This window comes from Cobetia sp. 1CM21F (assembly GCF_023161745.1).
Taxonomy (GTDB): Bacteria; Pseudomonadota; Gammaproteobacteria; order Pseudomonadales; family Halomonadaceae; genus Cobetia; species Cobetia amphilecti.
Genome location: NZ_JALNTQ010000009.1, coordinates 1 through 53,259 on the forward strand (window position 1 = coordinate 1; position 53,259 = coordinate 53,259).

Here is a 53,259-nt window from a genome sequence, read left to right on the forward strand (position 1 = left end):
CTTAGCGCCGATGGTAGTGTGGAGTTTCTCCATGTGAGAGTAGGTCATCGTCAGGCACTTATCCCGAACCGCCCCTGTAGCCTTGCTGCAGGGGCGGTTCTCTTTGTGCTCAAAAAATTGGCGCACAGAAAGTCCACGGATGGCCAGCTCATGGGAGGCCTGTACCAAGGGCGGTCATGAAAAGCTCGTCAGGCACTTGTCCCGAACCGCCCCTGTCGCCTTGCTGCAGTGGCGGTGCTGTCTGTGGCAGTGCATAGGGGGTGCAAGGCGCCCTGCTGAGGAAGGGAGGTGTGCAGGGGGCCGCCTGTGGACAACCGGAATCTGGGAATGGCACCTGAATTATCCACAAGGGCTTGTCGAGCACGAGGAGTTTCCAGGAGTAGGCAAGCCTTGCGGACATCTTGAGTACAGCCGGCTGATGGTGGAGGCTGATCAGGCGTCGCGGGTTCTGCACCTCAGTGTTGCTCATGTTTTTTACGATCAGGCTGAACTAAAGCCCAATCGGCGACTCTGAGTATGTGAGTTTCGACGTTCCCTTGCTTAGAAACTTGTCTGTGCTATCCCATCAGCAGACTTTTTGCGATCTGGCGCTCCTGCCTTGCAGTCGAGCAGCCTATCCGCCGGTCACTTCCCCAGTGGCCGGTTTTTTTATGCCTGTCATTCGGGCGATGCCTTTGTGGTCTTCGGCGAGCTGTTGCAAAGCCCTGGTAGGTCATCTGCAGCGAGACACAAAAAAGCGGCCGGATGAGTGATCATCCGGCCGCTTTGGCATCTGATGTGGCCCTCACGGAGTGAAGGTCACGTCAGTGAGCAAGGAACGGTTTAGCTGTTCTGCTCGATGCCCTGGATGTGCCAGTCGGCGCCATCACGCAGCTCACGGACCAGGTGCCAGGTCTCGTTGAACTCGTTCTGCTCGCCATTTTCATCCAGCACGCCATGGAACAGGACCGTCGCTTCCGCCTGCTTGCCAATCTCCTGCACGCTGCCCAGTTCAGCAAACAGACGCACGATTTCGGTACGGTTGTTGGCCGGTTGCTGAGCGCGCTCTTCACGCAGCAGATTGTAGAGCTCTGGCGTGACGTACTCCTGAATGCGCGGCAAGTCATTGTTGTCCCAGGCGCGCTGCAGAGTCATGAAGTGTTCCTTGGCGCCACCGAGGAACTGCTCCTTGTCGAACCAGGCCGGTTCGCTGGTCGGGGCACCGCCTGTCAGGCCTGCCCCGATACCACCGGCCGGAGCCAGCGACTCGCCTTGCGCCTGATGCGCTTCACGCGCCTGCACATTGCGCGGCTGGTCATCGTGGCGTGTAGAGGAACCACCACCACTACCTGCCGGCCCGCCGCTCGCCATGGCGGCCTTCTTGCGCGCGCTGAGGAACTTGAAGGCGATGAAGGCGATCACCGCGATGATCAGGAAGTCTGTCATGCGCAGACCATCGAAGGCGCCGCCGAAGAACAGCGATGCCAGCAGGCCGCCTGCCAGCAGGCCTGCCAGAGGTCCGGCAAACTTGGACAGGCCGCTGGAGGGCTTGGACTTCGCTGCGGTGCTGCTGTTGGTGGCCTTGTTGCTGCCAAACAGTGAGCTGGAGGATTTTCCGCTGTCAGCGGATCGTGAGTAGCTACCGAAACTCTTGCCGCCGCCGAGGCGCTTGGCCTCTGCGTGTTCGACGCTCAGACCGAAGCCGAGCAAGCCGACCATCAGCATGATGAACAGATGGCGCATGTGGGATCTCCTTGGATGCGCTAGCGTGTAAGTGGAAGCTCCATTCTAGCCTTAGAATCGTCGTGGGAGGACCAATGGACGACGAAAAGTCTCAACACCTGATGGCGAGGCGATCATTGTTGTTGCTGATCGATTTCCAGGCTCGCCTGATGCCGGTTCTGAGTGGCGGAACCGAGGCCATCAACAGTGCCATCTGGCTGGGCGGAATCGCCCAGGCGCTGGAAATTCCCGTCTGGCTGACCGAGCACTGCCCCGACAAGTTGGGCGCAAGTGCTCCGATGACGCATCTACTGAGCGAGCGCACCCGCTGCTTTACCAAGCGCAGTTTCAGCGCGCTGGATGCGCAGGACTTTCGCAAGGCATTGGAGCAGAGTGGCTGTGACCAGTTGGTGGTATGTGGTGCCGAGGCGCACGTCTGTGTGATGCAGACCGTGCTGTCCCTGTGTGGCGCAGGCTATCGAGTGGCGCTGGTCGCCGATGGGGTCGCCAGTCGCCGCCCGCGGGAGGCGGCGCTGGGGGTGGCCCGCTGCGAGGCCGCGGGCGCCAGTATCGTCAGTGCCGAGATGGTGGCGTATGAATGGCTTGGATGTGCAGATCACGCCCTGTTCGGCGATATTCATCGCCGTTACCTCAAACCGCGTGCCGCAGAACATCTGACTTTCCCGGGGCTGGGCGGATGAGGCGTCAAGTGACCCGGCGGTCACGTATCAGGCGCGTGCCGCGTCGGCCTCACTGCGCGTGAAGACCAGCGTATCGCCCTCAGAGGCGGCATTGGAGAAGCGATAACCGGCCACGTCGAAGTCCTTGAGGTCTTCGGCTGTCTCGATGTCGTGCTTGAGCATCCAGGCGCTCATCAGGCCGCGTGCACGCTTGGCGTAGAAGCTGATGATCTTGGACTGGCCATTCTTCTCGTCCTTGAAGACCGGCGTCACGATGCGGTGGCGGAACGCCTTGGCATCGATGGCCTTGAAGTATTCATTGGAGGCCAGGTTGACCAGTATCGGCGTGCCGCTGTCTTCGACGGCCTGCTCCAGTGCCGGTGTCAGCGTCTTGCGCCAGTAGGCGTAGAGGTCCTTGCCGGCCGGGTTGCTCAGACGCGTGCCCATCTCGAGACGGTACGGCTGGATGAGGTCCAGCGGGCGCAGCAGCCCATAGAGGCCGGAGAGAATGCGCAGCTTGTGTTGTGCGCGCTCAAAATCTTCCTCGCTGAACGAATCCGCCGCCATGCCCTGATAGACATCCCCCTGGAAGGCCAGCACCGCCTGTTTGGCATTATCTGGCGTGAAGGGCGGCTGCCATTCCTGGAAGCGAGCGGCATTGAGGCCGGCCAGCTTGTCGGAGAGCTTCATCAGGCTTGCGATGTCCTGCGGCGACTGTTCGCGCAGGATGTCGATCAGCGGTTGAGCCTGCTCGAGAAAATCGGGTTGGCTATGACGGGAGGTCACGGGGGCGCTGTCGAAATCCAGCGATTTGGCGGGCGAAATCACACTCAGCATGTAGACCTCCTGGCAGGGAAAGGTCTCAGTATATCAGGCAGACGAGATGGCCCCGAGTCCGCCAGGACTATCGGGGCCATAGATTGCACTGCGTGACGCCAGAGGCATCAATAGCGGCGGATCAGGAAGACCCCCGCGAACAGCAGCAAGACGCCTGCCACGCGCCCCAGCGAAAGATCATGCTGCGGGAAGGTCGCCCAGCCGAAGTGGTCCAGCACCACCGAGGCCGTCAGCTGCCCCGCCAGGAAGGTGGCCATCATGGTGGCAGCACCCAGCTTGGGCACCAGTATCACGCTGGCCGCGACGAAGAAGGCGCCCAGCAGACCGCCGGTCCAGCTCCACCAGGGGGCTGCCTTGAGGGCACCGATGCCCGGCATGGGCAGGCGCATGGCCAGCACGATGACGACCAGCGCGATCGAGCCGACCACGAAGCTGACCATGGCAGCCATGAGCGAACTGTGGGTCTGCAGGGCCAGCGTGGAATTGACGCCAGCTTGAATCGGCATCATGGCACCGGCGGCGACAGCCATGAGGATCATGCTCAATTCAGCGGGATTCATGAGGGGTCCTTGGTCACGAGCAGGCCGGTCATGATGACCGGCCTGTCGGGGTTGTGTATCCGCTACGGGTCAGAGGCGATTCAGGGGCACGGGTTGGGTGCGGTGTTGTGGATCATCTCGATCTCGGCCAGTACTTCCTCGCTCAGCTCCACCTCGAGGCTTTTGATGTTGCTTTCCAGCTGGGTCATCGTCGTGGCACCGATGATGTTGCTGGTCAGGAACGGGCGAGTGTTGACGAAGGCGAGGGCCATCTGGGCCGGGTTCAGGCCGTGACGACGCGCGATGTCCACGTAGCAGGCGATGACGTGCTGAGCCGGCTCGGCGTTGTAGCGCTGGAAGCGCTCGAACAGCGTCAGGCGAGCGCCTTCCGGACGGGCGCCGTCCAGATACTTGCCGGACAGGGTGCCGAAGGCCAGCGGCGAGTAGGCCAGCAGGCCGACATCTTCGCGGTGCGCGAACTCGGCCAGGCCCACTTCGAAGCTGCGATTGACCAGGTTGTACGGGTTCTGGACGCTGGCCACGCGCGGCAGGTTCAGGCGCTCGGCCAGATTCAGGCACTGCATCACGCCCCACGGCGTCTCATTGGACAGGCCGACGGCGCGAATCTTGCCGGCGGTGACCAGCTCGCCGAGTGCCGACAGGCTTTCTTCCAGCGGCGTCATGTCTTCGTCTTCGGTCGGCTGGTAGCCCAGCTTGCCGAAGAAGTTGGTCTTGCGGTCCGGCCAATGCAGCTGATAGAGGTCGATGTAATCGGTGCCCAGGCGACGCAGGTTGTCGTCACAGGCGGAGATGATCTGCTCACGCGTCAGGCGTGAACCACCGCGCAGGTAATCCATGCCCGGGCCGGTGACCTTGGTGGCGATCTTGACCTGATCACGATTGCCGCGTGCCGCCAGCCAGCTGCCGATGTATTCCTCGGTACGGCCCTGGGTCTCGCCATTCGGGGGCACCGGGTACATCTCGGCGGTATCGATGAAGTCGATGCCAGCGTCGAGCGCACGGTCCAGCTGCTGGTGGGCATCGGCTTCGCTGTTCTGCTCGCCGAAGGTCATGGTGCCAAGGCATAGCAGACTGACGTCGATGCCAGTACGGCCAAGAGCTCTACGTTGCATGCAGGATTCCCCTATCGGGTAGGTGTCAATGTAGCGGGCAGGACGAGTGCTTCCAGCACGCGCGTGGCGCGCGGTTCGCGCGCGTACTTTACCCCAAGGATGGCGCACATATTAGCAGCGTAACAAAAACCCACAAGGCGGGCTTGAGTCCCCCCGATTGCGCGAGTATGCTTGGCGCCCCGCTGTCAGGGGAGCAGTCTTTCTAGGCCGCCCGCAAGGGCAAACTGACAGTGTTGGCAAGGAGAATAGCGTCGCGGGCTCAGGATCGGGCCAGGACACGGCGTCACCCCTCTTATTCTGTATCAAGGTTACTCGTCATGCCGCAGGCCCCAACCCTGATGACTGGACTGAAATACCGCCTGGCGGAGCGTCTGTTCCACGCCTCCTGGCTGTCCGGCTCTCAGCAGAAGCATCGTCTGACCATGCGTCTGTTCAATCACTGCGCCAATGCCGGTCACACCGGTGCGTTGTCATTGTACGGGCACATGCTGTTCCAGCGCGGCAACTCCGCTCAGGAAAAGGCCAAGGGCGCGCGTTTCGTCATCAAGGCCGCGCAGGCCGGCGACGTGCATGCCCAGTATCAGGCGGCGCGTATCTATGAGTATGGCTGTGCCCAGTATCAGAGCGATCCGGCCAAGGCCGTGACCTGGTACGCGCGTGCCGCCGAGTGCCGCCATGCTCTCGCGGCCCAGCGCCTGGCGCGTGCCTATCGTGAAGGCTCCCTCGGTCTGGCGGTCTGCCCGCACAAGGCCGAGCAGTGGGAAGCCCACGCCCGCACGGGTGGCGAGGCAGACCTGCACTGAGCTGATGTACTGATCGGATGTACCAGCTGATGTGCTGCCCTCGCTGCCACTGACAACGCCCTCTTCGTGAGGGCGTTGTCGTCTCTGGCCCTCTCATGCGCGTCTCTTGAACGTGATGCCAGCGTGATGGAGCAGATCGACCTGATGCCTGCGTTGACAGCGTCGCGCTCAGGACTCGCCAAGCAGGGGGCAATTCCCGTAACCTGAGGACATTCAACCTCTTCTCGCCCGGGCCCTGTCTGCCTGAGATACCTTGGGAGATTCGTGTGACGCTGCCTATTCTGCTCGATATTGAAGCCTCCGGCTTTGGCCGTGGTAGCTATCCGATCGAGATCGGGCTGGCGCGTGCCGACGGCAGCAGTTGCGCCTTCCTGATACAGCCTCTTGATGAGTGGGTGCATTGGGACCCGAAGGCGGAGCTGTTGCACGGCATCTCACGGGCACGGCTGGCACGCGAAGGGCGGCCAGTGCGTGAGGTGGCGCAGTGGGTCAATGATGAGCTGGGTGAGGCGGGAATCGCCTATAGCGACAGCTGGGGCTACGACAATACCTGGCTCTCGCTGCTGTTCTATCATGCCGGCATGCTGCCGCGCTTTCGTCTCGAGGCGCTCAGACGGCTGCTCGATGAGGAGCAGCTGAATTGCTGGGCAGAGCTCAAGGAAGCGGTGATCGCCGAGGGTGGCATCCAGCGCCATCGCGCCGGAGATGACGCCCGTCTGCTGCAACTCACCTGGCAGAAAGCCCAGTCGATCGGGCGCAGCGAATAAGCCTCTGCCAGGTGCCGTGGGGTCTACGGCGGGAGGCATGAGCGACACTGACGTCAGGCCGGGTGTTGTCAGGTCAGATGTTGTCAGGCGGAGCAGCGAGCACGAGATAGCGCCAATAAAGCCAAAAAACGGCAGCCCACTGGGCTGCCGTTTTTTTCATGCTGTCGTTTTTTTTCATGCTGCTGATGTCATCAGCGTCATGATGAGGCTCAGGCGCCCGTCACCGCCAGCAACACCTTGCCGGTGCTGGCGTTGTCCTGCACATAGGCATGCGCGGCATCGGCTTCCTGGATCGGCCAGCTCTTGTCGATATGCGGGCGCAGCTCACCCCGCGCCAGGCGTGGCCACACATGCACGTAGAGCGCATCCAGCACCATGCCCTTGCCATCGGGGGAGCGCGAACGCAGGGTCGAGCCGATCAGGCGCTGACGCTTCATCAGCATGCGACCCAGATCCAGCTCATCCATGCGCCCACCCATCAGGCCGATCAATACCATGCGGCCATCCTGTTTCAGCACCTGCTGATTGTCGGCCAGATAGCCGCCGCCTACCGGGTCGAGAATCATGTCGGCGCCGCCCCAGTCGTTCACGGCCTCGACGAAGCTGCCATCGTGGCGGTTCCAGCCGGCATCCGCGCCGAGGCGCAGGCAGGTCTCCAGCTTTTCCTGGCTACCGACGGTCACGAAGCACGGATGCCCGAACAGCCCGCACAGCTGGATGGCGGTGGTGCCGATGCCGCTGGCACCAGCGTGCAGCAGTACGCGCTCCTTGTGCTTGAGGTTGCCCTCGATGAACAGGTTCAGCCAGGCGGTAGCGAACATCTCCGGCAGCGCGGCGGCGTCTCGCAGGCTATAGCCCTCCGGCACCGGCAACACCTGCAGGGCGTTGACGACCACCTCCTCGGCATAGCCGCCACCGGACAGCAGCGCACAGACCGGATCACCGACCTTGAAGCGCTCGACGTGGCGGCCAACTTCACGAATGGTGCCACTGACCTCAAGTCCCAGGATCTGACTGGCGCCTTCGGGTGGCGGATATTGGCCGGCACGCTGCATCAGGTCGGCGCGGTTGACGCCGGCCCAGGCCACCTCGATACGCACCTCGTCCGAGGCGATCCCGTGCGGGGCCTCGGTTTCCTGCCAGACCAGTGATTCATTCTCGACGGCTATCGCAAACATTCGCTCTCTCCTTGGCGTGGCAGTCGTGCTGCCTGTTCGTACGCGGATGATCTTCGTGCCGGGGCGCATCGGCCGCGGATCACGTGGGCGACTGTCATCTCACTGTACGGGGACTGTGACGCATCTGTCATGAAGTGGCGCGAACCTGACGTGATATCAAGCCCCATGATCCAGACATCGCGTTCCGCACTCCGTGCGGCCAAGGAGAGAGCATGATCGATACTGCCCGCGTCATCGCTGCCAAGTATCCTGCCTTTGCCAAACGTCACCCGCTGATCCGGCGGCCAGCTCTGGCCATGCTGCGGCGCCTGGTGCATGAGGGCGAGATCAATGCCTTCCTCGGCGAGAACTCGGACCAGCGCGGCTTCGACTTCATTGACCGCGTGCTCGATCACTTCTCCTTCGGCTACTCGGTGTCCTCGCGGGAGCGCGAGAACATTCCGGCCTACGGGCGTGTCGTCATCGTCGCCAACCATCCGCTGGGATCACTGGACGGCCTCGCGCTGCTCAAGCTGGTCGGCGAGGTGCGCCGCGACGTCAAGATCGTCGCCAATGACATCCTGATGAAGGTCGAGCCGCTGGCACCCTTGCTGCTGCCGCTGGACAACCTCAGTCGTCGTGGCTATCGCAAGAGCAGTGGTCAGATCTGCGATGCGCTGATGAATGAAGAGGCCGTGATCATCTTCCCGGCCGGCGAGGTCTCGCGTGCAGGCCCGACCGGGCCACGCGACGGCAAGTGGCTGTCGGGCTTCCTGCATTTCGCGCGCAAGACCAATGCGCCGGTGCTGCCTATCCATGTCAGCGGGCGCAACTCGACGCTCTTCTATGCGCTGTCGTCGATCAACCGCAGCTTCGGCACGCCCCTGCTGGCCCATGAGATGTTTCGCCAACGCGAGCGGCAGCTCAAGCTGCGCATCGGCGAGCTGATCCCGCTGGAGCGCCTCGATAGTGATGCCCTCAATACCAACGCCAAGACGCGTCTGCTGCGCAAGCACCTGTATCGCATCGGGCGCGGCAAGCGTGGCCTGTTCGTGACCGAGAAGGCCATCGGCCATCCCGAGGAGCGCCAGGCGCTGCGTGAGGAACTGACGCCCTGTGAACTGCTGGGCGAGACCCGCGACGGCAAGAAGATCTATCTGTTCGATGCCTTCCCCGGCTCCAGCGTGATGCGCGAGATCGGGCGGCTGCGTGAGATCAGTTTCCGGCGGGTCGGCGAGGGCACCGGTGAGCGGCGCGACATCGATCGCTATGACGCCCACTACCGGCATCTGGTGCTGTGGGATGACGCCGATCTCGAGATCGCCGGTGCCTATCGCATCGGAGAGGTACGCAAGATCATGGCGGCACATGGCGAGAAGGGGCTCTACAGCCCGACCCTGTTCCGCTTCACGCCGGAGATGTTCGAGCGCATGCAGGACGGTCTGGAGCTGGGGCGCAGCTTCGTGCAGCCGCGCTACTGGGGGCGGCGCAGCCTCGATTACCTGTGGCAGGGGCTGGGCGCCTATCTGCGCTGTCATCCCGAGATTCGCTGGCTGTTCGGCCCGGTCACGCTCTCCAACAGCTATCCGGAGGCCGCCAGGGCACTGATCGTCAGCTACTACCGTCACTATTACGGGGATGATGAGGGGCTGGCGCGCGCACGGGCACCGGTCGCCCAGAGCGTGCCGGGCAGCGCCGCCCATGAAGCGGAGCGCCTGTTCGATGGTCAGGACGCCGATGGCGATTTCCGCCGCCTGCGTGCCCAGCTGGATGCAATGGGCGTGACGGTGCCGACGCTCTACAAGCAGTACGCCGAGGTCACCGAGCCCGGTGGCACCCGCTTCCTCGATTTCAGTGTCGACGCCGATTTCGGTTACTGCATCGACGGCCTGGTGATGGTCGATGTCGAGCAGGTCACCGCCAGCAAGCGGGCGCGCTATATCGGCAAACCCGTTCAGCAGCAGGCTGCCTCGGAGGATGCCGTTGAGGCCTTTGGCGAGACGGCGCTGAACTGAGGCGGCGCGCTCGCATCGTCACTCCCCATGGCGCTGGCGTCATGCGCTTGATGGGGAGTGACGCGACAGCCTGTCAGGTCTCAGGTCTTACGTCTCATGCCTTACGTTTCGGGCGCCAGACGCTTCAGCAGGGGCGCGATCTCGCGCTCACTGATCAGGCGCGTGCGAGTGTCTGCATCGAGGAAGCCCGCCTCGACGGTGCGGTCCAGAAACTCGAGCAGGGGCGCGAAGAAGCCGTCACTGTCGAGGACGGCGATCGGCTTGGCGTGAAAGCGCAGGTACTGCCAGGTCCAGGTCTCGAACAATTCCTCCAGGGTGCCAATCCCGCCGGGCAGGGTCACGAAGGCATCCGCCAGTGCGGCCATCTGCGCCTTGCGCTCATGCATGTCCGCCACCTCGATCAAGCGCGTCAGACCGGTATGCGCCTTCTCGTTGCGTACCAGTGCCTGGGGGATCACGCCGATCACCTCACCGCCTGCTGCCAGCGCGGCATCTGCCAAGGCCCCCATCAGCCCGGCGCGCGCGCCGCCGTAGACCAGTCCCCAGCCGCGCTCGGCGATGGCCGTGCCCAGGGCTTCGGCCAGTTGGCGGTGCTGTGGGGAGACGCCCTCGCGGGAGCCCAGATAGACACAGATGCGATGCATGTTGCTCTCCTGAATGTTTCTCGGCGGCGCTCACTGCTGGCTGCCGTGCCTTGATGTCATGTCCTTCCTATCCTACGCGAGTTGTGCGGCGACGCTATGACGCCGGTGAGGAACTCGGCATTGCCCCGTGGCCAACGCGGGTACGTGCTGACTATCGGCGTTGTCGCCTGCATTCGCGGGCCTGCTCTGCTACCCTTGCCGCCCCCGCAGGCGACGGCTGGCGGGCGCTGGCGCCCCGTGAGCTTGCATCGGGATGCACCCCAACTCATCGCGGCGTCGTCTTCGACGGACGCGGAACAACAAGGCAGGAGAGGCAGATGGCGCAGGTGCGCGGACGCTTTGCCAGTCGGCTGGGCTTCTTGATGGCCGCCGCTGGTTCGGCAGTAGGACTTGGCAACGTATGGGGCTTCCCGTCCCAGACGGCCAACAACGGAGGCGGGGCCTTCGTGGTGATGTATCTGGTGCTGGCCTTCCTGCTGGCATGGCCGGCCTTGATGGCTGAGCTTGTCATCGGCCGCCATGGTCAGGCCAACATCGTCACCAGCATGAGTCTCGGTCGAGGCATCACCAAGCGCTTCGGCGCGCTGGCGGGCTGGGCGGGCATGCTGACCGCCAGCCTGATTCTGGCCTTCTATGCCATCGTCGCGGGCTGGCTGCTGGGCTATACCGCCGCGCCGGTCAGCGAGGCGCTGGGCATGAGCTCCGCCGCCAGCTGGCTGACCACCTTCGACTTCACGCGCAATGTCTCGCTGACGGCGGTCTTCCTCGCGTTGACGATGGCGATCGTGGTCGGCGGCGTGCGCGGCGGGATCGAGAAGTGGTCCACGCGTCTGATGCCGCTGTTGCTGATGCTGCTGGTCGGGCTGATCGGCTACGTGCTGACCCTGCCGGGCGCCGATGAAGGCCTGAGTGTCTATCTGACGCCGCAGTGGGATCGCATCTTCGATGCCGACCTGATGCTGAGCGCGATGGGCCAGGCGTTCTTCTCGCTGTCTCTCGGCGTGGGCGCGATGCTGATCTACGGCTCCTATCTGGGGCCGGAGCAGAACCTGCCGCGTCTGGGCGTACTGGTGACGCTGATCGATGTCGGCATCGCCTTCCTCGCCGGCCTGCTGGTGATTCCGGCCATGTACGCCGCGCGTCATCTGGGCGTCGAGATCTTCGATGCCGATGGCCTGCTCAAGAGCTCGGACACCCTGCTGTTCGACACGCTGCCGGCACTGTTCGGTCAGATGGGCGGCGCAGGTGACATCCTGATGGTGGCGTTCTTCGCGCTGATGAGCGTGGCGGGCATCACCTCTTCCATCTCGATGCTGGAAGTGCCGGTATCCTTCGTGGTCGAACGTGGCTGGCTGGGTCGGCGTGCCGCCACTCTGGCCGTCGGTGCCGCCATCATGGCCATCAGCCTGACCATCGCCGCCAACTTCGGGGCACTGTTCGGCCTGGTGATCATGTTGACCACCCAGTACAGCCAGCCGCTGGTCGCGCTGGTGATGTGCCTGCTGGTCGGCTGGGCGATGTCGCGCCATGCGCTGCTCAAGGAGATCCAGAGCGGGGCGCCAGACATCGAGTCCAGCCTGTTCTGGAAGATCTGGCCGTGGTACGTGCGCCTGATCTGCCCGCTGTGCATCGCGCTGGTCTTCGCGCACTCGCTGTAGACCTGACGTTCATCACGACGCAAGAAGCCCGCCAATTGGCGGGCTTCTTCGTCTTCTGCATTCAAGCCGACGGCATCGGCTCGATCGTCGTCAGGGCTCAGGGCAGCTCGGACAGCACGTCGTAATGGGCATCGACCCAGTGACCGATGGCGTTGCCCTCGGCGTAGGCGAGATGCTGGGCGTACTGGGTGTGCAGGCAGCGCACCTGATTCCAGTCACGGATGCCGCCGACGCCACGTTCACGCATCAGGTCGGCGAAGCCCTGGGACTCGATGGCGTTGCGCTCGGCCTCGCTCATGAAGCTCCAGCGTTCGGCGACATAGGCCTCATGGCTGGCACGGTAGCGCGCCAGCAGTTCCTCGTCGGTCTTGAGGCGTTCTTCCAGCCCCTTGATGACGCCTTCGGCCTCGATGCGTGACAGCGAGATCTTGAGGCGTTCATCGCACAGCCAGTAGAGGGTCGGGAAGGGCTTGCCGTCCACCAGCGAATGCATGCGCAGCACCAGCGGAGTGCCCTCGCCATCGGTGGCGGCCACGGCCTGGATGCCGCGCGGCTTGCGCCCGAGCTGGCGCTCGATGATCTCGAGCTCCCGCGCGTCGGGACTATGATTGGTCAGGATCACCATGCTTGCGGTCAGGCTCCAGCACACACTTGTTGGACCGGGATACGGCCCGGAAGAAAGCCTGGTTGAGCTGCTGGGGGCTCGGCACATAGCCATGCCACTCGCGCTCGCAGTAGTCACTGCCGCGCGCCATCAACTCCGGGGCCAGACGATTGAACCAGCCATCATAATCGTAGGGGTCAAGGCCCGGCAAGCTGATGTGCGGGTAGTCGGCGAAGCGCTCACTGAACCAGTGTTCCAGCGCCGCCTCGACCTGCGCATGCAGCTCGGTCATGTCCGGGTAGATCCACTTGCTGTAGCGAATGCCCATCGGGCCTCCTCGCTGACGCGGTGCTATGGCGGGTGCTCGTCGTGGAGAGCCGTCATGGAGAGTCCATCATGCAGGGGCTGCCATGAAGTGCCTGTGCTGGAATGCCTGGCCCGTGGCCATCAGTCGTCACGGGCCAGCGGGGCGAACTGGCCATTGCCCAGCTCACACAGTAACGCGGGGGCGAGCGCTATCTCCAGTCCACGACGGCCGCCGCTGATGAAGATTTCCGCCTGTGTCGCGGCGCTGTCATCGACCCACAGTGGCAGGCGCTTCTTCTGACCCAGCGGACTGATGCCGCCGACCACATAGCCGGTGGCACGCTCGGCGGCCTCATGCGCGGCCAGCGCCGCCTTGCGTGCCCCGCAGGCGCGTGCCAGTGCCTTGAGGTCGAGCGTACCGCTGACCGGCACCACGGCGACCACCAGCGGCTGACGTGCATTGCCGCCTTCCAGCTGGCAGACGAGGGTCTTGAAGACCTGGGCGGGCTCAAGCCCCAACGTGCGGGCGGCCTCTTCCCCGTAGGCGGGAGCGCGCGGGTCGTGGGCATATTCGAGTGTGCGGTGTGGCTTGCCCTTGAGCAGCTTGAGCGCGGGTGTCATGCCGGCACGCTCCCCTCGGAGGCTGCGCTGTGCGTCCCGAGTGCCCGGGCGGCCTCGCGCAGGGCCGGGACATCCAGTTCGGCGCTGTCGGTGTGTTCGTGTACATGGCTGACCAGGGTCGCGCGCAGCTCGCCCTCGATGGGCAGCGACTGCTTGGCATGATGATCGAACTGCACCAGCACGCAGTGGCCACGCGCGCCGCAGACGCCGCTTTGCCACGCTTCCTGGGTCACGGTGAAGGAGCTGCCGCCGAGACGCGACAGCCAGGTGCGAATCTCCACCGGCTGGCCATATTGCAGCTCGGCGAGGAAGTCGACCTCGATGCGCGCCATGATCAGCGGCCACTTGCGCGGGTCGAGGTCCGGCACGAAGACGCGGAACAGGTCATTGCGCGCCCACTCGAACCAGGCCGGCAGGCGCGTGTTGTTGACGTGCCCGAGGGCATCGGTGTCGTAGAAGGCCGGTTCCAGCGTCTTGAAGTACATGTCATCGCTCCTGGGCATCCATGCGGCATTTCAGCCTATCAGGAAGCTCAGGCGCTGGCTGTACGTCGTGAGGCCAGTCGACGTTGCAACGGCGTGAACACGCCCAGCCACGCCGTCGCCACGATGAAGCCGAGCAGGGTGCCCAGGCCGACCCCCATGCCGGGGTAGCTGAGCGAGACCACCAGCGCATAGCACAGCAGCGAGCCAAGGCCGGCCGGGTAGTGCTTGATGACGGTCGCGACGGCCACTGGTCCCTGGGTGAGATGCAGAATCACCAGCAGCGGGTACATGGTGACCGGGAATGCCGCCACCAGGCCTGCCCACGAGGGCGGCAGCAGGTGGGCCAGCGCGGTGATGCCGAACACGATGCCGGCGGCCAGTCCGGCGCGCGCCAGCAGCGAGACCCAGGAGAAGGGCGACTTGCGCGCCGTGCTCTCCGGTACGCCGCGATAGAGGCGCATGCACAGCACGATGGCGATCAGCGTCACGATCACGCCGCTGACGCGCGTGAACTCGAACTGCGCCAGCACCAGACTGGCGAGCAGCCAACCCAGCAGGCCGCCCAGGGTGCCGTTGATGACGCCGCGCAGTCCCTGTGCGCGCCCGCATAGCCAGTAGCCGACCCCCAGCGCCAGCGTCGAGGAGAAGCCTGCCAGAGTGTAGACGGCGCTCTGGCCGGCGAACTCGGGGGAGATCTCAACGCCGATGAAGCCCAGCGTGATGGCCGTGCCGAGCGGGTAGCCGGACAGCAGCCCGGCCATGCGCGTCGAGAGGCGCTCCGCGATCAATGACAGCCCGATCACCACCGCCACCGAGATCAGCAGCTTGAGCAGTTGCAGGCCCAGCTCACCCTGAAGCGCTGCGCTCATTGGGCGGCGTCCCAGAACTGACGACGCACCAGCGAGATCTTGCCCACCGCCTTGCCGGAGGCCTGATGACGATGGGCCTCGGCGACCTCGCTGAAGTCGAACTGGCGCTCATCGAGGCGCACCTTGAATTCGCCTTCCTCGACCAGCTCCACCAGCTTGCCCAGTGCCTGGCGCTGCTGCTCATGCCCGATGCCAGCGGTCAGCGGCAGCAGGATCGACAGCACTTCCAGGCTGCGGCTGCCAGCGTGCAGCGGCGAGAGATCCACCGTGGTGCGCGCATTGATGGTCACGATGCGTCCGCCCAGCTTGCTGGCGGCGAAGCTGGCGGCCAGGTTGTCGCCACCGACGCAATCGAAGACCAGATCGAAGCCCTCGCCACCCGTCAGCCGGGCCACGTAATCGGCCACGGCTTCCTCGCGGTAGCGAATGACGTGGTCCGCGCCGCAGTCGCGTGCCGCCCGGGCCTTGTCATCGCTGGACACCGTGGTGGCGACTTCCGCGCCGATGCAACGGGCGATCTGCAATGCCACATGGCCGACGCCACCGGCGCCGCCGTGGATCAGCACGCGTTGTCCCGCTTCCAGCTGGCCACGCTCCACCAGTGCCTGCCAGGCGGTGATGAACACTGCCGGCAACGCGGCGGCTTCCATGAAGCTCAGGCGGCGCGGCTTGCGGGTGATCAGGCGCTCGTCGGCGAGCATGTAATCCGCCAGCGCGCCCGGATGAGCGGCGACGCCGCCGGCAAAGCCGAGCACCTCGTCGCCGGGCGAGAAGGCCAGCACATCATCACCGACGGCATCGATCACACCGGCCACGTCGCCGTGCAGCACGCAGGGCGCTGGTGGCAAAAGAGGCACCTGGCCGCTGGCCAGCTTGAGATCCAGTGGATTGACGCTGGAGGCAGCGACGCGAATGCGCACCTGGCCGGGGCCGGGAGTGGGCAGCGGGCATTCGGTCGCCACGAAGTCGGCATCCGGGCCGGGATTGCGCAGCACCATGGCATGCATGGAAGCGAGCATGAGACGTCCTCGTTGATACGGGTTCCGGCCAGTGTGGCCAGTGAGCGCCACACCCTACCCATTGCGCTGCGTTGCGGCAATCCGACTTGGGTGGTTTCAGCCGTCCAATGCACGGAATTGCATGATCGACAACGAAAAAGCCCCTGCCGATGGGCAGGGGCTTGGGTCATGCGGCGGCTGACGGCTGTGTCAGGCCCGCCTGGGCGCGATGGGGTATCACGCGTTCTGGCGCTTGGCCTCCTTGTCGACCGGTGCGATCTCGCCGGACTTCAGCTTGGCCATGTACTGGGCCAGCTCACGCTTCACGACCGGCATCAGGTAGTAGAGGCCGATGATGTTGGCGATGGACATGGCGAAGATCATGGCGTCGGAGAAGTCGATGACCGGGCCGAGGCTCATGGAGGAACCGATGACCACGAAGGCGAGGAAGATCAGCTTGTAGACGATCTCGGAGCCCTTGCTCTCACCGAACAGGTAGGTCCAGGCCTTCAGGCCGTAGTAGGACCAGGACAGCATGGTGGAGAAGGCGAACATCAGCACCGCCAGGGCCAGCACATACGGGAACCACGGGAAGGCGGTCTCGAAGGCGTAGGAGGTCAGCTGGACGCCGCCGAGGCCTTCGACCTGGTAGGCGCCGGTGATGACGATGACCAGCGCGGTCATGGTGCAGATGACGACGGTATCGATGAACGGTTCGAGCAGGGCGACGATCCCTTCGGTCGCCGGCTGGGAAGTCTTGACGGCAGAGTGGGCGATGGCCGCGGAGCCGATACCGGCTTCATTGGAGAAGGCAGCACGCTTGAAGCCCTGGATCAGCACGCCGACGATACCGCCGCCGACCGCGACCGGTGCGAAGGCACCTTCGATGATGGCGCCGAAGGCGGCCGGAATCGCACTGAAGTTGAAGCCGAGGATGATGAGTGCCGCGATCACGTAGATGACAGCCATCATCGGCACCAGCTTCTCGGTGACACGTGCGATGGACTTGATGCCGCCGATGATGACCATGCCGACGATGGCGGCCATCACGAGACCGAACAGCCAGCCGTAGCCGACCAGGAAGCTGGCATCACCGCCGGTGACGTTGACGGCCTGCTGATAGGACTGGTTGGCCTGGAACATGTTGCCGCCGCCGATGGAGCCACCGATGGCGCAGATGGCGAAGAAGATCGCCAGAATCTTGCCCAGACCCGCCTTGCCGTTTTCCGCGAAGCCCTTGGACAGGTAGTACATCGGGCCGCCGGAGATGGAGCCATCCGCATTGACGTTGCGGTACTTCACGCCAAGCGTACATTCACAGAACTTGGAGGCCATGCCGAGCAGACCGGCCAGAATCATCCAGAAGGTCGCGCCCGGGCCGCCCAGTGAGACGGCGACCGCGACGCCGGCGATGTTGCCAAGGCCGACCGTGCCGGACAGCGCCGTGGCCAATGCCTGGAAGTGGGATACCTCGCCTTCATCCTTCGGGTCGGTGTAGTCGCCCTTGACCAGACGGATGGCATGGCCGAACAGGCGGAACTGCACGAAGCCGAAATAGAGCGTGAAGATGATGGCCGCGATGATCAGCCAGCCGACGATCAGCGGGAACTGGGTGCCGGCCACCGGCACGGAATAGAAGATGGTCGAGACGATCGGATTGACGATCGGTCCGACGATGTCACTGATGGCCTGGTCCATGCCTTCGGCATGGGCAGAGCTTGCGGCCATGAGGGCTGCCATCGCGGCAGCCCAGGGGGCCAGGGAGCGGAATCGACTCATGAGAGGTAACCTCGAAAAGCGAATTGTCGTTATTGTCTGGTGCGAATCTCTGCAGGCGGCGGGTGCGGGAGGCGCCTGTCTCAGGGAACGATGGTGACGGGCACCGAGGCCTCTTGAATCAGATGGGCGGTGACGCTGCCGAAGATGCGTGAGCGCACGCTTTCCCCCTTGCGGCCGACGATGATCTGCTCGGCATTCACTTCACGCGCCAGCAGGCTGAGGATCTCGGCGGCATCACCGTGGCGGACACGGCCCTCGACCTGATAGCCCTCCTTTTCCAGCTCGCTGATGGCAGGAGACAGCACACGCTCGCGGGCCAGCTTGATCTCGTTCTCACGGCGGCTGGCACGCTGGGCGTTCTCTTCCGGCGTGTTGAAGCTGTAGGGCGACCATTCGACCACGTAGCAGAGAATGATCCTGGTTTCCGCGCCCACCAGAGAGGCGACGCGCTTGGCATAGGCAATGGCACTGTCGCCGCCCGGGGTTCCATCCAGTCCGACAATCAGGGAGGTGGTCATGGAGCTTCTCCTGAAGCTTGCTGGTCGTCGTGTCGCGCCAGCGGATTCTTGTTGAATTACCGTTTCGTTGCGGTTGAAAGAACTTTACTCCTCGCTCACACAAGAAATCCCTTCGGGTGTATCGCTTCACAAAACGATGATTAAACGAAATAGCGTCAATTACGCGTTGACGAGCCTCAGGTTTCCGCTACGCCATTAGCCGGGGGTGACGATATTCGCTGAGAAAACTGCTACCTATGGCTGTCAGCAATGCCGAGAGCAGGACGAGCTGTCCTTTGAGGGCGCCAGCAGGGTCACCACCAGAATCGCCATCAGTGGCAGGGGGGGGAGTGGGAGCGGACAAGAGAATAGAGCGGGCAAGAGAGGGAAAGCAGAGGTAGGGAGGAGATGGCGGTGAGGGAGGAGAGCAGAGGAGAGGAGGTGAGGTGAGGAAGGAGAGCAGAGGAGAGTAGAGAAAAACGCAGCGCTGCTCACCAACAGCGCTGTGAGTGTTCAAAATCGACGCGGCTAGATCAGCCGCTGGTGCGTCAGGTCTTGCCAGGCGGCTTCGATGGGCCAGGCCAGCGGCTGACGCAGGTGTTCCGGCAGTGCCATCAGGGCGGCCGTGGGACTGTCGTGTTCGCGCATGCGCAACCAGCAATAGGCCCAGGCGCAGGCGTCATCCGGGCCCTGCGGCACCGGGCGTGCCGGCATCTGCATCAACAGGAACAGCGCTGCCTTGGGTGCCCACAGCGGCGCACCGCCCTCTGCGGCCCACTGCTCCAGCGTCTCGCCATCGGGATTGCTGGCGGGCTGGCCAAGACTTGCGACGCGCGCGGTATCGGCCAGCAGCACGGCGAGGCGCTCACTGTCGCCGCGGCCATGGGTCAGCCAGGCACGCAACAGACCGGGCAGCCCGCGCTGGGCCTGTGGGTAAAAGGTGTCTTCAGACATGCACAAAGCCTTATGCTGTAGTTGGTCCACAGGTATTCTTCTCGCCGCCCGAGGGCGGCGTGAGTCGAGAGCACTGCTCGCGTTGCCTGCCAAATTTGCCCGCCACAGGGAGACTCCATCTTGCCATTCGATTTCATCACCCCGCTCGATCGACGCCAGTATCCTTCCCAGAAGTGGGATCGCTACGCCTCGGACGTCATGCCCCTCTGGATCGCCGACATGGACTTCAGCGCCCCGCCCGCCGTGACGCGAGCGCTGGCCGAGCGAGTGGCGCACCCGGTCTACGGCTATGCCAAGCCGTCGGAAGGCCTCGATGACAGCCTGTGTGACTGGAGTCGCGAGCATTATGGCTGGGAGGTGCCGCGTGACGCCATCGTCTGGCTGCCGGGCGTGGTGCCGGCCTTGCACCTGGCCAGTCTGGCATTGACCTCTCCCGGCGCGGGCGTGGTCACGACGACCCCGATCTACCCGCCCTTCCTCAAGGTGGCCCAGAAGACCGGGCGACTGGCGCAGATGGCGCCGCTGGCAGAGCCCGAGACGCAAGGCGGCCCCTGGCGTCTGGATCTGGAGGCCCTGGAAGCGGCCATCACGCCCGAGACCGAGCTGCTGCTATGGTGCCACCCGCACAATCCTACCGGCCGCGTCTGGCGCGAGGAAGAGCTCGAGGCGCTGGCGGAGCTGGTCGAGCGTCACGATCTGCTGGTGGTCTCCGATGAGCTGCATGCGGATCTGGTGGTGGACCCGACGGCCCGCCATATTCCGCTGGCCAGCCTGAGCGAGCGACTGGCGGCGCGCTGCGTGACCCTGTGGGCGCCCTCCAAGACCTTCAACACTGCCGGGCTTACGTTCGCCTGTGCGGTGATCACCGACCCCAAGCTGCGTGCACGCTTCACCGGCGCCGCCAATGGCTTGATGCCCGATACCAATGTGCTGGGCATGGCCGCGACCGAAGCGGCGTGGCGCGAGGGCGAACCGTGGCGTCAGGAGTTGCTGGGCGTGTTGCGTGACAACCTCGATCTGCTGGAAAGCCATGTGGCACGTTGGGACGGCGTCAGCATGTCGCGCCCGCAGGCCACCTATCTGGCCTGGCTGGATATGCGCAAGGCAGGGCTCGGGGAGTCTCCTCAGCAGACCCTGCTCGAGGAATGCGATGTCGCGCTGTCGGATGGCGCAGACTTCGGCTGGCCGGGCTTCGTGCGCTTGAACTACGGTACCACGCGCGTGCAGCTGGAGAAGGCGCTGCAGCAGATGGATGAGCGACTGCAGAAAGGCTGAGGTTGGCGAAGGGATCGCGGGGGCGAGCGAAGCGGCCGAGAAGGCGGGCGACAGTACCGGAGTTGATCTGGGTCAGTCTGCGGCGTTTCGTTGGCAGCTATCGCTCATCGCAAACTTGAATTGAGAATCATTATCGTCAACTCTGAGGTCAGGCCGCTCATCGGGAGGGGCTTGTCATCAGGAGATGCGACGATGAGACATGAGGTGGCAGAGACGCCGCGACAGGGGCGGCCAGCAAGCAGGGATGCAGGAGTGACGGCCTGTCGTGAATGGTGTTGTCAGGGCGGGAGCCTGCGCCTGGCGCGTTCATCGCCGCCATCTTCCTGCTGCCGTGCGCCCGCGGCGTCATCTGCCACCCCGTCTGCGCCAGACGCCGTGAAGTCTGCGGGCCAGGAACTAGAGGTGGACTTTCCGCCCAGCGTGCGCGAATCGCGTGCTCGCCCCTCGCTTCTCAAGGGCTGGAGCCGTCGTTAGCCCTTGAATCGGCGCGACGGCAGGCCCTCTATGACAAGGCCCCGCTTCCTTAACCGGAGGCGGGGCCTTGTCATCTGCGTGGCGTGTTCAGCTCATCAGTGCGGTCAGCAGCACGATCAGCGCACCAGCACGATCAGCGCACCAGCACGATCAGTACATCAGAGCGAACAGTTGGCGACGGAAGCGCACGGTCAGCTCATGGGTCGCGCCGAGGGCGTCGAACACACGCAGCAGCGTCTTGCGTGCCAGATCATCGCCGTACTGGCGGTCGGTCTTCACCAGGCTGATCAGGGCATCCAGCGCCAGCTCGTAATGGCCATCCGCCAGATCACGCATGGCGCGCTGATAGCGGGCTTCGCTGTCGTCCCGCTCGATCATCGCCTGCACCTCTTCGGGAGACGGTGCCTCGGCGATGAAGTCGATGCGCGCACGTACGCCACGCGCCTGGGCACCGTCACGGTCTTCCGGCTTGAGGGAGTCCAGCAGCTGACGGGCCTCTTCACCATTGCCTTCTGCGACCAGCACCGAGGCGAGGTGGATGCGGTATTCCGGTGTCTCGGGGGATTCCTGCGCCAGCTGCTGATACAGCGCCTTGGCGGTGACGAGGTCGCCGCTTTCCAGTGCAGTGGCCGCCTGCTCCGCGAGGCTGGGGCCTGCTCCTGCCGCCGGCTGGACCTTGTGCTGCTCGAGGAACTGGCGAATCTCGGCTTCCGGACGTGCGCCGGTGAAGTTGCCTGCCAGACCGCCCTGGATGACCAGCTTGACGTCCGGTACCGAGCGCACGCCCAGCTGAGCGGCGATGTCCTGCTGTTCCTCGGCGTTCAGCTTGGCCAGGATGAAGCCGCCCGCATATTCACGCGCCAGCTTCTCGAGGATCGGTGTCAGAACGAGGCAATGCTCGCTCTGCGGCGACCAGCAATCCAGCAGTACCGGCACTTGCTGTGAGGCTTCCAGCACCTGCTGAAGATTGCTCATGTCCACATCGATGATGTAGGTGTTGGCGTCTTCTGCCTGGCGCGGTGCACTGGCGGCACCGCCGCCGACCACCCCTTGTGGCTGGGCGGCGGTGGTGTCATTGCCGGTCAGTGGCTGGCCGGTATTGGGATCGATGATCATGGTGCATGCCCCGAAATTCTGTCTGCGATTCAAGGCTCGCGCGCGAGCCGGTTGGCCTGATGATGCGGCCCGTCGCAGTGGAGTTCAAGGCGCTGCCGGTCACTTCCTCGCGCGATCGCCCCGGGCGCGTCGGTTCACGGCAGCAGGGTGTCGTCGGCCAGACTGGCGATGCAGGCGGCTTCGCTCTCGCTGAGCGGCATCACGGACAGGCGTGCGCGGCGCACCAGGTGGCTGTCCGCCAGCTCGGGCCGGGCCTTCAGGCGCGCGATGGGCAGGGTGGTGCGCAGCGGGCGAAGGTAGCTCAGATGCGGGGCGACCCAGCGCGGAGGCTTGTCGGCATCGATATCTGCCACCTGACGTGGGTCGAAGCCCTTGTGCTCGGGGTCACTGGCCGTCGGGTCGGGCAGGGCGAGTTCGCTGACGACGGCCAGTCCGACCACCGCAGGCACCTTGCAGCTGGAGTGCTGGATGAGCACGACATCACCGAGCTGCATCTCACGCAGGAAGTTGCGCGCCTGATAGTTGCGCACGCCATCCCAGAGCGCCGGTGATTCGCGGCGCAGGTCATCCAGCGAGAAGGCATCGGGTTCGGTCTTGACCAGCCAGTGGCGCATGCAGGCACTCCCTTGGGACTGACGTGATGAGTGTGAAGGGCCAGGGGTGAAGGGGCCCTGTGTGGATAGGGGTGGCCAGGCCCGAGAACCGGCTTCCTCGCCATCATCGCACAGGAATTTCACGCATACGAAAAAGGCCTGATGCCATGCATCAGGCCTTTCGAATTCTTGGTAGCGGGGACCGGATTTGAACCGATGACCTTCGGGTTATGAGCCCGACGAGCTACCAGACTGCTCCACCCCGCAACACTGGGTACTGCCTTTGCTCCAACTCTGACGCATCAGAGGTTGGTAGCGGGAACCGGATTTGAACCGATGACCTTCGGGTTATGAGCCCGACGAGCTACCAGACTGCTCCATCCCGCAACATCACGTTGGTGTCTGACCGGCAATTACCTTGATAGGCAACGACTTGTCAGTGGTAGCGGGGACCGGATTTGAACCGATGACCTTCGGGTTATGAGCCCGACGAGCTACCAGACTGCTCCACCCCGCATCAACGTGGGGCGTAGTATAAGGATATACAGTGCTGCGTCAACCGTTATCCCGTAATTGACGCAAACTTCTCGTGTCCGGTGAGTCGTCACCAACCCGTCTGCGTACCTCGAGCGATTATCGGCATCTTGTGTGAGAGATCTGCTACATACATTCCCGCTGCATCCTGTCCATACTGAGGAGGACGCGCCTCGCACAGGCGGATGGCAGGCGTCACAGAGTGCACGATTGTCATCAGGCTGTTAGAGACGCGGGTCATTGTTGTCATTGCAGGCATTCTCGTTTTCTCAGGGCGGGGGTGTCCGCAGATTCGCCAAGCTGTGCCCAAGCCAAGGACACAGGACGTTCCAGGATTAGGGAGACACAATAAGATGACACAAACAGCACCCGTCGCATGGGTTACCGGTGGTACCGGTGGCATTGGTTCCGCTATCTGCCGCGAGCTGGCGAACCAGGGGTATCAGGTAATTGCGGGTTACAGGAACAAGGAAAAGGCAGAGGGGTGGCTGTCGGAACAGCGCGCTGCCGGGTTCGAGAACATCGCACTGTCCGGCATCGAGCTGGACAACTTCGAAGCCTGTCAGGCAGGCGTCAACGAAATCCGCGAGCGCTTCGGTCCGATCGCGGTTCTGGTCAACTGCGCCGGCATCACGCGTGATACCTCCATGCGCAAGATGAGCTATGAGCAGTGGCGAGAAGTCATCAACTGCAACCTCGACAGCGTCTTCAACACCTGCCGTGCCGTCATCAATGACATGCTGGAGCACAAGTACGGCCGCATCGTGAACATCTCCTCCATCAATGGCCGCAAGGGCCAGTTCGGGCAGGTCAACTACTCGGCCGCCAAGGCGGGCATGCATGGTCTGACCATGGCGCTGGCGCAGGAAACCGCGACCAAGGGCATTACCGTCAACACCCTGTCACCGGGCTACATCGCCACCGACATGATCATGAAGATCCCCGAAGAGATCCGTGAATCGATCCGCGAGACCATCCCGGTCAAGCGTTATGGTCAGCCGGACGAGATCGCACGTGCGGTCGCCTTCCTGGCCGACGAGAAATCCGGCTTCATCACCGGTGCCAACCTGGATATCAATGGCGGCCAGTTCATGAGCTGATGCTCTGCGCTAGCGCGAGCCAGTGCAGGGTTGGCACCCGGCCCCGCCTGGCGAGAGAATGAAAAAGCCCCCGTCTCTATCGAGGCGGGGGCTTTTCGTTGCCATGACTTCAGTCTTGCGAGCGCGTCGTCACCAGCTCAAGAGCACTGGCTCAGTGATTGAACAGCGCATCGAAGCGTGGCAGTTCGGTCTGCCAGGCGTCCCAGTCCAGCGGACCATTGGCGAGCAGCGCATCCAGCACCTCATCCAGCTCTTCTTCACGCTCCATGCGCTCACCCAGCTGCTGGTTGATGCGCGCGACCTGCACGGTCAGGCGGCGTGATTCATCTTCGCTGCCCAGCGGGGCCTCGAACAGAATGGCCAGGTGGACACGCAGCTCGGCCAGGCGCTCATTGGCGGCGCTGCAGTTGCTCGGCAGGGCCTGGCGCATCTGGTTGCGCGCCGCATTGGCCTGACGGCTGTTGTCGTCGAAGGCCGAGGTGTTCGGCAGCTCGACATCCTGCACGTCGCCGTTGCGCGCGCTGGCATCCGCTACGGCGTGCTGTTCGAGCAGATCACGCCATTGCTGCCATTCCTCGCGCAGCTGCAGGGCGTGCAGTTCATCCAGACGCTGCTCGCGACGCTTGAGAATGCCGGTCCAGCGACGACGCATGCCGTCGCCCCGCTTGCCGCGCGGCAGCGGACCGAGGGTGTCGGCTTCCTTCAGGGCGTCATCGAGCAGGGCGGCGTCTTCCAGCGTCTCCGGCTCCCAGCTGTCGAGGCGTTCGATCAGCGCCTGCCACTGATCCAGACGTGCCTGCTCGCGGCTGTCGCGGTCTTCGCGGTCCTGATCGCGCGCGGCGAAGATGCGGTCGCACGCCGCGCGGAAGGCGGCCCACAGACGTTGTTCTTCGCCCTTGGGCGCGCGGCCCATCTCGCGCCAGCGACTCTGCAGTGCCTTGGCCTGTTCGGCGCGGGCACGTGCCGGCGAGTCCTCATTGGCCAGCGCCTCGACGGCGTCGACCAGTGCCTGCTTGGCGGCGGCGATCTGGCCCGCGCGGCTGTCGATCAGTCCCTGCAGTGCCGTCAGCGCCTCACCGAAGCGATGCGACAGCTGGCGACCGGGGCCTGCGGGCACCGGCGTGTGGCGACGCCATTCCTCACGGGCGCGATCACGGATCTGGCGCAGGGAGTCGGGGTCGGCATCGTCCATGGCGTGGCCGTTGAGCGATTCGAGCTGCTCGCAGAGCGCTTCGCGCATGGCCAGATTGTGTTCACGCAGCTGCTTGCGCGATTCGCGGTAATCCCGCAGGCGCAACTTGATGGCGTCAGAGGCAGTGCGGAAGGCCTGGCTGGCATCGCGGCTGGCAGCCGCATCACCCAGCTCGCGCCATTGCTGAATCAGCTGCTGGTGCTGGCGGTCGCGCTGCTCATCGCTGATGTCATCGCGCTCGCTCAGGGTGGTGATGGCCTCGAGCAGTTGCTCGCGCTTGGGCGCCGCGACGAAGTTCTGCCAGTCACGGAGTTCCGCGACACGCGCGCCCAGCTGGCGCAGGCGGGTCTGGCGGGCATTGTCGAGCTGGCCTTCGGTGCGATCGCGCAGTGAGCGATGCAGACGGCTGGCCGGCTTGAGCTTGCCGGCATCGAGATCCGCTTCCAGGCGTGCCAGTTCGGCATCCAGTGCGTCCAGATCCAGGCTCGCCTTGCCGTCGGCCGCGCGGGAGGCATCAGCTGACTCGGCGTCTTGTGCTGGGCTGCCATCGAGCGCGTCCTGCTCTTGCGCTGCCTCTGTCGGCTCTTCCGGCTGCGCCGCGCTGATCGCCTGACGCACCGCGCTCAGGCTGGCGGTCTGCGGCAGACCCGCAGGCCAGGCCACTTCGCTTTCCAGGCGACGCAGCTGGTCGATGTCATTGTCGACCAGCGCGGCATCCAGCTCGCCCTGGCACAGCTGATGGCGATGCCAGGCATCGAGGGCGTCCTGCAGCTGCTGTTGCAGGCGCTGCTGACGTTCGAGCAGTTCGGCCGGGGCCGAGAACTGGTCGGTCAACTCGCTCCAGCGCTCTCCCTGCAGGCGGCGTTGAGCCTGCAGGCTGGCGAAGTCGTGGTCATTGACGCAGTCGCGGCTGTAGAGGTCTTCCCGCGCCTGATCCACGGCGCTGAGAATCTCTTCCAGGTGCGTATTGAGGTTGGCGCTCAGGCGCTCATGGGCGCGAATGGCTTCCTCGCGGGCCTCATGGTCACTGATGACCTTGTGCGCCTGCTGGCGCGCCTCTTCGAAGCGCTGTTGAATCTCGTAGTCCGCGGCCGGCAGACGCTCCCACTCGCGCAGCAGCGAGCGGTAACGCGAGGGCACGCTGTCTTCCCATGCCTGACGCGGCAGCTTCTCCATCTGGCGCAGCAGGTTGTCGCGGCTGGCGGCCAGTGCGTCGGCCTGCTGGGCATCGGCGCGGCGCTGGGCGAGGGTGTCGCGCGCCTGACGCTGCACGTGACGGTCACGCTTGGCATCGCGCACCAGACGCTCGAGGCCGGCCTGGCTGGTGATGCGGGCGGCAGCGGCATGGCGAACGGCGGCGATGGTGTTGTGGCAGGCCTGATGGATCAGCGCCTCTTCATCTTCCAGACGGCTCAGTGCGGTCAGACGCAGTTGCTGGTTGTCGCCGCGGGACGCCACGGCGGACAGCAGTTCGCTATCGTCCAGGCGCTCGACCAGCTGTTCACGGCTCAACAGTGAGGGCGCATCCTGGCCGCCGCTCAACAGTTCGATCAGGCGCTCGCGTACCAGGCCATCGGCGCGGTCGAGCAGCGGCAGCAGACGCTCGGGAGATTGCATGCGCGTCAGGGCGGCATGGCGCACTTCCAGGGCGTCATCTTCGAGAATCAGGGTCTCCAGGATCTTGCGCTGGTCTGGAATCTCCGGATCAAGCTGGTCAGTGGCAGCGGAGCGAATGGCAGGGTTGGCGTGTTGCCAGCGAGGAGTGAACAGGCGGCCAGTGAGGCGGGAGAGCAGTCCGGTCATGAGAGAGCGGTTATCCAGGCAAAAAATAGAGGGGCGCAACAATTGGCCGCACACTCGGCGGGTGCAATCGGGTGGGCACGACGGAGTGGGCGGAGTGACGGCGCATGAATTTCGTCACCCCGCTATCTTACCAGTCACAGCCCCCCGTTGTGTGGTATCGCATGTCGATCGATGTGCCTTATTGCACGCGCGCGGCGGCGTGCAGGGCGACCGGCGGCGGGTGACAGGTCGGCAAGGGAGGCACGTCGTAGGCTCGCGACACCTGACAGTGCCTGCTGCTGGCCGTATCATCAGTTGCAGCACTGTGTTCGCTCACATAGTTTTGTACGTTACCGCTATGCCATTCAGTGTCTGTCATTCATGCTCGGCGCCTATCAAGCAGTCGCTGTGCCGTGTGCGACGGCGAGCTATGTTATTCAGGTGGCCTTTCCAATCGAGGGTCGCCTTGAGGATGCCGTGAACAGCACGTGCATCATCAAGAGTGTCGGAGGGCTTCGACACTCCTTACGCAACCGGAGTCAGGTCATGAGTCTCAGTACGGACAGGGCCCCTCAGGCCTTCACCTTCAAGGGCGGCATGCTGCCGATGACGGTCATGGAGCTGGTCAGCGGTGATCCGGAGCAGATCCGTGCTCAGCTGGCCAGCAAGCTCAGCCAGTCGCCGGCCTTCTTTCAACATACGCCGGTGGTGCTGAGCGTCGAGAAGCTCGACGAGCCGCATCTGGCGCTGGAGCGCATCTGTGCCGTCTGCCGAGGGCACAAGCTGCTGCCGGTCGCGGTGCGTGGCGGTGGAGACCCGGTGCGTCAGTCCGCCTGGGCGTTGGGGCTGGGGTGGTTCCCGCCGCAGGAGAATCGCGGGCGCTCCCTCGAGTCCGTGCCGCCGGTGGCCGCTGAACCGGTCGCCGAGCCTGCCGAGACAGTCGCGGACAGCGCGGCCGAGAAAGCGGAGCCAGCCCACGCCAGCAAGGTGTATCGCGGCACGGTGCGCTCGGGCCAGCAGGTCAGCGCACCGGAGGGCGACCTGGTCATCATCGGCGCGGTGAATGCCGGCGCCGAGATCCTGGCCGCAGGCAGTGTGCATATCTATGGCGCTCTGCGTGGCCGCGCGCTGGCGGGTATCCATGGCGATCGCAACGCCAGCATCTACTGCAAGGAACTGCACGCCGAGCTGCTCTCGGTGGCCGGAACCTACAAGCGACTCGATGACATCGACAATCGCCTGCTGGGTGCCAATGTCGAAGTCGTGCTTGAACACGACCAACTCTGTATCGCACGACTCGGCTGACCCCAGCACTGTGTTCTGAACGATATCCAATATTTACAGGTGATCCTCGCTCGGCGAGGGACTCTCAGCAAGGAAGATACCTTTGGCCAAGATTATCGTAGTGACGTCAGGCAAGGGCGGAGTCGGCAAGACGACCAGCGCCGCCGCCATTGCCACCGGACTGGCTTTGCGCGGCAACAAGACCGTAGTGATCGATTTCGATGTGGGCCTGCGTAACCTGGACCTGATCATGGGCTGCGAGCGCCGTGTGGTCTATGACCTGGTCAACGTCATCCAGGGCGAAGCCAATCTCAAGCAGGCCCTGATCCGCGACAAGCGCATCGACAACCTGCACATCCTTCCGGCCTCCCAGACCCGTGACAAGGACGCGCTGACGCTGGAAGGCGTCGAGAAGGTGCTCGACGCGCTGCGCGAGGAGTTCGATTACGTCATCTGTGACTCGCCGGCCGGTATCGAGCGCGGTGCCCAGCTGGCGATGTACTTCGCTGACGAGGCCGTGGTGGTGACCAACCCGGAAGTCAGCTCGGTACGTGACTCCGACCGCATCATCGGCCTGCTGTCTTCCAAGACGCGTCGCGCCGAGAATGGCGACACCCCGGTGCGTGAACACCTGCTGATCACCCGTTACCATCCGGCGCGCGTCACCGGCGGTGACATGCTCAACCTGACCGATATCCAGGAAATCCTGTCGATCCCGCTGATCGGCCTGATTCCGGAATCCGACGCCGTGCTGCGCGCGTCCAACCAGGGTGTGCCGGTCACGCATGACCAGAAGAGCGATGCCGGCCAGGCGTACGTGGATTGCGTGTCCCGCCTGTTGGGCGAGGAAGTGCAGCTGCGTTTCCATGAAGTCGAGAAGCGCGGTCTGCTGGCCAGAATGTTTGGAGGGGGGCGCAAGTGAAATTACTGGATTTTCTGAAGCGAGAGCGCAAGAAGACCGCCAATGTCGCCAAGGAGCGGCTGCAGATCATCGTCGCGCACCAGCGTAGCCAGCGTGACCAGCCGGATTACATGCCGATGCTGGAGCGTGAGCTGCTCGAGGTGATTCGCAAGTATGTGCAGGTCGACCAGGATGCCATCAACATCTCGCTGGACCGCGAAGACGACTGCTCGGTGCTGGAACTCAACGTCACTCTGCCGCGCCCCGGCGAGGCCTGAGTTCGCGGGGCGTCGGGTGCTTGCCACCTGAGGCGTTGCCGAGCGGGCAGCGCCTGCGACGTCCCGAGCCAGCCCATGCCCATTGCCTGCCAGAGCACCGTGCCAGCCTTGCTGGAGACGGTGCTCTGGCACGTTCATTTTTCGACCGCCCGCGTGGAGACATCCTGTGGCAGAGCCCACCTTCCTGTGGCACGACTACGAGACCTTCGGCGCCGACCCGCGCCGTGACCGTCCTTCGCAGTTCGCGGCCATCCGTACCGATGCTGACTTCAATGAGATCGGCGAGCCGCTGACCCTCTATTGCAAGCCGGCCGATGACTTCCTGCCCCAGCCGATGGCGTGTCTGATCACCGGCATCACCCCGCAGCAGGCCGAACGTCGCGGCATCCCCGAGGCCGAGTTCGCCGGGCGCATCAATGATGAGATGAGCGTGCCGGGGACCTGCACGCTGGGCTACAACAGCCTGCGCTTCGATGATGAAGTCAGCCGTCATCTGTTCTACCGCAACTTCCTCGACCCCTACGGGCGTGAGTGGCAGAACGGCAATTCGCGCTGGGACCTGATCGATGTCGTGCGCGCCTTCCATGCCCTGCGCCCGGAAGGCATCGAATGGCCCAAGCGTGAAGATGGTGCGCCCAGCTTCCGTCTGGAGCACTTGACGGCGGCCAATGGCATCGAGCACGCCGGCGCGCATGACGCGCTGGTGGATGTGCGCGCCACCATCGCGCTGGCACGCCTGCTCAAGTCGCGCAATGCGCGGCTGTTCGATTACCTGCTCAAGCTGCGCAACAAGCGCCATGTCGCCAGCCTGCTGGATATCGGCGCACGCAAGCCGATGCTGCACATCTCGCGTCGCTATCCGGCCTCGCGGGCCTGTGGCGCGCTGGTGGTGCCGCTGGCGGAGCATCCTTCGAATGCCAATGGCGTGATCGTCTATGACCTCTCGGTAGACCCGGCGCCGTTGATGGAGCTGTCACCGGAAGAGATTCGTGCCCGTGTCTTCGCCAGTGCCGATGACCTCGCGGAAGGCGAGGAGCGGATTCCGCTCAAGGTCATCCACCTCAACAAGAGCCCGGTGCTGCTGCCGGCCAATGCGCTCAAGGATGTATCCGGGCCGCATGAGAGCGAGTACGGCGAGATCGCCGCGCGCTTCAAGATCGACCCGGCCCAGTGCCGCGTGCATTGGAAGTGGCTGAAGGACAACGCCGGTGTCGGCGTGAAGGTGGCGCAGGTATTCGCCGAGGCGCCGCCGGTCGGCCCGGCTGATCCGGACCTGATGCTCTATTCCGGTGGCTTCTTCTCGCCCGCGGACCGCAAGGAGATGGAGCGGGTGCGCGCCACCCATCCCGAGGCGCTGGACGATACGCCGTTCGCCTTCCAGGATGGCCGACTCGAGGAGATGCTGTTCCGCTATCGTGCGCGCAGCTACGGCTACACGCTCAATTCCGCCGAGCGCGAACGCTGGGAGCAGTGGCGCTGGGAGCGCATGAACGATGAGCAGGTCGCGAGCCTGACCGTGAAGGGCTTCGTCAGCGAGATCCAGCGGCTGGCCCAGAGCGAGCAGGACCCGGACCGCGTGCAGATTCTCGAAGAACTGGCGATGTACGTGGAAGGCATCATGCCGCCGCAGGCCTTCGGCTGATGACGGGCTAGCCGGCCCGCTGTGCTTGCCGGCAAGGCATGAATGAACAAGACCCCGACGCGGTTATTGAACTGCACTGCGTCGGGGTCTTGTCGTTTCAGGCGCCCGTCCGGTGAGGGCCGGCGCCTTGTTTGCCCGCCAAGCCGCTGGCGGGCCGGCGAGACTCAATGCTGAGCATTGCCGCTGGCCTCGGCTGAGGGTGCCGCCAGGGTCGCGCCTGTCTCGGCGCGCGGCGCCTCGGGCAGCGGCGGCAGGTCCAGTTCGGTAAGGCGCTGGTCGAAGTCGCTGGGCGTGCCGGGGTCGAAGGCCAGTTCCAGCGCGCTGGAGGCATTCAGCTGCTGCCAGATGGCGCGGATATCCTGCGCGCTGACCTGTTCGACGGCCGCGACCAGTTGCTGGCGACGGTCAAAGCCTGTCCAGCCGAAGCTCAGCTCGCTCCAGTTGCGCGCTGCCAGCTCGGACAGCTTGCGGGGCTTCTGGGTCAGGCTATCGACGACGGCGTCGCGGTAGCTGGCAAGCGCGGCCTCATCCAGCGACTGCACGCGGCTGTCGAAGCGGGTGAGGAAGGCATCCATGCGCGAAAACAGCGTCTTGCTGTCCTTGGACGGCGACTGCACCAGCAGGCTCAGCCCCGGCGCATCGAGCATGGGCGAATAGCGTGCGGAGACGATATAGCCGAGTTGCTCCTCGGTGCGCAGCTGGCTGTAGAAGGGCGCTTCGAGCAGCTGACCCAGCACCGCGATGCGGGCCTGGGACTGCAGCGTACGGTCCTTGCCCTGCATGTAGCGCAGGGCACCGGAATCGCCGCGTGTGCTGTCGGGGCGCAGTACCGTGTGCTGTGTGACCTGACGCACTTCCAGGTCTGGCACCGCCTCGCGCGTGATGCGCGGCGCAAGCCCGTTGATCACCAGCTGGCCGGTCTCGCGGGCCTGGTCGGCGGTCAGGTTGCCGGTCACCATCGCCTGCACGTGCAGCTTGGCAAGGAAGCGCTTGCGGAAGCTGTCCAGTGACCGGGCGTCGATCTTGTCCAGGGCCGCCAGTTGTTGCTCGGCGGTGCTCGGCAGGCCGACCAGCGTTTCACTGAGGCTGCGGCCCAGGCGCGTGTAGAGCGGTGCCTGAACGCGATTCTGCAGGCTGCGGCGCAGGCGTTGAGTGATGCGTTCCAGGGTGGCGGGGGCCATCTCGCCATTCACCAGCTGGTCGAGCACTTCACGCATTTCCGGCTGCTGACCATCGCGCCAGCCACTGAACTGCAGGGTGATGCCACGTCCATGGGCATAGACCAGCGCATCCTGCCCGGCCAGACGGGCCGGATACAGACGCGCGTTGAGGCTGTCATTCAGCCATGCCGCCAGCACCTGACTCATGGCCTGGTCATCCACCGAGCGACTGACGTCGGGATTGAGCAGGCCGAAGCGCCATTCGGCCTTCGGCACGCCGAAGCTCGCATCACCCTGATACCAGAGCTCGGCACCGGGCTCATCGATCAACTGGCTCGGCTTGGCGTCGGGCAGGTCGAGTACGCGGAAGTCCTTGGCCAGATAGGGGTTGGGACTGGGCAGCGCCAGCTGGCTGGCCAGGGTGTCGCCGCCGGCTGGTTGAGCAGTGGCATCCGCCGTCAGGCGCGTCAGGGTGTAGGGCGCCTTGAACCACTCGCCCTGCTGATCCCCCTCCACCTGCGGGCCGGAGTAGACCTCCAGCAGGTTGTCGGGTGTCAGGCGAGCGAGGGTGTCCTTGATCAGGTCCGGATCGAAGTCCTGCATCAGGTAGGGCGCCGCCAGCACGTCCTCGATCGGATAGCGCGTCATCATCATCGCCAGATTGCTGGCCAGATTGACCGGCGAGCTGCGCTGCTGGAAGCGGAAGCTCTGCTCACCCAGCTTTGCCTGTTCGGTATAGCGCCAGTCGTTGATGCCCTCAGCGCGGATCAGCGCCAGATAGTCGAACAGCGCGGCACGGATCTCCGCCTGATGCTGCGCGCCTTCCGGGGTCAGGCTGATGTCGACGCTGAGCAGGGCATGCTCGCCATCACTGAGGCCACCGCCGGCCGAGAGGCCATCTGCCCAGCCCTTGTCCTTGAGCACTGCCAGCAGACTGCCTTCGCCTTCGTGACCGATCAGGTTGGCCAGGTAGCTGACCGGCTGTGAGCGGTAGTGGGCAATCGGGTCGTCGATGGGGAACATGAACGACAGCTTGCGCTCCTGCTTGAGTGCCTTGACCTCGAGGCGTGCCGGCAGCTCGTCACCGCTGGCCAGGGGCGTGGTGATCTCGGGGCGCGACAGCCCGCGGTCGGGCACATCACTGAAGTTGTCACGGGCCAGCTGCTCGAGCGTTTCCAGCGACTGCGGCCCGACCAGTGACAGGCGCATCACGTTGGCGCCGTAGTGGGCCTGATAGAAGTCGACCAGTCGCTGGCGCAGGCTACCGGCCTCGGTGTCCTTGAGGGTCTCGAGGCTGCCGACACTGAAGCGGTTGAAGGGGTGTTGCGGGTTGAGGGCCGCTTCGACAGCCTCGTAGATGCGCCGACCATCATCCTGCAGGCGTGCCTGATACTCGGAATTGACCGCATGGCGCTCGCGGTCCACGTAGTCGGCATTGAACTGTGGTGCGACGAAGAAGCGCGCAAAGCGCGGCAGTGCCTCATCGAAGGCATCCGGGTCGATGTCGAAGAAGTAGTTGGTGTCCTGGCTGGCGGTGAAGGCGTTGTGCTGGCCGCCATGCTTGGTGATGAAGTCCTGATAGGCGTCCGGCTTCGGATAACGATCGGTGCCGAGGAACAGCATGTGCTCCAGGAAGTGCGCCAGCCCCGGGACATCGTCGGGGTCCTGGGCGCTGCCGACTTCGACATCGACGGCGGCGGCGGCCTTGTCGGCCTTGGCATCACTGACCAGCAGGACCCTGAGGCCGTTGTCGAGGGTCAGGCTGCGATAGAGTCGCTGATCGTTCTCGCTCTTGATGACGGGACTGGCCTGCTCGGCCCTGGCGGGCGCCGTGCTTGAGGCGGAGTTGGCGGCCGGCGCGAGGGACGACGCGGGCGCAGAAGCCGGGCGGGTATCGGCATGGCTGATGGCCGGCGCCAGGCCACTCATGACGATGGCGGCAATGGCCGTGCTCAGTGCAAGAGGGCGAAATCCTGAAGGCAGTGACATCTTCTCTCCTGATTCATGCCACCGCTGCTCGGGCAGGTGGCGCTGACTCGGTGATGGTTCTCATTGGGCGAACATGCGCGCGAGGCGGTAGAGCGATGCAGTGCCGCCATCCTCGATACGTGCCGTCGGCGCAGGCGGATTCAGGTCAGCATCGGGCCGGTGGGGTGGGCGACGCTCCACTCCTGATGCTCGGGGTCGTTGACGAGGCGTGCGACCGGGAAGGCGGCCAGGCTGGCGTTCGGCGTCAGCATGCTGCGTACCGTCTCCAGCGGCGTCTCGGCATTCAGCCAGTCGCGTACCTGATGCGGCGCGATCACGGCGGGCATGCGATCGGTCAGGCGTGACGTGACCCCGGCACACTCGACACTGATCAGCGCGAAGCTGTCGCGACCCTCGGGGGGCAGCCCCTCCATCAGGGGAGCGCTGAAGTGGCGCGTCCACAGGGCGGCCAGCAACAGCGGGGCGCGGGTCGGGTGCGTGACCAGAAACGGCTGCTTCATGCGCGGTTGTTCCTTCCACACATAGACACCGCCGACGGGGATCAGTGCCCGCTGGCTGATGAACGACTCGCGGAACATGCGTCGCGTTTCCAGCGACTCTGCCCGCGCCACGTGCGGGGCGTGGTCCATGATCTCCAGCCAGCTGGGAGTCAGGCCCCAGAGTGCCGGCACCAGGCGCAGGCGGGGGCCTTCCAGTCGCAGCATCGAGGCGGGCATGCGCGGGGCGCGATTGGCACTGACCAGCAGTTCGCTGCGCAACTGGCGTTCGAGCGCGGGAGTCGCCAGCGACCCGAACAGTTCGTCGGGGGGCAGGTCAGCGGGGTAGGGGGGAATATACAGACGACCGGCCACGAGAATCCTTTGAGGCGATGAGGCGAAGGGAACATGCAGCGGCAGCTGCTGCCTGAGATGGGGTGTGGATCGCGCTGCACGCCACGGATGCCAGCATGCCACACCTTGGTGGTGCTTGCGTTTGTGCTCAGTCTCGATATGCTGGACGGAAACACTGTTCGATTCAATGACCGATACGGGGTGCTCCAAGAGATGCCCGCTAGGCGTCGCAACCCTTTGCCCACCCGTGCTGTCCGAACACACACCGCGTCAGATTCGCTACGCGGTAACGCATCTCAAGCATCAGAGGAATTCGATGGCCCGTCCACGTCAGCATGCACCGGAAGCGCTGCATGCGCGGGTAATGGAGACCTGCGATGAATGGCTCAAAGAGCAGCCCGTTCACGCCCTGTCTCTGCGCAACCTGGCTCGCGAAGTCGGTTGTGCGCCCAGCACCCTGCTCAAGCTCTATGGCAGCTTCGGCAACCTGCTCCAGCACGTCAATCTGGCGACGCTGGACAGGCTGCGCGATGCGATAGCCGGACAGGAGACGCCGAGTCCTTCGGAGCGCCTCAAGGCCCTGGCGCGCGCCTACTGGGGCTTCGCCCAGCGCGACCCTTACCGCTGGCAGCTGCTGTTCGACTTCCCGCTCGCGCAGGAAGGGGAGCTGGACCAGCGCCAGAACGCGATGATCGAAGGGCTGTTCGAACGTGTGGAGGGGGCCCTGGTCGAGTACGCCCCACGCGTCGAGTCCGTCGAGGCCAAGCGCATGGCGCGCACGCTGTGGGGTAGCGTGCACGGTCTGGTGCAGCTGGGCATGAACGAGCGTCTGGGACTCTGGCAGGGGCAGCCACTGGAAGTGACGGAGCTGCTCGATCAGTTGCTGGACACCATGTTGGCGGGGCTCAAGGTGCGCAGCGAGGCTGCGTGTGCGGGGGATGCCACGGAAGCTGGCAAATGAGTCGAGAACTGCTCCGGCGACCCCGTTTTGCGCCCTTCTTCTGGACCCAGGCCCTCGGGGCCTTCAATGACAATCTGTTCAAGAACGCCTTGCTGCTGCTGATGACCTTCGTGGTCATCGAGCAGCGGGGCTGGGACACCGGCATCGTCAACAACCTGGCGGCCGGTCTGTTCATCCTGCCTTTTCTGCTGTTCTCCGCCTGGGGCGGCCTGTTGGCTGACCGCCTCGACAAGCAGCGCCTGATCGTGCGGCTCAAGTGGCTGGAGCTGGCCACCATGAGCGTGGCGGCCGGCGCCTTGATCTTCGAGGCCTGGGAGTTGCTGCTGGCGCTGCTGTTCATGATGGGCACCCAGTCGGCGCTCTTCGGGCCGGTCAAGTACGCCATCCTGCCCCAGCACCTCAAGCCGGATGAGCTGGTCAGCGGCAATGCCTGGGTCGAGCTGGGCACCTTCCTCGCCATCCTGATCGGTACCCTTGCCGCCGCGGCCTTGATGGCACTGGGCGGCGAGCTGGCACGCTGGGCGCTGTCCGCGTCGCTGGTCTCCCTATCTCTTCTAGGCGTGATGGCGGCCGGCAAGATTCCGCCGGCACCCTCCGCTTCGCCCGGCCCCGTACCGTGGCGGCCTCTCTCCGGCAGCATCGCGGTGATGCGTGAAGGGCTGAGCAATCGCCGGCTACGCTGGGCGCTGCTGGGCATCAGTGCCTTCTGGTTCCTCGGCGCCAGCTATCTGACGCAATTGCCGGCCTATGCGCGCGATATCGTGCATGGGGCCGAAGGGGCGACCTCTGCCTTGCTGGCGGCCTTTGCCATCGGCATCGGGCTGGGGTCGCTGGCCTGTGAGCGTGTCTCGCGCGGGCGTCTCGAGACGGGACTGGTGCCCTTCGGCGCGCTGATCATCTTCGCTGGCGGGCTGGATCTTGCCCTGCGCCCGGCGCTGGCCGAGGCGCAGATGGCCACACCGCTGATCGAGCTTCTGGGCATCGCCGGTTTCTGGCGCATGTGGCTGGATCTCGGTGTCATCGGCTTCGGTGGCGGCCTCTATATCGTGCCGCTGTACACCCTGCTGCAGATCCGCAGTCCTGAAGATCATCGCGCGCGCATGATCGCGGCCAACAACGTGCTCAATGCCCTGCTGATGGTGCTGTCGGCCGGTGCCGGCATTCTGGTGCTGGGCGTGATGGGGCGCGATATCCCGGACTTCCTGCTGCTGCTGTCCCTGATCAGCGGGCTGATCGCGGTGGTCTGCATGCTGCGTGACCCGCGGCCCTTCCTGCGCCTCAATATCTTCATCCTCATCCACCTGATGTATCGCCTGCACCTCAAGGGGCGCTGGCGGATACCGGCGGAAGGGGCGGCGCTGGTGGTGTGCAATCACGTCAGCTTCATGGATGCGCTGATTCTGGGTGGGGCCAGTCCGCGCCCGCTGCGTTTCCTGATGGATGCCGAGATATATCACTCGCCGTGGCTGAAGTGGTTCTTCCGCATCGCCGGGGCGATTCCGGTCGATTCCTCGCGCAAGGACCCGGCAGGGGTGCGCCGCTCGCTGGAGGAAGTCGGCAAGGCGCTGCGCGAGGGAGAGGTGGTGATGATCTTCCCCGAGGGCAAGCTGACGCGCGACGGTGAGGTCGGTCGCTTCCGGCGCGGGCTGGAGTTGATTCTGGCGCGTGACCCGGTGCCGGTGATTCCGATGGCGCTGGGCGGTCTGTGGGGCTCCTGGTTCTCCCACGGCGGCGGGCCTGCCTTCGCCAAGTTTCCGCGCCGCCTGCGCGGGCGGGTAGAGCTGTGTGTCGGGCGTACCTTCGACCCTGTCGGCACCAAGGCGGTGGAGCTCGAAGAGGCGGTGCGTGATCTGCATCGCAAGGCGACACGCCTGGCGCGCTCCCGCTAGCCGCTCACTTTTATCAGTGCTGCATGAAAATGCCGCCCATGCCGACACGATCGTCAGGCAGGGGCGGCATTTCTCGTTCTGGCGACCAGCGGATGGCTGCTGGCGTCGAGCGCGGCGTCGCGTCAGTCGCTGGACTGCTCGGAGGGAGCGGTGTGGCGCGTGACCCAGAAGCCGAAGCCACCGATGGCCCAGGCGCCCAGCATGACCAGCGGCACCGCCAGCATGTCATCGCCGCTCAGCCACAGGCTGGCCAGGGCGCCATAGAGGCCGCCGCCGAGATACAGCACCGTGCCGGAGATGGCATTGGCGGCACCATGGCCACGTGCGAACAGCGACTGGTAGTCGGCCATCACGTTGGGCGTGATCATGCCGCCGGCGCCCAGCACGAACAGGATGCCCGGAATCAGGGTGGCGACCTGGACGTTGTCGGTGATGACCAGCGAGATCAGCCAGGTGATGCCGATCCCCTGCATGCACAGCGCCACCTGAACCAGCTTGCGCGTGCGCAGATGCTTGAGGCCGAAGTGGTTGAGGCGGTTGCCGATCAGCATCGCGCCGACATTGGCGCCGAAGGCCAGCGCGAACTCACCGGAGTTCAGCCCCAGCACGCCCTGATAGAGATAGCTCGCGTTGGTCAGGAAGGTGAACATGATGCCGGGTCCGCACAGCAGCAGCATCAGGTGCCCGGGGACGCCGCGCGTGGTCAATACCGTGCGATAGCTGGTCAATGCGCCGCGCAGGCTGAGCGGTGAACGCTCGCTGGCAGGCAGGGTCTCCGGCAGCCATTGGCGAATGGCGACTCCGGCGATCACGCCATAGACGGCCAGGCCGATGAAGACCATCTGCCAGGTGCTCAGCGCCAGGATGAGGGCGCCGAGGCTGGGGGCGACCAGCGGTGCTGCCATCAGCACCATCATGACGTTGGTCATCAGGCGCGCGGCGTCCTTGCCGGTCGCGACATCGCGTACCACGGTGCGAGAGACGCCGCCGGTCATGCCGGTCGCGATCCCCTGCAGGACGCGGAAGACCATCAGCCATTCCAGACTATGTGTCATGGCGCAGCCGAGACTCGCGATCAAGAACAGCACGATGCCGCCCAGCGCGATCGGGCGACGGCCCAGGCTGTCCGACAGCGGGCCACCACTCAGCTGACCGAAGGCGTAGCCGGCCAGGAAGAAGGTGATGGTCAGGCCGAGGCGGGAGTGATCGACACCGAATTCCGCGGCCATGGCGGGGATGGCGGGCAGAAAGGCATCCATCGATAGCGGGGCGAGCGCCACCATCAGGGCCAGCAGCACGGTGAAGTGAGGTTGTCGATGCAGGGCGGGGGTCGCCGTTGGGGCGGAAGCTGAAGTCATGAGGGCCATTCGAAGGTTGTGGGGCATTGCAGGGGGAGCGGTGAGTCAGCCTGCTCTGGCGCAGGTCCGTGACGTCTGGCGCTGGCGGGCAGCGCGAACGCGCACAGCATAGCGTGGGTTCGGGCCGCTTGCGTGTCGTGGTCTGCAACACCGTATTGCAGCTGGTTCTTGCACCTGAGCACCGAGCACCTGCAAATGAGCACCTGCAAATGAGCACCTGGGCGAGTTGCCGTGCCCCCAGACGCGACAGGCCCGCCAATTGGCGGGCCTGTCGTCGAGAGTGCCGTGCTGCGTGGCAATCCGGGTGGGCGTCAGCTGCGCGTGGTGCGAGCCGCCTGCCAGCAGCGTGCCGAGGTGATCTGGTTGTCCTTCACCTGCTGGATCTCGATGCGCGTGGTGCCGATGGCGAGACTGGCCGGGGCATCCGGGAAGGATTCCAGATGTTCCAGAATCAGGCCGTTGAGCGTCTTGGGACCGTCAGTCGGCAGCTGCCAGCCGATGGCCTTGTTGATCTCGCGGATGTTGGCGGTGCCTTCGATCACGTAGCTGCCGTTGTCCTGCGGGTGGATCTCCTGATGAGTACCGGCGACATCGGTGGTGAACTCGCCGACGATCTCCTCGAGGATGTCCTCCAGCGTCGCCAGCCCCTGCACATCGCCATACTCGTCGACCACGATGCCGATGCGGCGCTTCTGCTTCTGGAAGTTGAGCAGCTGGGTGTGCAGCGGCGTGGATTCCGGAATGAAGTAGGGCTCGCGGGCTTCCTGGATGATGGAGGCCTTGGTGACCTCGTCCAGCGACAGGAAACGCGCCGCGTTGCGCAGGTGCAGGATGCCGATGATGTTGTTGATGTCGCCCTTGTAGACCGGCACCCGCGTGTGCTGACTGGCGCGGATATGGCTGAGGATGATGTCGAGGTCATCGTCCAGGTCGATGCCGAAGATCTCCTGACGCGGCACCATGATGTCATCGACGGTGACGTTCTCGAGATCGAGAATCGACAGCAGCATGCCCTGGTGGCGACGCGGGATCATGCTGCCGGCTTCGTGGACCACGGTGCGCAGCTCGTCGCGGGTCAGGCTGTCGGCGCCGCCGCTGACATCGCGCACGCCGAACAGGCGCAGCAGGCCATTGGAGATGCCATTGACCAGCCAGACCAGCGGGTAGAGCAGCTTGAGCAGGGGTTCCAGCACCAGCGAGGCCGGATAGGCGATGCGCTCCGGGTTCACGGCGGCCATGGTCTTGGGCGTCACTTCGGCAAAGATCAGCACCACGATGGTCAGCACGGCGGTCGAGACGGCCGGGCCTGAGACATCACCGAAGTAATGGATCGCGATGATGGTCGCCAGCGAGGCGGCCAGGTTGTTGACGAAGTTGTTGCCGATCAGGATGACGCCGATCAGGCGGTCCGGACGGGAAAGCAGGCGGGTAACACGCTTGGCGCCGCGCTCACCGCCCTTGGCGCGGTGACTGAGACGGTAGCGGTTGATCGACATCATGCCGGTCTCGGAACTCGAGAAGAAGGCAGACAGGATGATCAGGATGACCAGTAGGCCGAACAGCAGCCCCAACGGGGTGTCGTCGCTCAAGAGTGAAGGGTCCTCGGTGGCGGATTTAGGCGCATGATACTGACACGCTCGCTGCAATGCATCAGGCGCAGCGAGCGATCTCTGTCGGGGTGGCAGAGCTTAGTGGGAAAATACCACTTGCAGCACGAACTTGGTGCCGAAGAAGGCCAGCGCCAGTACCAGGCAGCCGCCCAGTGTCCAGCGGGCGGCACGCTGGCCGCGCCAGCCTAGCACGTGATGCCCGAACAGCAGCACGGCGAAGATGATCCAGGCGCCGAGGCTGAGCACCGTCTTGTGAGCCAGGTGCTGGGCGAACATGTTGTCCAGATAGATGGTGCCGCTGATGATCGACACGCTGAGCAGGATCATGCCGGCCCAGATCAGCTCGAACAGCGCGCGCTCCATGCTGGTCAGTGCCGGCAGCACCTGGACGATGCCGCGGGTATGGCGCTTCTTGAGCGCGTGCTGTTGCAGCGACAGCAGTCCGGCCTGCATGGCCGCGATGCTGAAGAAGGCCAACGCCGCCACCGAGGTGAAGATGTGGGCGACCAGACCGGGGGATAGCGGGTTCTCGGTGGTGGCGCTCGGCAGGTTCATCACGCCGAGCACGCAGGCGGCAGCGACCGGGAACAGCGCCGCGCCCCCGGCGATCACCGGCTTGAACAGGCTGGCGATGACCAGCAGCAGGCAGATGGCCCAGCTGACCAGCGAAGCGCTCTCGAAAAGTCCGAGGTGCAGCGCGCCACCGTGGTTGAGCGTGACCCAGACGATGACGGCATGGCAGGCGACGGCGATCAGCGCCAGACTGCGCACCAGACGCGTGCGTGCCGGGACGCGGCGTGTCAGGGTAAGGCCCTGCCAGAGGCCGGCGCCGAGATAGAAGATGATGGCCAGAAAGGCAAAAGGCAGAGCCTGCATGTGCTGTTGTCCAGGTGCCGGAGGGTAGCGGGAGATCAGGCCTCGCATGAGGCACTGTCTATCTGCAGAGACTATACCGAATGCGCCGCTGGGATTGCATCCACTCGCGGTGTCCTGTCGCGTGCTCTCGCGGGCGATGAGGCCTGCGCGGCGACAGACTCCGCATTGCATGACGATTGTCGGCGCTGCTTCCTTCATGCATGTCATCGCCAGTGATGGCGACTTGCAAGTCTTGCATGCATGGAGACACGGCCGCCCTGTGCGTATAATGCGCGACAGGATAACCATTCACGCGCTGGGGCGTCATGCCGTGCGCCGGTCACGAGGTGGCTTACGCCCTCGTCCCCGCAGCGCGGACCCCAGACGTCCCTAGCCGGAGAGGCCCATGTTTCAAAGTTTGAGTGATCGCCTGTCGCATACGCTGAAGTCGATTACCGGCCAGGCCAAGCTGACGGAAGACAACATCAAGGACACCCTGCGCGAAGTGCGCAAGGCGTTGCTTGAAGCCGATGTCGCGCTGCCGGTGGTCAAGGCCTTCATCGAGCGAGTGCGCGAACGTGCCGTCGGTCAGGAAGTGTCCAAGAGCCTGTCGCCGGGCCAGCAGTTCGTCAAGATCGTCCAGCAGGAGCTGGAAGCGATCATGGGCGAAGCCAATGAAGGTCTGACGCTCAAGGGCAGTCCGGCCGTCATTCTGATGGCAGGCCTGCAGGGTGCGGGCAAGACGACTACCGTCGCCAAGCTGGCACGCTACCTGCGCGAGCGCGAGAAGAAGAAGGTGCTGGTGGTCTCGGCCGACGTCTATCGCCCGGCCGCCATCGACCAGCTGGAAACGCTGGCCAAGGAAGTCGGGGTCGATTTCTTCCCCTCCGACTCCTCCCAGCAGCCGGTGGCCATCGCCGAAGCGGCGATGAAGCACGCGCGTATCCAGTTCCACGACGTGGTGCTGGTCGATACCGCCGGTCGCCTGCATGTCGATGCCGACATGATGGACGAGATCGCCGCCCTGCACCGCAGCGTCAATCCCGACGAGACGCTGTTCGTCGTCGATGCGATGACCGGTCAGGATGCCGCCAACACCGCCAAGGCCTTCCATGAAGCCTTGCCGCTGACCGGTGTCGTGCTGACCAAGGCCGACGGTGATGCGCGTGGCGGTGCGGCCCTGTCCGTGCGTCACATCACCGGCAAGCCGATCAAGTTCATGGGCATGGGGGAGAAGGTCGATGCCCTCGAACCCTTCCACCCGGACCGGATCGCCTCGCGTATCCTCGGCATGGGCGACATGCTGTCGCTGATCGAGGAAGCCGAGCGCACCGTCGACAAGAGCAAGGCCGAGCAGCTGGCCAGCAAGGTCAAGAAAGGCGAAGGCTTCGATCTCGAGGACTTCCGTGACCAGCTCCAGCAGCTCAAGAACATGGGTGGCATGGGCAGCCTGATGTCCAAGCTGCCGGGCATGGGTCAGCTGGCGGAAGTCGCCCAGAGCCAGGCCAGCGAGAAGGAGCTGGGCAAGCTGGAGGCGATGATCAACTCCATGACGCCCAAGGAACGCCGCAACCCCGATCTCATCAACGGGTCGCGCAAGCGCCGCATCTGCATGGGCTCCGGTACCCAGGTGCCGGACCTCAACCGTCTGCTCAAGCAGCACAAGCAGATGGCCAAGATGATGAAGAAGGCCGGCAAGAAAGGTGGCATGCAGAAGATGATGCGTGGCATGTCCGGCATGATGGGCGGTGGCGGTGGTCCTGGCGGCCCCGGCGGTATGGGTGGCATGGGCGGTATGGGTGGCCCCGGCGGCATGGGCGGCGGACGCTTCCCGCGTCGCTGATTGCTGACCCGATGCCCGATGCAGCGCTGATGAGACATGGGCGCTGACACCAGGAATTGCGCTCCGTGGCACGTCCCGTGTCGCGGAGCGTGTGTATGGCCTTGGAAAAAGGTTTCCAAGGCTTGCCAATTTCCGTAGAATGTCGCCTCTTCGTGTGGACCCTCCATGCGAAGACGAGTTCTGTGGCACGATTTTCACTTCAACACGAAGGACAGATTACGCAATGGTTACCATTCGTCTGGCACGTGGTGGCGCCAAGAAGCGTCCCTTCTACCACCTCGCTGTGGCTGATTCCCGCACAGCCCGTGATGGCCGCTTCATCGAGCGCGTCGGCTTCTTCAACCCGGTCGCTCGCGGCCAGGAAGAGCGTCTGCGCGTCGATCTCGAGCGCGTCGCTCACTGGCAGCAGCAGGGCGCACAGGTCTCTGACCGTGTCGCTCAGCTGATCAAGGAAGCTGGCAAGCAGCAGGCTTGATTCCAGGATGCCTACTCAACCGAACAACCCGCAGCCGACCGCAGCGTCATCGCATGACGATGATGTCGTGGTAATGGGGAAGCTTACCAGCCCCTATGGCGTCAAAGGCTGGCTCAAGGTGTATTCCTACACCAGCCCGATTGACGGCATCTTCGATTACGCTGGCTGGATGCTGAAGCTGGACGGGAAGCAGATTCCCGCCCGCCTCGCTCAGGCACGTCGCCATGGCAAGGGCCTGGTGGCACAGCTCGAAGGTATCGACAGTCGCGAAGCAGCACAGGAGCTGGCCGGGGCGGAGATTCTCCTGCCCAAGCAGCACCTGCCGCAGCTGGAAGTCGGTGAGTACTACTGGCATCAACTGGAAGGTCTCGAGGTGGTAACGCTGGATGGCCAGCGCCTCGGGAAAGTGAGCACCCTGATGGAAACCGGTGCCAACGACGTTCTGGTGATAAAGCCGAACGACGACAGCATCGATGAGAAGGAACGGCTCGTGCCGTACCTTCCCGATCAGGTGGTTCGCGATGTGGATCTCACCACTGGGCGCATGAGCGTCGACTGGGATCCCGAATTCTGATGTTAAGCACAGAGAGCTGACGCCTGTGTGGATTGGTGTAGTGAGCCTGTTTCCGGAAATGTTCACGGCGATTACCGCCAGTGGCGTGACCGGCCGAGCGGTCGACAAGGGCCTGCTCGAGGTCGATTTCTGGAATCCTCGCGACTACGCCACCGACAGGCACCGTACGGTCGATGATCGTCCCTACGGCGGTGGTCCCGGCATGTTGATGAAGGTCGAGACCCTGCGTGGCGCCATTCGTGACGCCCGCGCCGCTGGCGGTGACAACGCTCGTGTGATCTATCTCTCCCCGCAAGGCCGCAAGCTGGATCAGGCCGGTGCCCGCGAACTGGCGACGCAAGAGCGTCTGATCGTGGTGGCCGGGCGCTATGAAGGCATTGATGAGCGCGTGGTGGAAGAGGAGATCGACGAGGAGTGGTCGATCGGCGATTACGTCCTGTCTGGCGGGGAACTGCCGGCCATGGTCCTGATCGATACGGTGGCACGCCTGGTGCCGGGCGTACTCGGGCATGAAGCCAGCGCGGAGGAGGATTCCTTCACCGATGGCCTGCTCGACTGTCCGCACTATACCCGCCCTGAAGTCATCGACGGCAAGCGGGTGCCGGATGTTCTGCTCAGTGGCAATCATGCCCTGATCAAGCGCTGGCGGTTGCAGCAGTCTCTGGGACGTACCTGGCTCAGGCGTCCGGATTTGCTGGAGAGTCGCACGTTGACTCGTGAGGAGCGCAAGCTGCTCGACGAGTTCATCGCGCAGCACGCCCGGAAAGGCAAGGCCTGACCGCTGCGAACCGAAGGTTCGCTGTCAGGAGAAGGCCGCCACCGTGGCGGAGGTGCGGCACGGCCCGGAGTCATCTTGCGGGAGTTCCGTGGCGCGTCACACACAAGGTCGATCCCCGTGTTCAAGGCCGTTTGCGGTGCCGGGGTCATGACGAACATCAATCCCAGGATTGATGCTAACGAATTTGGAGCTAGCGATGAGCAGCAAGAATAAACTGATCCAGGCGATCGAAAACGAGCAGATGGCCAAGGAAATCCCGGCCTTTGCACCGGGCGACACCATCGTCGTCCAGGTCAAGGTCGTCGAAGGTACTCGCGAGCGTCTGCAGGCCTTCGAAGGCGTGGTGATCGGCAAGCGTAACCGCGGTCTGAACTCCGCCTTCACCGTCCGCAAGATCTCCCACGGTGTGGGCGTCGAGCGTACCTTCCAGACTTACAGCCCGCAGGTTGCCGCTATCGACGTCAAGCGTCGTGGTGACGTCCGTCAGGCCAAGCTGTACTACCTCCGTGAGCGTAGCGGCAAGTCTGCACGCATCAAGGAAAAGCTGGGCTAAGCGCTCCGCATTCCCTGACTGCAGAACTCGGCAGTACTGCGGGGGAGCGAATTGCCACTTGCTCCTCTGCCATATGAAGACCCCGCCATGCATCGCATGGCGGGGTCTTCGTGTTTGTGCACCAGGGAAATCCGCTGTGACTTGCAGCGGGTTCATTTCATCGTCAGGGCATCACGGTAGAATCGAGGCTCACGCAGGCCAGGTGCTGCGGTACATGACGGCCACGGCGAGCTCGGATGGCGCGTCATTGAGGACGGGGAAGCGGGAATGATGGACGACGATGCGTTGGTCGAGGCCTTTCTCGATACGTTGTGGCTAGAGCGGGGTGCCAGTGACAATACGCTTGGCGCCTATCGCAGTGATCTCACGGCCTGGCGGCGCTGGTTGGCCGATCAGGCGGAGACGGGTGCTGACACGGTGCCGTTGCTGAGCGTGGCACCGCAGCAGGTGCAGGCCTTCTGTGACTCGCGGCGTGAATCGCATGCGCTGCGCTCCACGGCGCGTCTGCTGTCGGCATTGCGGCGCTTCTATCGCTGGGCGCTGGCCGAAGGCATGATCGAGGCGGACCCGCTGCATGAGGTGCGCCTGCCGCGCGTGATTCCCAGCCTGCCGGGCACGCTGGATGAAGAGGAGGTCGAGCGCCTGCTGGAGGCGCCGGATCTCGACACGCCCATCGGGCTGCGTGACCGCACCATGCTCGAAGTGCTCTATGGAGCGGGCCTGCGCATCAGCGAGCTGGTCAACCTGAGTGTCGATGCGCTCAATCTGCGCCAGGGTGTCGTGCGTGTCACCGGCAAGGGCGATCGTGAGCGGCTGGTGCCGCTGGGCGAGGAGGCCTGTGACTGGTTGTCACGCTGGCTGTCCGTTGGCCGACCTGCGATGATGGCCGACCAGACGCGTCCGGCACTGTTTCCCGGCCGACACGACAAGGCCATGACGCGACAGACCTTCTGGCATCGCATCCGGCGTCACGCCGTGACTGCGGCCATCAGCAAGCCTCTGTCACCGCATACGCTGCGCCATGCCTTCGCCACGCACCTGCTCAATCACGGTGCCAACCTGCGTGTCGTGCAGTTGTTGCTGGGACATCGTGATCTTTCCACGACCCAGATCTATACCCATGTGGCCCAGGCGCGTCTGGAGCGTCTGCATGCCGAACATCATCCGCGTGGCTGAGTGTCCTTCCCTCTGCGCGCGGACGCCAAGGAGTGTTTGATGAGCAAGTCTTTCCGTCGTCCGCAGGCCCTGTCCCGTGCGATCCGCCTCCTGAGCGCCGGCGCCATGCTGACGCTTGTGGCGCCATTGGCCCAGGCTGATGCGCTGGATGATCTGCGCGACAAGCTCGTCGTCAATGGCCAGCCGCTGCCGGTCGAATCACTGGCCTCAAGCCCCATCGACGGCCTCTATGAAGTGCGCTTGGCCAGTGGCGAGAGCTTCTTTACCGATATCGACGGCAAGCATCTGATCGTGGGTGAGATGTACCGCAATGATGGCGACAAGGGGCTGGTCAATCTCAGCGAGCAGAAGGCCAATGGCGAGCGCCTCGAGCTGCTGGCCGAGGTCAGTGAAGATGATATGGTCATCTTCCGCCCGGCGGGTGAGGTCAAGGCGGTGATCAGTGTCTTCACCGATACCACCTGCCCGTATTGCCGCAAGCTGCACCAGGAAGTGCCGGAACTCAATGCACGTGGCATCGAAGTGCGCTATCTGGCCTTCCCGCGCGGTGGCATGCGCTCGCAGGGCGCGCGCGAACTGGCGCAGGTGTGGTGTGCGGACAATCCCACCGAGGCGATGAACCAGATCAAGAATGAAGGCGAAGTGCCCAAGCAGGCGGCCAGCTGCGATGCGCCGGTGCAAAGCCAGTATCAGCTGGGCACGCGCATGGGAGTGCAGGGCACCCCGGCCATCGTGATGCCGGATGGCCAGATGGTGCCTGGCTACCTGCCGGTGGAGCGTCTTGCCAGCATGCTGGGCATTGATGACTGAGCCACAGGCGACAAGACTGCGCGTTGACAGGGCGTCCTGCCTTGCTACCGTGGTCACGACAGACGTACGTGCAGGATGTTTGGATAATAGACCGACGTGAGATCGGCAAGGCCGTCGCTGACAGTGGCGCGGCCCTCAAGGCTGGATACCGTAACAAGAGAGGAAAGCGACGTTGAAACCGGTGAAAGTAGGAATCTGTGGTCTAGGGACCGTAGGCGGCGGCACTTATAACGTGCTGATTCGCAATGCCGATGAGATTGCGCGTCGTGCTGGACGCCCGATCATCGTCGAACAGGTCGGCGCACGACGCGACAATCCTGACTGCGATATCACCGGCGTCAGCCGCACGCACGACATCTTCGAGGTCGCGCGCAATCCCGAGGTCGATGTGCTGGTCGAGCTGATCGGCGGCTACGATGTCGCCTATCAGCTGGTGATGGAAGCCATCGCCAACGGCAAGCATGTCGTGACCGCCAACAAGGCGCTGATTGCCGTCCACGGCAACGAGATCTTCCGTGCCGCGGCCGAGAAGGGCGTGATGGTGGCCTTCGAAGCCGCAGTGGCCGGTGGCATCCCCGTCATCAAGTCGCTGCGTGAAGGCCTGGGTGCCAACCGTATCCAGTGGCTGGCCGGCATCATCAACGGCACCGGCAACTTCATCCTCAGCGCGATGCGTGATGAAGGTCGCAGCTTCGAGGACGTGCTGGCCGAGGCGCAGGCGCTGGGCTATGCCGAAGCCGATCCGACCTTCGATGTCGAAGGCATCGATGCCGCGCACAAGCTGACCATCCTGGCCTCGATCGCCTTCGGCGTGCCGCTGCAGTTCGACAAGGCCTACACCGAAGGCATCTCGCGCATCACGGCCGAGGACATCGAGCAGGCCGATAACCTGGGCTATATCATCAAGCATCTGGGCATCACTCGCGCCACGGCCAAGGGTCTCGAGCTGCGCGTGCATCCGACGCTGATTCCCAAGGAGCGCCTGCTGGCCAACGTGCATGGCGTCAAGAATGCCATCGAGGTGATGGGCGACGCTGTCGGCCCGACCCTTTACTACGGTGCCGGCGCCGGTGCCGAGCCGACGGCCTCTGCCGTGGTCGCGGACCTGCTCGACGTGGCGCGCGATATCGCCACCGACCACCGCTACCGTGTGCCGTATCTGGCCTTCGCCGAGATCAATCAGCACGGCGACACCCTGCCGATCCTGCCGATGGAAGAGATCGAGACGGCCTGCTATCTGCGTCTGCACGCAGTGGACCGCCCGGGCGTGTTGGCGCGTGTCGCGTCGATCCTCTCCGAGCAGGGCATCTCCATCGAGGCGATCATCCAGAAGGAGGCCACCGAAGGGGAGCTGGTGCCGATCATTCTGCTCACGCACCGTGCGCGCGAACTGCACATGAACGAAGCGATTCGCCAGCTGGAAGCACTGGTGGATGTCGCCGGTTCCGTGGTGCGCATTCGTGTCGAGGATCTCGACGACAACGCCTGATCGCGGGCAAATGGGGCGGGGCTATCGACGGTGATGGCACCGCCCCGCTGGGCAGCCGGCGCAGGCCGGAAGAGCAAGAATCATAACGGTGGCAAGAGCCACGGGAAGACACGACATGCGTTATATCTCCACGCGCGGCCAGGCGCCGGCGCTCGGTTTTGAAGATGTGGTTCTCACGGGGCTTGCCAGTGATGGCGGCCTGTACGTGCCGGAAACCCTGCCGCAGTTCAGCGCCGAAGAGCTGACGGCGATGGCCGGTGAGTCCTACGCGGAAATCGCCTTCCGTGTCATGAAGCCCTTCGTCGATGGCGCCATCGATGACGCGACCTTCCGTGACATCGTGCGCGAGACCTACGCGACCTTCAGTCACGATGCCGTCGTGCCGCTCAATCAGCTCGACAGCAACCATTACCTGCTGGAGCTGTTCCACGGCCCGACACTGGCCTTCAAGGATGTCGCGCTGCAGCTGCTGGGTCGCCTGCTGGATCACTTCCTCGCCAAGCGCGGCGAGCGTGCGGTGATCATGGGCGCGACCTCCGGTGATACCGGCTCCGCCGCCATCGAAGGCTGTCGTGCCTGCGATCATGTGGATATCTTCATTCTGCATCCGCACAACCGTGTCTCCGAAGTGCAGCGTCGCCAGATGACCTCCGTGCTGGCGCCCAACGTCTTCAACATCGCCATCGAAGGCAACTTCGACGATGCCCAGGCGATGGTGAAGGCCAGCTTCGCCGATCAGGACTTCCTGAACGGCACGCGTCTGGTCGCGGTCAACTCGATCAACTGGGCGCGCATCATGGCCCAGACCGTCTACTACGTGGCCGCCGGTGTGGCGCTGGGCGCTCCGGCGCGTCAGGTCAGCTTCACGGTGCCGTCGGCCAACTTCGGCAACATCTTTGCCGGCTATCTGGCCTCGCGCATGGGGCTGCCGGTGCGCCAGCTGGTGATCGCCACCAACGCCAACGACATCCTGCATCGCACCATCTCCTCCAATGACTTCTCGCGTCAGGAGCTGAAGGCGACGCTGGCACCGTCGATGGATATCGTGGTGTCCTCCAACTTCGAGCGTCTGCTGTTCGAGGCCTATGGCCGCGATGGTCAGGCGATCCGTGAGCTGCTCGAGCACTTCTCGCGTGAACCGGCAGCACTGGCGGATGCCCCGCTGGCGAAGCTGCGTGAGCTGTTCTCCAGTCACAGTGTCGATGACGAGACGATCCTCGAAGTCATCCGTGAGGCGCACCATCGCACCGGCGAGATTCTCGATCCGCATACGGCAACCGGCTATCGTGCGGCTGAGGTCTGCCGTACCGATAGCGCGACGCCGATGATCACGCTGGCGACGGCGCATCCTGCCAAGTTTGCCGAGGCCGTGGCGCGTGCCGGCTTTGCTGGCGTCGATCTGCCGCCGCATCTGCATGACCTGCTGGAGCGCGAGGAGCGTTACAGCGTACTGCCGGCGGAGTTGGCGGCAGTGCAGGACTTCGTGCGCGAGAATCGCCGCGGGTGATTGCAACAACTGCCGGTTGGCCCGCTCGGGGTGATCGGCAGTCATTTTTTCATGGCCGTCATGTCTGCAGTTCGCTGCCGAGATGACGGCCATGTCGTTTGTCAGGAGCTCTTCATGTCTGTCACTTCCCCCGTGTCGCCCCCATTCTCGCAAGACTCCATGAGTCGTCCGGACGAGCGCACGCTTGCGGCCAGCATTGCGCGGGTCATTCAGCCGCGCGTGCGTGACGAGCGTCTCTATCAACAGGGCATCGCGACCGGGCTCAGCGAATTGCAGGCACGTGTGCTGGCAGGGCGTCTGACGCTGGAGAGCTGCAAGGCGCCCCTGGAGGCGCTGGTCACGCCGGCGCTCCGGCATATCGAGCATCCCGAACGGCTGGCCGATGGCCGGCGCGCGGCAGAGCGCATCGCGCGCGCCGTCGCCGAGGGGGAGCATATCGGCATCCTCACCGACTATGACGTGGATGGCATCACCTCGCATGTAGTGATGCTGCGCACGCTGACCGAGCTGTTCGATGTGCCCTACGACCGCGTGCACAGCCTGATCGGCCATCGCATCCATGATGGCTATGGCATCAGTCTGCCGCTGGTCGAGCGCATCATGACGCTGTCGCCGCGCCCGTCTCTGATCGTGACCGCGGACTGCGGCTCCAGTGATGAGGCGCGTCTGGCGTTGCTCAAGGAGGCGGGGATAGAGGTCGTGGTGACGGATCACCATGCGTTGCCTCAGGAAGGGCCGCCGGCTTCCGCCTACGCGACCGTCAATCCGACGCGAGATGACTGCGCCTATCCCGACGCGACCATTGCCGGCTGCATGGTCGCCTGGCTGACGATGTCATTGACCCGCAATGTCCTGATCGAGCAGGGCAGGTTGCCGAGCGATGCCCCCAAGCTGTCGCCATGGCTGTCGTATGTGGCGCTGGGGACGGTGGCGGACTGTGTGTCACTGGGGGGCAGCGCGATCAACCGCGCGGTGGTCAATCTGGGCCTCACGTTGATCAACCGCATGCAGGAACCCTGCTGGCGCGCGATGGCAGAGCGACTCGGGGCGGATAGCGTGCCCTTCAATGCCGAGACGCTGGCCTTCCAGATGGGGCCGCGTATCAATGCCCGCTCGCGTCTGGATGACCCGTACGCCGCGCTGCACTTCATGTTGGCGCGGGAAGATGACGCGGCGCAGCGTGCGCTGGAGGTGCTCGATCAGGACAACCAGTCCCGCAAGGCGATCGAAGCCGAGATGGTCGAATCGGCGCGTGCCCTGGCGCTCACCTCCCTGCGGGAAGGGCATCAGGTGATCGTGGTCCACCTGGAGGATGGTCATCCCGGGGTGCAGGGGATTGTCGCTTCGCGCCTGGTGCAGCAGTTCGGGCGACCGACCGTCGTGCTGACACCAGCTGCGGTGCCCGGCATGTTGACGGGCTCCGGGCGCTCCATCGTAGGATTGCACCTGCGGGATGCGCTGCAGCGTGCCCATGATCTCGCGCCGCAGTGTCTGCCGCGCTTCGGTGGGCATCGCGGCGCCGCCGGAGTGGGCTTGCCGCTGACGGAAAAGGATACCTTCACTCGTGCCCTGCAACAGGCAGCCGCGGAGCAGTTGGGGGAGAGGGCGCTCAATCCCTTGATTCTCAGTGATGGTGAGCTGGTGGAAGGGCAGTTGAGTCTGGAGACGCTGGATGAGCTAGAGCGTCTGGCGCCCTTCGGGCGTGAGTTCGAGGCGCCTCTCTTCGAGGGCAGCTTCCTGGTCGAGAGCCTCAGGCCGGTAGGCGCCGATGGCACGCACCTGTCATTGGAACTCTCGCTCGGGCGTACGCGCCTCAAGGCGATCTGGTTCCGTGCGCTGTCACCGGGGGAATCACCGGCATTTGGCGTGGGGGCCTCTCTGAAGTGTGCTTACAAGTTGTCGCGCAATCGCTGGCGGGGGAGAGAGTCACTGCAGTTGATGCTGGAGCACGCAGTGCCTGCATGAGCTTGTTTGAATTGATAGCGATATCTGGCCAAAAAGCCCTTGCCATCAAACCGATTCCTGCGTAAAGTACGCATCCGCTGCCGGGGACGCATGGCGTTACCAGCGGTAAAAGAGGTTTGCAGGTGGTTGTTTTACTTGATGTTTTTTGAAGTCCGCTTCGAATTCATCGATTGACAATCCCGGGCGATTCGCTAGAATACGCCGCACTCCTTACGGAAC

The 53,259-nt window shown here is 64.2% G+C and carries 45 protein-coding genes, 3 tRNA genes and 1 pseudogene; 23 read left to right on the forward strand and 26 right to left on the reverse strand.

The window, feature by feature from the left end; all coding sequences use genetic code 11:
• Positions 1-822 precede the first annotated feature (822 nt).
• The gene (locus tag MSG32_RS17550; RefSeq protein WP_225347379.1) at positions 823-1,722 is read right to left on the reverse strand and encodes a Tim44-like domain-containing protein; all 900 of its coding nucleotides are present in this window, start codon (positions 1,720-1,722) and stop codon (positions 823-825) included.
• A 74-nt stretch (positions 1,723-1,796) separates the two neighbouring features.
• Between MSG32_RS17550 and MSG32_RS17555 the strand changes: the two genes are divergently transcribed.
• On the forward strand, positions 1,797-2,402 hold the full coding sequence (locus MSG32_RS17555) for an isochorismatase family protein (protein WP_225347378.1): 606 nt from the start codon (positions 1,797-1,799) through the stop codon (positions 2,400-2,402).
• A 27-nt stretch (positions 2,403-2,429) separates the two neighbouring features.
• Here the strand turns inward: MSG32_RS17555 and yaaA are convergent, their stop codons facing one another.
• The 3 genes from yaaA to MSG32_RS17570 all read right to left on the reverse strand — a co-directional run bounded on the left by yaaA (position 2,430) and on the right by MSG32_RS17570 (position 4,890).
• Positions 2,430-3,218, reverse strand: a complete 789-nt coding sequence (yaaA, locus tag MSG32_RS17560) for a peroxide stress protein YaaA (RefSeq protein ID WP_043336567.1) — start codon at positions 3,216-3,218, stop codon at positions 2,430-2,432.
• A 107-nt stretch (positions 3,219-3,325) separates the two neighbouring features.
• Positions 3,326-3,778, reverse strand: a complete 453-nt coding sequence (locus MSG32_RS17565; protein ID WP_248381048.1) for a DMT family transporter — start codon at positions 3,776-3,778, stop codon at positions 3,326-3,328.
• Positions 3,779-3,858: 80 nt separating this feature from the next.
• The gene (locus tag MSG32_RS17570) at positions 3,859-4,890 is read right to left on the reverse strand and encodes an NADP(H)-dependent aldo-keto reductase (RefSeq protein WP_248381051.1); all 1,032 of its coding nucleotides are present in this window, start codon (positions 4,888-4,890) and stop codon (positions 3,859-3,861) included.
• 317 nt (positions 4,891-5,207) lie between these two features.
• On the opposite strand from MSG32_RS17570, the gene MSG32_RS17575 reads away from it, so the two are divergent.
• Complete coding sequence (locus tag MSG32_RS17575) at positions 5,208-5,693, forward strand: sel1 repeat family protein (RefSeq protein ID WP_043336560.1); 486 nt, start codon at positions 5,208-5,210, stop codon at positions 5,691-5,693.
• Between the two features lie 260 nt (positions 5,694-5,953).
• Entirely contained in the window at positions 5,954-6,460 is a 507-nt protein-coding gene (locus MSG32_RS17580; RefSeq protein ID WP_107335865.1) for a hypothetical protein, read from the forward strand.
• Between the two features lie 209 nt (positions 6,461-6,669).
• Here MSG32_RS17580 and MSG32_RS17585 read toward each other — a convergent pair whose 3' ends face one another.
• Entirely contained in the window at positions 6,670-7,638 is a 969-nt protein-coding gene (locus tag MSG32_RS17585; RefSeq protein ID WP_043336555.1) for an NAD(P)H-quinone oxidoreductase, read from the reverse strand.
• A 212-nt stretch (positions 7,639-7,850) separates the two neighbouring features.
• Between MSG32_RS17585 and MSG32_RS17590 the strand changes: the two genes are divergently transcribed.
• Complete coding sequence (locus MSG32_RS17590) at positions 7,851-9,632, forward strand: lysophospholipid acyltransferase family protein (protein ID WP_248381054.1); 1,782 nt, start codon at positions 7,851-7,853, stop codon at positions 9,630-9,632.
• Positions 9,633-9,733: 101 nt separating this feature from the next.
• On the opposite strand, the gene MSG32_RS17595 is transcribed toward MSG32_RS17590, so the two are convergent.
• Entirely contained in the window at positions 9,734-10,276 is a 543-nt protein-coding gene (locus MSG32_RS17595) for a TIGR00730 family Rossman fold protein (RefSeq protein WP_248381057.1), read from the reverse strand.
• 317 nt (positions 10,277-10,593) lie between these two features.
• Between MSG32_RS17595 and MSG32_RS17600 the strand changes: the two genes are divergently transcribed.
• Positions 10,594-11,934, forward strand: a complete 1,341-nt coding sequence (locus MSG32_RS17600; RefSeq protein ID WP_043336549.1) for a sodium-dependent transporter — start codon at positions 10,594-10,596, stop codon at positions 11,932-11,934.
• A 97-nt stretch (positions 11,935-12,031) separates the two neighbouring features.
• Here MSG32_RS17600 and MSG32_RS17605 read toward each other — a convergent pair whose 3' ends face one another.
• The 9 genes and pseudogenes from MSG32_RS17605 to MSG32_RS17645 all read right to left on the reverse strand — a co-directional run bounded on the left by MSG32_RS17605 (position 12,032) and on the right by MSG32_RS17645 (position 19,047).
• Positions 12,032-12,559 carry a DUF501 domain-containing protein gene (locus MSG32_RS17605; protein ID WP_215823562.1) on the reverse strand — a complete coding sequence of 176 codons (528 nt, stop codon included), beginning with the start codon at positions 12,557-12,559 and terminating at the stop codon, positions 12,032-12,034.
• Entirely contained in the window at positions 12,537-12,866 is a 330-nt protein-coding gene (locus tag MSG32_RS17610) for a hypothetical protein (RefSeq protein WP_043336543.1), read from the reverse strand. Before MSG32_RS17610 ends, MSG32_RS17605 begins: the two co-directional genes overlap by 23 nt.
• A gap of 119 nt (positions 12,867-12,985) precedes the next feature.
• A complete protein-coding gene (locus MSG32_RS17615; protein ID WP_131432808.1) occupies positions 12,986-13,465 on the reverse strand; it encodes an aminoacyl-tRNA deacylase in 480 nt (159 codons plus the stop codon).
• 86 nt (positions 13,466-13,551) lie between these two features.
• A pseudogene (locus MSG32_RS17620) lies at positions 13,552-13,950 on the reverse strand (thioesterase family protein); the annotation flags it as partial.
• Positions 13,951-13,997: 47 nt separating this feature from the next.
• Positions 13,998-14,819 (reverse strand): hypothetical protein, encoded by an 822-nt coding sequence (locus MSG32_RS17625; RefSeq protein ID WP_043336537.1) that lies wholly within the window; start codon positions 14,817-14,819, stop codon positions 13,998-14,000.
• Entirely contained in the window at positions 14,816-15,838 is a 1,023-nt protein-coding gene (locus tag MSG32_RS17630; RefSeq protein WP_205741744.1) for a zinc-binding dehydrogenase, read from the reverse strand. The genes MSG32_RS17625 and MSG32_RS17630 overlap by 4 nt, the downstream gene beginning before the upstream one ends.
• Positions 15,839-16,054: 216 nt before the next feature.
• Positions 16,055-17,545, reverse strand: a complete 1,491-nt coding sequence (locus MSG32_RS17635; RefSeq protein WP_248381060.1) for an alanine/glycine:cation symporter family protein — start codon at positions 17,543-17,545, stop codon at positions 16,055-16,057.
• A gap of 131 nt (positions 17,546-17,676) precedes the next feature.
• A complete protein-coding gene (locus MSG32_RS17640) occupies positions 17,677-18,114 on the reverse strand; it encodes a universal stress protein (RefSeq protein WP_107335871.1) in 438 nt (145 codons plus the stop codon).
• 507 nt (positions 18,115-18,621) lie between these two features.
• Entirely contained in the window at positions 18,622-19,047 is a 426-nt protein-coding gene (locus MSG32_RS17645) for a hypothetical protein (RefSeq protein ID WP_043336524.1), read from the reverse strand.
• Positions 19,048-19,167: 120 nt separating this feature from the next.
• Here MSG32_RS17645 and MSG32_RS17650 point away from each other — a divergent pair, with 120 nt between their 5' ends.
• Positions 19,168-20,322: a PatB family C-S lyase gene (locus tag MSG32_RS17650; protein WP_248381063.1), complete on the forward strand. Its 1,155-nt coding sequence runs from the start codon at positions 19,168-19,170 to the stop codon at positions 20,320-20,322.
• Positions 20,323-20,946: 624 nt separating this feature from the next.
• Here MSG32_RS17650 and MSG32_RS17655 read toward each other — a convergent pair.
• The 5 genes from MSG32_RS17655 to MSG32_RS17675 form a co-directional block, all read right to left on the reverse strand.
• Complete coding sequence (locus MSG32_RS17655; protein ID WP_043336518.1) at positions 20,947-21,912, reverse strand: tetratricopeptide repeat protein; 966 nt, start codon at positions 21,910-21,912, stop codon at positions 20,947-20,949.
• Positions 21,913-22,046: 134 nt separating this feature from the next.
• Positions 22,047-22,526 carry an EVE domain-containing protein gene (locus MSG32_RS17660; protein WP_248381066.1) on the reverse strand — a complete coding sequence of 160 codons (480 nt, stop codon included), beginning with the start codon at positions 22,524-22,526 and terminating at the stop codon, positions 22,047-22,049.
• Between the two features lie 169 nt (positions 22,527-22,695).
• Positions 22,696-22,772: transfer RNA gene (locus tag MSG32_RS17665), tRNA-Met, on the reverse strand.
• A gap of 43 nt (positions 22,773-22,815) precedes the next feature.
• A tRNA-Met gene (locus MSG32_RS17670) sits at positions 22,816-22,892 on the reverse strand.
• A 53-nt stretch (positions 22,893-22,945) separates the two neighbouring features.
• Positions 22,946-23,022 (reverse strand) — tRNA-Met (locus tag MSG32_RS17675).
• Positions 23,023-23,392: 370 nt separating this feature from the next.
• On the opposite strand from MSG32_RS17675, the gene phbB reads away from it, so the two are divergent.
• Positions 23,393-24,139 carry an acetoacetyl-CoA reductase gene (gene phbB, locus MSG32_RS17680; protein ID WP_248381069.1) on the forward strand — a complete coding sequence of 249 codons (747 nt, stop codon included), beginning with the start codon at positions 23,393-23,395 and terminating at the stop codon, positions 24,137-24,139.
• A 151-nt stretch (positions 24,140-24,290) separates the two neighbouring features.
• Here the strand turns inward: phbB and MSG32_RS17685 are convergent, their stop codons facing one another.
• A complete protein-coding gene (locus MSG32_RS17685) occupies positions 24,291-27,134 on the reverse strand; it encodes a DUF349 domain-containing protein (RefSeq protein WP_248381071.1) in 2,844 nt (947 codons plus the stop codon).
• A 525-nt stretch (positions 27,135-27,659) separates the two neighbouring features.
• On the opposite strand from MSG32_RS17685, the gene minC reads away from it, so the two are divergent.
• The 4 genes from minC to sbcB all read left to right on the forward strand — a co-directional run bounded on the left by minC (position 27,660) and on the right by sbcB (position 31,218).
• Positions 27,660-28,418, forward strand: coding sequence for a septum site-determining protein MinC (gene minC / locus MSG32_RS17690; protein WP_107335876.1), 759 nt, complete (start codon positions 27,660-27,662; stop codon positions 28,416-28,418).
• Positions 28,419-28,500: 82 nt separating this feature from the next.
• The gene (gene minD, locus MSG32_RS17695) at positions 28,501-29,319 is read left to right on the forward strand and encodes a septum site-determining protein MinD (RefSeq protein ID WP_054557277.1); all 819 of its coding nucleotides are present in this window, start codon (positions 28,501-28,503) and stop codon (positions 29,317-29,319) included.
• Complete coding sequence (gene minE, locus MSG32_RS17700) at positions 29,316-29,576, forward strand: cell division topological specificity factor MinE (protein ID WP_043336475.1); 261 nt, start codon at positions 29,316-29,318, stop codon at positions 29,574-29,576. Before minD ends, minE begins: the two co-directional genes overlap by 4 nt.
• Before the next feature lie 166 nt (positions 29,577-29,742).
• A complete protein-coding gene (gene sbcB / locus MSG32_RS17705; RefSeq protein ID WP_248381074.1) occupies positions 29,743-31,218 on the forward strand; it encodes an exodeoxyribonuclease I in 1,476 nt (491 codons plus the stop codon).
• Between the two features lie 164 nt (positions 31,219-31,382).
• Here the strand turns inward: sbcB and MSG32_RS17710 are convergent, their stop codons facing one another.
• Positions 31,383-34,367: an insulinase family protein gene (locus MSG32_RS17710; protein ID WP_248381077.1), complete on the reverse strand. Its 2,985-nt coding sequence runs from the start codon at positions 34,365-34,367 to the stop codon at positions 31,383-31,385.
• Between the two features lie 140 nt (positions 34,368-34,507).
• Positions 34,508-35,218, reverse strand: a complete 711-nt coding sequence (locus tag MSG32_RS17715; RefSeq protein WP_082388948.1) for an SOS response-associated peptidase family protein — start codon at positions 35,216-35,218, stop codon at positions 34,508-34,510.
• A 295-nt stretch (positions 35,219-35,513) separates the two neighbouring features.
• Between MSG32_RS17715 and MSG32_RS17720 the strand changes: the two genes are divergently transcribed.
• Both MSG32_RS17720 and MSG32_RS17725 read left to right on the forward strand, forming a co-directional pair.
• Complete coding sequence (locus MSG32_RS17720; RefSeq protein ID WP_043336466.1) at positions 35,514-36,158, forward strand: TetR-like C-terminal domain-containing protein; 645 nt, start codon at positions 35,514-35,516, stop codon at positions 36,156-36,158.
• The gene (locus MSG32_RS17725) at positions 36,155-38,047 is read left to right on the forward strand and encodes an MFS transporter (protein WP_192839485.1); all 1,893 of its coding nucleotides are present in this window, start codon (positions 36,155-36,157) and stop codon (positions 38,045-38,047) included. The genes MSG32_RS17720 and MSG32_RS17725 overlap by 4 nt, the downstream gene beginning before the upstream one ends.
• 122 nt (positions 38,048-38,169) lie before the next feature.
• Here MSG32_RS17725 and MSG32_RS17730 read toward each other — a convergent pair whose 3' ends face one another.
• The 3 genes from MSG32_RS17730 to ccsA form a co-directional block, all read right to left on the reverse strand.
• The gene (locus MSG32_RS17730) at positions 38,170-39,405 is read right to left on the reverse strand and encodes a multidrug effflux MFS transporter (RefSeq protein WP_248381080.1); all 1,236 of its coding nucleotides are present in this window, start codon (positions 39,403-39,405) and stop codon (positions 38,170-38,172) included.
• A 311-nt stretch (positions 39,406-39,716) separates the two neighbouring features.
• On the reverse strand, positions 39,717-40,994 hold the full coding sequence (locus MSG32_RS17735; RefSeq protein ID WP_043336457.1) for an HlyC/CorC family transporter: 1,278 nt from the start codon (positions 40,992-40,994) through the stop codon (positions 39,717-39,719).
• Between the two features lie 99 nt (positions 40,995-41,093).
• Entirely contained in the window at positions 41,094-41,891 is a 798-nt protein-coding gene (ccsA, locus tag MSG32_RS17740; RefSeq protein WP_043336454.1) for a cytochrome c biogenesis protein CcsA, read from the reverse strand.
• Positions 41,892-42,276: 385 nt separating this feature from the next.
• On the opposite strand from ccsA, the gene ffh reads away from it, so the two are divergent.
• The 10 genes from ffh to MSG32_RS17790 all read left to right on the forward strand — a co-directional run bounded on the left by ffh (position 42,277) and on the right by MSG32_RS17790 (position 53,040).
• Positions 42,277-43,713 (forward strand): signal recognition particle protein, encoded by a 1,437-nt coding sequence (ffh, locus tag MSG32_RS17745; protein WP_054557273.1) that lies wholly within the window; start codon positions 42,277-42,279, stop codon positions 43,711-43,713.
• Between the two features lie 223 nt (positions 43,714-43,936).
• On the forward strand, positions 43,937-44,188 hold the full coding sequence (gene rpsP / locus MSG32_RS17750) for a 30S ribosomal protein S16 (RefSeq protein WP_043336448.1): 252 nt from the start codon (positions 43,937-43,939) through the stop codon (positions 44,186-44,188).
• A 7-nt stretch (positions 44,189-44,195) separates the two neighbouring features.
• On the forward strand, positions 44,196-44,762 hold the full coding sequence (rimM, locus tag MSG32_RS17755; RefSeq protein WP_082388946.1) for a ribosome maturation factor RimM: 567 nt from the start codon (positions 44,196-44,198) through the stop codon (positions 44,760-44,762).
• A 25-nt stretch (positions 44,763-44,787) separates the two neighbouring features.
• Positions 44,788-45,540: a tRNA (guanosine(37)-N1)-methyltransferase TrmD gene (gene trmD / locus MSG32_RS17760; protein WP_043336440.1), complete on the forward strand. Its 753-nt coding sequence runs from the start codon at positions 44,788-44,790 to the stop codon at positions 45,538-45,540.
• Positions 45,541-45,736: 196 nt separating this feature from the next.
• Entirely contained in the window at positions 45,737-46,093 is a 357-nt protein-coding gene (gene rplS / locus MSG32_RS17765; protein ID WP_043336437.1) for a 50S ribosomal protein L19, read from the forward strand.
• Between the two features lie 270 nt (positions 46,094-46,363).
• Positions 46,364-47,269 carry a site-specific tyrosine recombinase XerD gene (xerD, locus tag MSG32_RS17770; protein ID WP_192839491.1) on the forward strand — a complete coding sequence of 302 codons (906 nt, stop codon included), beginning with the start codon at positions 46,364-46,366 and terminating at the stop codon, positions 47,267-47,269.
• Positions 47,270-47,308: 39 nt separating this feature from the next.
• The gene (locus MSG32_RS17775) at positions 47,309-48,079 is read left to right on the forward strand and encodes a DsbC family protein (protein WP_248381083.1); all 771 of its coding nucleotides are present in this window, start codon (positions 47,309-47,311) and stop codon (positions 48,077-48,079) included.
• A gap of 172 nt (positions 48,080-48,251) precedes the next feature.
• Complete coding sequence (locus tag MSG32_RS17780) at positions 48,252-49,568, forward strand: homoserine dehydrogenase (protein ID WP_153636631.1); 1,317 nt, start codon at positions 48,252-48,254, stop codon at positions 49,566-49,568.
• Between the two features lie 115 nt (positions 49,569-49,683).
• Positions 49,684-51,075: a threonine synthase gene (gene thrC / locus MSG32_RS17785; RefSeq protein WP_215823551.1), complete on the forward strand. Its 1,392-nt coding sequence runs from the start codon at positions 49,684-49,686 to the stop codon at positions 51,073-51,075.
• Positions 51,076-51,234: 159 nt separating this feature from the next.
• Positions 51,235-53,040, forward strand: a complete 1,806-nt coding sequence (locus tag MSG32_RS17790) for a DHH family phosphoesterase (protein WP_248381085.1) — start codon at positions 51,235-51,237, stop codon at positions 53,038-53,040.
• Positions 53,041-53,259 lie beyond the last annotated feature (219 nt).

Bases quoted from the DNA above. Each gene is read 5' to 3' on its own strand.
- MSG32_RS17550 (WP_225347379.1), bottom strand. From the start codon at position 1,722: ATGCGCCATCTGTTCATCATGCTGATGGTCGGCTTGCTCGGCTTCGGT.
- MSG32_RS17555 (WP_225347378.1), top strand. From the start codon at position 1,797: ATGGACGACGAAAAGTCTCAACACCTGATGGCGAGGCGATCATTGTTG.
- yaaA (WP_043336567.1), bottom strand. From the start codon at position 3,218: ATGCTGAGTGTGATTTCGCCCGCCAAATCGCTGGATTTCGACAGCGCC.
- MSG32_RS17565 (WP_248381048.1), bottom strand. From the start codon at position 3,778: ATGAATCCCGCTGAATTGAGCATGATCCTCATGGCTGTCGCCGCCGGT.
- MSG32_RS17570 (WP_248381051.1), bottom strand. From the start codon at position 4,890: ATGCAACGTAGAGCTCTTGGCCGTACTGGCATCGACGTCAGTCTGCTA.
- MSG32_RS17575 (WP_043336560.1), top strand. From the start codon at position 5,208: ATGCCGCAGGCCCCAACCCTGATGACTGGACTGAAATACCGCCTGGCG.
- MSG32_RS17585 (WP_043336555.1), bottom strand. From the start codon at position 7,638: ATGTTTGCGATAGCCGTCGAGAATGAATCACTGGTCTGGCAGGAAACC.
- MSG32_RS17590 (WP_248381054.1), top strand. From the start codon at position 7,851: ATGATCGATACTGCCCGCGTCATCGCTGCCAAGTATCCTGCCTTTGCC.
- MSG32_RS17595 (WP_248381057.1), bottom strand. From the start codon at position 10,276: ATGCATCGCATCTGTGTCTATCTGGGCTCCCGCGAGGGCGTCTCCCCA.
- MSG32_RS17600 (WP_043336549.1), top strand. From the start codon at position 10,594: ATGGCGCAGGTGCGCGGACGCTTTGCCAGTCGGCTGGGCTTCTTGATG.
- MSG32_RS17605 (WP_215823562.1), bottom strand. From the start codon at position 12,559: ATGGTGATCCTGACCAATCATAGTCCCGACGCGCGGGAGCTCGAGATC.
- MSG32_RS17610 (WP_043336543.1), bottom strand. From the start codon at position 12,866: ATGGGCATTCGCTACAGCAAGTGGATCTACCCGGACATGACCGAGCTG.
- MSG32_RS17615 (WP_131432808.1), bottom strand. From the start codon at position 13,465: ATGACACCCGCGCTCAAGCTGCTCAAGGGCAAGCCACACCGCACACTC.
- MSG32_RS17625 (WP_043336537.1), bottom strand. From the start codon at position 14,819: ATGAGCGCAGCGCTTCAGGGTGAGCTGGGCCTGCAACTGCTCAAGCTG.
- MSG32_RS17630 (WP_205741744.1), bottom strand. From the start codon at position 15,838: ATGCTCGCTTCCATGCATGCCATGGTGCTGCGCAATCCCGGCCCGGAT.
- MSG32_RS17635 (WP_248381060.1), bottom strand. From the start codon at position 17,545: ATGGCCGCAAGCTCTGCCCATGCCGAAGGCATGGACCAGGCCATCAGT.
- MSG32_RS17640 (WP_107335871.1), bottom strand. From the start codon at position 18,114: ATGACCACCTCCCTGATTGTCGGACTGGATGGAACCCCGGGCGGCGAC.
- MSG32_RS17645 (WP_043336524.1), bottom strand. From the start codon at position 19,047: ATGTCTGAAGACACCTTTTACCCACAGGCCCAGCGCGGGCTGCCCGGT.
- MSG32_RS17655 (WP_043336518.1), bottom strand. From the start codon at position 21,912: ATGATCATCGATCCCAATACCGGCCAGCCACTGACCGGCAATGACACC.
- MSG32_RS17660 (WP_248381066.1), bottom strand. From the start codon at position 22,526: ATGCGCCACTGGCTGGTCAAGACCGAACCCGATGCCTTCTCGCTGGAT.
- phbB (WP_248381069.1), top strand. From the start codon at position 23,393: ATGACACAAACAGCACCCGTCGCATGGGTTACCGGTGGTACCGGTGGC.
- MSG32_RS17685 (WP_248381071.1), bottom strand. From the start codon at position 27,134: ATGACCGGACTGCTCTCCCGCCTCACTGGCCGCCTGTTCACTCCTCGC.
- minC (WP_107335876.1), top strand. From the start codon at position 27,660: ATGAGTCTCAGTACGGACAGGGCCCCTCAGGCCTTCACCTTCAAGGGC.
- MSG32_RS17710 (WP_248381077.1), bottom strand. From the start codon at position 34,367: ATGTCACTGCCTTCAGGATTTCGCCCTCTTGCACTGAGCACGGCCATT.
- MSG32_RS17720 (WP_043336466.1), top strand. From the start codon at position 35,514: ATGGCCCGTCCACGTCAGCATGCACCGGAAGCGCTGCATGCGCGGGTA.
- MSG32_RS17725 (WP_192839485.1), top strand. From the start codon at position 36,155: ATGAGTCGAGAACTGCTCCGGCGACCCCGTTTTGCGCCCTTCTTCTGG.
- MSG32_RS17730 (WP_248381080.1), bottom strand. From the start codon at position 39,405: ATGACTTCAGCTTCCGCCCCAACGGCGACCCCCGCCCTGCATCGACAA.
- ccsA (WP_043336454.1), bottom strand. From the start codon at position 41,891: ATGCAGGCTCTGCCTTTTGCCTTTCTGGCCATCATCTTCTATCTCGGC.
- ffh (WP_054557273.1), top strand. From the start codon at position 42,277: ATGTTTCAAAGTTTGAGTGATCGCCTGTCGCATACGCTGAAGTCGATT.
- rpsP (WP_043336448.1), top strand. From the start codon at position 43,937: ATGGTTACCATTCGTCTGGCACGTGGTGGCGCCAAGAAGCGTCCCTTC.
- rimM (WP_082388946.1), top strand. From the start codon at position 44,196: ATGCCTACTCAACCGAACAACCCGCAGCCGACCGCAGCGTCATCGCAT.
- rplS (WP_043336437.1), top strand. From the start codon at position 45,737: ATGAGCAGCAAGAATAAACTGATCCAGGCGATCGAAAACGAGCAGATG.
- xerD (WP_192839491.1), top strand. From the start codon at position 46,364: ATGGACGACGATGCGTTGGTCGAGGCCTTTCTCGATACGTTGTGGCTA.
- MSG32_RS17775 (WP_248381083.1), top strand. From the start codon at position 47,309: ATGAGCAAGTCTTTCCGTCGTCCGCAGGCCCTGTCCCGTGCGATCCGC.
- thrC (WP_215823551.1), top strand. From the start codon at position 49,684: ATGCGTTATATCTCCACGCGCGGCCAGGCGCCGGCGCTCGGTTTTGAA.
- MSG32_RS17790 (WP_248381085.1), top strand. From the start codon at position 51,235: ATGAGTCGTCCGGACGAGCGCACGCTTGCGGCCAGCATTGCGCGGGTC.